We start from the raw sequence: 57671 nt of genomic DNA, 5'->3' as shown, positions 1-57671 counted from the left end.
TTTCTACCGTTTCAGACATGCGATAAAGCTCATACCATTCATGGTTTAGATTCCCTACGTAATCCTTCTTAAGTTCATTCAATTGTTTATTTAAAGCAAAAATATTCGCCGAAACAATAAGGAGAACAATAGCCATAGCGATGCATCCTATCATCCACTTTTTTTCTCTGAATCGATTCAAATCGTTTCCTCCCATTACGAAACTTTTCCTATTAGAGGTTACTACTGTTCGTTCACATAATAAATACGATTAATAAGGCCATCAGTACCGTACAACACAGCGAGTCCCGGTTCTGGATCAGGAAGATCATAACCAAGCTCAATAACAGGCAAACACCGTGCTTCCTCTTTTATCTTAATAATCATCTTCTCTTCTTGTAGCAGTAGCTCTTGTTGCTCTGTATCTGCTTTGTCTTGTGGTAACTGCTCATTTGGTTGCTGAGAAGGTAGCTTTGTAATCGTTGGTTCATTATTTTCACCGTAAATTAACAAGGTGGATGGCTCCATTTGAGTCGGAATATGATGCTTCATATATTCGTTAAAATCTTTGTATTCAGTTTCAATGCCAGCAGAGTGACGAGTCGCGTCATTCTTCTCAATTTCAGTGGGACAAGTAGCCTCGTTATTATCCTCAGTGGATATAGCGGTGTTATCATCAATCGAGGTTGATGAAGGCGTTATTGATGCGGAAGTATGTTTTACAACCTGTATATTATTCAAAAAACCATTCGATTGTATGAAGATCTCGCTGAATTCCTTGGACACTAATGAGTATTTATATAATCCACGCTTATTATTAATATCAGCAATGGAATAGATTAACGTACCATCAGAAGAGTAATTCGCGTCCCCTATTTGTAGTCGATAAGTATCCCAAGCTGTTTCAGTCACTGTATTGTCTGTTAAGCTGTATCTAATTAGCGTAGATGGAACATCAGCTTCATTATATTGTTTATCACTGAATGCAGCCACAACGTTATCTGTAGTCATTATTGTTCGAATCCATTCATTCTTGCTAAACAACACACGGTATTTTTCAAAAGAGTAATCAATTTCATATACTGAATGCAAGGGCATTTTGAAATTGTTCTTCCCAGCAGGTCCATCCTGATGAAGTACATTGTATCTTCTCTCGGCATCTGAATAAGCAGACACATAAATTTTTTTGTTTTTTTGATCCACCGAAATCGTTTCTATATTAGTATCATCAATTGTATCTTCGCTTCCCCAATAGGTAAGTTCTCCAGTATTTAAGTTAAGTGAACCCAGTTGTAGTACATTAGATTTTTGTGGACGCGCAACAAATAATAATTGATTCTCTACGGGAATAATATAATTGACTGCAAAAAGATCTTCTGTTAATTGTTTTTCTGTATTTGTATTTAAATCAGTTACGAATATTTGATCTCCAGACGTATCGGTTGATTGATCAAGTAAGACACTTTTCGTGTAATAAATAAGGTTATTGGCTTTATCGTAATATCCTAGTGGATACTGAGAGGTATACTCTATCTCAAATATTTTTTTCGCTAGCTGTTCTATGCTATCGTAGTACCAAAATTCATTAATTATAGAGCTATTAGGTTCGTCTGTTACATATCGAGAGTAAGTAAACGTAACATATTCCGACTCTATTTTAGAAACTTCCTGATTTGGGAAACAGCCAGAGGTTGAGAATAACAGTGCAAATGCAAGGGACAGGATACCTATTAGCTTTCCAAAAAACTTCATAGCAAATACTCCTTTTAATATTATTCTCCATGAATACAGAAGATGTTACACTGCATTGTAATAAATTACAAATTAATAAATATTTAGTGGAGATGATACCACGAAGCAGCTGTGCTTAAAAACTCACAACTTAAGAGGGAAAGACATATCTTGAAACGGCACATGTTAATATGGAATTTAAAGTAAGATTGAGTGTTATATTTTCTAGGAGTGATGAGGTTTGCGTTATTCTAAAAAGTTATTGCTCTGTATACTAGCATTTACTCTTACATTGCTAGTTGTCAGCGGATGTAATAGCTCAGGTGATGAGTCCAATAAGAAGGCTTCTACTTCACTTTATAAAGTCGTAAGGCCTCTATTAGAAACGGTGCATAAGGATAACACTTTTGTAATTGAAGAGATTCCGTGGCTAATATCTAAAGAAGGAGTGATTCAGCAAAAACAATTGACCGGCATTCAGATCGACGACATAGATCGATTGCTTGTTAAGGGCAAGCTGCCATTAGATGATTCAATTCAACAGCATATCATCTACAACTTTGAAGAGAATCAATTGGTATCTGGTGCGTACTTGTTTATTACGAGTGAAAAAGAGCTATTCGATGAGCTGGGCTTAGCGGTAAAGGATGTTATACAAGAATCCTTTCCAGAGCCTCGTTCTACTAATTTCAATACCTTGGACAGTGCTGCAGCATCAGCCGAAAAGAATGAAAGTATCATGTGGCAAGGCTCAGATAAAAGCTATATGTGGGTAAATATGCTTACCAATGAATCTTCCGAATTGATACTGCAAATCCAAATTGCTTCACCTATCGAACAAATTAGCCTGCAAAGGTAAACTTATATGAGAAGATATAAACCTGTTTATTTTTTAATTACTGTGCTGCTGTCATTAGCAATATTTTTTATGCTAGCTACTAACCTCGACAATAGCAACAATTCAGTACAAACTCATAGATTTGAAGGATCGGCAAAGACAACGTTTTTATCCTTCACCGTTTCTTATTCTATTGATGATGAACGAATGACAAAAAGCTACCGTATAGAGGATGACGGATTAATAAGTATCATAACTGAACCAGACCATCCGAAAAACGAACCTCTTTTACTAGCAAGCGATTTTATGAAGTTGTTTAAGCAAATGGATAAGAACGATATAGTTGAGTATGCAGGTTCAAAACATAGTATCGTTATTGCTGAATTCGAAAAGCTAGCTCGATTAGATCAAGCAGGAATTCCGGAAGATAGAATGGTCATATACAAAGATAGCTTGGTTCCTTTTGGTGAGATTCGATCAGATGGACAGCAGGCGATATGTTACACAACATTCCACGTTAATGGTAAAGGTGTACAGCTTCCAATAGTATTTCATTTAAATTAGTAAAGCCGGTATTGAGGATGTGATCCTTAATGCCGGCTTTTTGTGCGCTTGGCAGCGCAATCGACTAACGAGTGAAAGTCTCCAGCACACCGCAGGTGGCGGAAGTGCATAGCTGACGCATAGTGCGTAGTTCGCGAGAATGCGTGCGGAGGATGCGAAGGCAAAACCCGGAATAGGCGGTTTAACCATGTTGGCTGACGGAGTCGGATAACTCTGCAAAAGAAGAGGAAGTCCTGTACCACCATAGACTCCGTAAGTTAAGAGGACTGGATTCGGGGGAAAGTCGGTTGACGTGACCCAAGGAGATCTCATCATTTCCATATCAAGTGGTAACCATTGCTCGAGATCGTGAGGATCAAGACAATGTTAAGAGTGGTGAGAAGTCAGACGTAGGGATAGTAGTTACAAAGTTTGCCGGAAAGACCGCAAAGGCAAATGAATTGGCGCGATGTCGTCAATACAAGCTTCGACTCAAAAGGCGAAGACTTGTGTGAAGCCCGAAACCGTGGAAGAAGAGAGATGGAGAGAAGCCATGTGCCAGACAGAAGCCGGGGAGCTAGGATGTGCGAAGATCCGGGGAATGAACATAAGGAGAAGCCGTCTGGGGCGAGTACTATTTTGGAAATGAAGATTGCCGTAAGGCTACAAATCATGGAACGAAATCGGGAAGGAAAACGAACATGGAAGAACAAGGAACAACCAATCACTCTCGTGAAGGAGTAAATCAAAAGGAACGCAAATGGTACAGCCTCATCGACAAGATATGGGCGAAGCCAAACCTAGAGGAAGCCTTTAAAGAGGTCAAGCGAAACCGAGGTTCAGCAGGGATTGATCGAATGACCATCCAGGCATTCGAATCGCAGTTGGAACACCATCTAGAAGTGGTTCAGCAGACACTAAAGAACAAGACGTATCACCCAAAACCCGTACGTCGTGTCTACATCCCCAAAGCAGACGGAACGTCAAGGCCGCTGGGCATTCCTACCGTGGGAGACCGAGTGGTTCAAGCCGCAACGAGACGCATATTGGAACCGATTTATGAATCAAAGTTTATGGATTGTAGCTATGGGTTTCGACCGGGAAGAAGTGCACACATGGCATTGAAGAAGATCCGTCAAGATCTAAACGATGGATATCGATATGTGATTGATGCAGACTTGAAGTCTTATTTCGACACCATTCCGCATGAGAAGCTCATCCGCATGGTGAAAGAAACCGTAGTCGATGGAAGTGTGTTAACTTTGTTGGAGAAATTCCTGAAGGCAGGTATCCTAGACGGTGGAAGCTTTCACCTAAATGAGCAGGGCACACCACAAGGGGGAGTCATCAGCCCTCTGCTAGCCAATATCTATCTACATCCGTTAGATCTGGCGATGACGGAACGCGGGCATCGACTGACACGCTATGCAGATGACTTTGTGATTTGTTGTCGTACGCAAAAAGGAGCAGAGCGGATTCTAAAATCGGTAACGAAGCTGCTAGAGAGAGAAATGGGACTTATCATTCATCCAGAAAAGACGAAAATCGTCAATAGCAAGAGGGAATCTTTCGAGTTTCTTGGGCATGAATTCAAACCAGGGAAATGGATGGTACCGTCAGATAAAGCGATGACAAAATTCAAGAAACGTGTGAAGGAAATCACAAGACGAAACCAAACGGTGGATGTGCAGCAATTGGTGAAGAAAAAATTGAATCCCTATCTCCGTGGGTGGGGCAACTATTTCGGAATGGCAGATGTACAGATGAGATTTCGGGATCTGGACAAATGGATAAGAAGAAGGCTTCGTTCTGTCCAGTTGCGAAGCTGGAGAAAGGTGCGGAAACTTCACCGAGAGATGCGTAGAAGAGGATGGAAAAGCCGTGACCTACCTGGGCTACGTATGACAGCATGGCGCAGTTCTCATTCCACTTATGCTCAATATGCGATGCCAAATCAATGGTTTGAAGAAATCGGTCTTTGCAGTCTATCTATGATTTACAAAGAACTTCATCCCCAGAGGGGATAGTCACTGGAGGAGCCGGATGCGATGACCCGCATGTCCGGATCTGTGAGAGGCCTATGCGCATGCGCATAGGCCTACTCGATTCGTCACACTTACACGAAGCTAGCATTCCTCTCAATAAGCGCTAGTCTTTGCTGAACACAAGCGTAGGAGCGCATCCCGTCTGGGGGCGTATTGACTGCGTAATCAAGCAGCCGCTCAACCGAGGAAGTTGCAACATGGCAGCGCGTATCGGATGAGGCGTAGTAGATAAACACCTTACCATCCTCATTCACGACAGCACCATTACAGAAGATAACATTCGATACATCACCGACACGCTCTTCTCCTTGCGGTGCGATCAGATGCCCACCTGGCGCATAAATCACCTTAGAGGGATCCTCGAGACTCGTAACAAATAGATAGACAACATAACGCAAGCCGGCCGCAGTGTTGCGAACACCATGAGCGATATGAAGCCAGCCTTTATCTGTCTTAATCGGAGCAGGGCCTTGACCGTTCTTTACTTCTTTAATCGTATGATAATAGCGCTCATCAATAATAATTTCTTCATCGATCTTTGCTTGCTCGATGCTATCGGATAAGCCCCAGCCGATGCCTCCGCCTGAGCCTGTATCGATAAAGCCATCCTGTGGGCGAGTATAGAACGCGTACTTGCCGTCAACAAATTCTGGATGAAGCACGACATTACGCTGCTGATTGGAGCGTGTTTTTAGATCGGCAAGACGTTCCCACGACTTTAGATCCTTTGTACGAGCGATGCCGCATTGCGCAATAGCGCTTGATAGATCACCAGGAGCGGCATCAGGGTCCTTACGCTCTGTACAGAACAGACCATAGATCCAACCATCCTCATGCTGTACTAAGCGCATATCGTATACGTTGATGTCCGGCTCATCGGTTTCAGGCAAGTTGAGTGGAGCATCCCAAAACCGGAAATGGTCAACCCCATTGTCACTCTCAGCTATTGCGAAAAATGATTTTCGGTCATTGCCTTCTACGCGAGCGACGACGTAATATTTACTGTTAAGATAGATCGCGCCAGGATTGAATACACAATTGATTCCAAGCCGCTCCATAAAATATGGATTGGTTGACGGATTGTAATCGTATTGCCAATGCAGCGGGGCATGTGCCGCTGTTAGAATTGGATGCTGATAGCGTTCAAAAATTCCGTTGCCACCTTCAAGTGGAGCGTTAGGTCGAGAGATTAGCTCCTCGTATTGCTTTGTAAGATATGCCTTGCGTTGTTCAAAAACTGTCATGATAATCATCCCTTCATTTCAATTATGCTGTATTTCATCGTCCTATGCTTCATCGTCCGATGCTACATCATGTGCTGTGCTTAATCTTGCTGCACGTCTGCAAGCTGCAATCGCTCCAGCAGCTCGAAGCAGGCGCGACTGTTATGATAAGGGCATTTCCAAGCGCTAATCTTCTGCATATTGTCGCTTGGACTGCCATCTCTTTTCACACTCCAGTACCATTCTCCATATGTCTGATCAACGATCGCGTGCTGTATAAATCGCCATGAGCGAAGAGATGCTTCAAGATATGTCTCCTTACCTGTGAGCTGATAAGCGTTATAGAAGCCGACCACTGCTTCTGCTTGCGGCCACCAATCTTTATGATCATCGATGATGGTGTCTCCAAGTGCTTCATTAAACAAGCCGCCGTCTGTATCATAGCCTCGTGTAAGCACAGCATCAGCCATTTTAAGTGCAACTTTCTTTGTTTCCTCAAGCAATGCTGCATCACCGAGAACCTCTGCAGCTTCGACTAAAAGCCAGCTGCCTTCAATATCATGACCATAGGAAATATGCTGAGATTGTGATTGCCAAGCTTCATCGAAGAACAGCTTGAAATGTCCTGTGTGTTCATCGACGATATGCTTGATCGTAAGCCTAACAAGCGAGGTCAGCTGAGCTTGCAGCTCGACTGACTGCCATACGCGGTACAAATTCGTATAAGCCTCTAACACGTGAAGGTGTGTGTTCATCGATTTCTTCTCATTAAGATCCTTGTCACTTAGGCTGAGGTCATCAGTCTCCTCCCAAGCCTCGGATAATGCTTCAATATAGCCGCCATAGACCGGATCGTAACCGTACTGCTCAATAAGTCTGTAGGCTTGTATCGCATAATCGAGTGCCTGCAAGTTCTTCGTTGCACGGAAATATTCCGAATAAGCATAAACCGCAAAGGCTTGCCCATATATCTGTTTTTTTCCTTCAAGCGGTGAGCCGTCTGCATGGAGCATCCAATAATATCCGCCGTTAGCTCGATCAGCAAAATGCTTATTTAAATAATCGAAGGCGCGCTCAGCAGCAGAAAGGTAGCTAGCATCCCCATACATTCGATAAGCATAGGAAAAGGTCCATAGCAAGCGTGTATTCAGTACTAAGCTTTTAGGTGCATCTGCAACAATGGTTAAATCTCGGTTGACCTGTCCTAAAAAGCCACCACACTGCTCATCAAAACTATGCTTCAGCCAAAAGCCAAGAATGTTGTCTTTGAGCTCCAGTTCGAGCTCTCCAGCCCACTTCGTACGTATTTCGCTCTGTATTATGCTCGTCATACTTCGGCCTCCTCCATTGTCTTATGAGTATAGTAACTGCGAACCGTACCTTCAGCTGCCTTACCGAACATACAGTAGTCATCATTATCCTTAGCTTGGCTTTCTTCATACAAATGCGAAGGCCAATCCCATAGCAGAAAACCACGTACCCATGAACGCTGCTCACAGGCTGAAAACATCGCCTCGTAAAACTGCTGCTGGCTCTGCTCGCTTGGTGCGCCCTGCAGGCCCCAATCATTAGGCAGATAAGGAGAGCCTTCACGGCTAGGGCAACCAGCCTCCATAAAGAAGAACGGCTTATTATACTGACTAATGACTCCCTCCATTCGATCAAGCTGCTGCTCCCACTGATCAATCGGGTAGTAACCACTGGAGGATATAATGTCGACCGCATCCCACCATGTCACATTGCCTTCCTGGTATTTGTCGCAGTTATAAGTGATGAGTCCGCTGTAATGCTTTCTTACTTCCGTAATTAGTGCACGCCACTCGCTTGCTCTGCGATCAGTCTGCACCATTTCACAGCCTATACAGAGCATTTCTACGTTCATCTCTTGCGCGAGCTTCGCATAATGCACCATGAATTCCGTGTAGCTGGCGAACCAATCACTCCACTTCGGCTCACATGGTACATCCACATCAAAGAAATTAATATGTGCCCGCCACGTGCCGTCTGCACAATTGACGACAGGCTTTAGAATTACCTTAAGCCCAAGCTGCTGAGCTTGTATGATCGCATGCTTAATCTCACTATCTGTAACAGTTGGGGATTCCTGATAACGAATGACGGTAGCCTGCGGATGATCCTGAAGCGCAGCAAATGTAATTGCTGTCCAATTTACAGCGAGCCTATCCTTCATAAGCTGCATGGAACGATCTGCTTCAGCGTCATCCCAAGTTCCTCGAATTCCAGTCCATCCCCAAGTCATTCCGGCGATATAAGGTAATGAAAGCGCCATTGGTCAGCCTCCTTAATTTTGTTAGTTTTGTTATATAACTTTATGTGATTACTCTATAACAAGTAAACATGATACCTAATGTTTTAGCAAGAGTTTTTTTAGTTTTTATGCAATGTGTCTAGAAAAGGGGCGGAGAACTTGAAGGGGTAGGCGCAGGAACGTTAAAGGGTAATGTCACACTTCATTATAAGGAGATCTTTATATATAAAGGGATAACCGATTTTCTAAATGTCAATTCAAGACAATAAATCGCATTTCAAACCATTTTAAAGAGCTGAAAATTCCAGTAAGCTAATCATGACAGCGATTACAAAATAATAGGGGGAAAAGAGATGAAAAAGAGTTTAATGTTATTATTGTCTGTGATTGTTATGCTAACAATGTTATCTGCATGTAGTGGGAACACAAATGAAAAGAACGAACCTGCAGGAGATGATGGAGAGATCAAGGGGGATATTGTATTTCTTACGAACCGGACAGATATGATTGGCAATGTATACGATGAATACAAAAAAAGGTTTGAAGAAAAGTATCCAGGTGTCAACCTTGAATTTGAAGCGATATTGGATTATGACGCAACATTAAAGGTACGCATGAGCTCGGGAGATTTTCCGGATGTCGTATTTTTACCAACGCTGTCCAATGCAGAGTTTCCAGAATACTTCGCACCGCTTAACGATATTGAATTTTCCGGAGATATTTATTTTAAGGAGCTAAGAGCACATGAGGGGCAAATGTACGGGATCTCCTCTGGCGGTTCAACAGTAGGAATTGTATACAACAAGGAAGCATTTGCTAAAGCGGGAATTACAGACGTTCCCAAAACGTATGAAGAATTTCTAGCTGCCTGTGAGAAGCTGAAGCAAAGCGGCATCGTGCCGCTAGCATCCAACTTTAAGGATAAGTGGCCGTTAGATGTTTGGGTGCATGATATTCCATCGCTAATTGGTGAAGCGAGCGATCACCAGAACAAACGAGCAGACACGGACACCCCTTATACGATGGATAATGAATACGGTAAAACATGGAGCATCGTTCGTGAGCTTTATGAGAAGGGTTATCTAGAGCCGGATATCAACTCAACGAACTGGGAGCAATCGAAAAAGGATATTGCAACAGGCAAATTTGGAATGTATCTATTAGGCAACTGGGTCATTAATCAAGTGATTGAGAATGGTGCAGATCCAGATAATGTAGGCTTCTTCCCGTTCCCTGCTGATAATAGCGGTCAAGCGAAAGCACCGCTTAATCCTGACTTTTTCTATGCCGTCAACAAGAACGGTAATGTACCTGCAGCCAAAGCATTTATTCATTGGATGATTGAGGAATCTGGCTATGATGAATTCGCGGGCTTTATTCCTACACTTAAGGATAGAGAGCCGAAGCTTGCCCAGCTTGCTGAGTTTAATAGCTACGATGTGAAATACTTTGAGCCTGCTCAGCCATCTGATGTAGCGATAGATATTCAGAATGCAGCACAGCTCGATCAAGCAGCAACGGTACAGGAGTTTGTACTGTCCGATGATCCTGCTGCCGTTCTGGAAAAAGTAAATGGACGATGGGCGAAGGCAAGAAGTGATTTGGGCATAAAGGAATAACGCAATGAGGCTGGAGGATTGTCACTATGATAATCCTCCTCCCTTTTACATCTCTGAAGGAAAGGCAGTGATGACCGGTGCTCAGCAAACTATCGTTCCAAACGCAGAAAAAAGTAATCCTGATCTGTTTTATAACGATACCATTGCTGCTTCTGTTTACATTTGCTTATTATCCAGCGCTTGAGCTGCTTAGATTGAGCTTTATGAAGTGGAATGGCGTAAGTGCGAATAAGGAATGGATTGGCTTTGCCAACTATGTTGAAGTGTTTTCGAATCCAGATATTTTTGGCGTTTTTAAGCATAACTTTGCTTACTTCGTTGTTGGTATTATTCAAAACATGCTTGCGCTGTTTTTTGCAGTGATCCTGAATACGAAGCTAAGAGGTAGAAACGGCTTCCGTTTACTATTGTTTTTACCTTACATTCTCAATGGCGTAGCCGTTGCTTACTTGTTCGGATATGTATATGACACAACAAATGGTTCGTTAAATGCGCTGCTAGGCTCGCTTGGGTTCGAGCAGCTGTCACAGACGAGCTGGCTGGGCAATAAGGACTTCGTTAACTATACGCTCGCATCCGTAGGGCTTTGGCGATTTATGGGCTTTAATATGGTTATTTACTTAGGGGCGCTGCAATCCATTCCTAGTGATTTATACGAAGCGGCCTCTATTGACGGTGCCAATGCATGGCAGAAGTTTTCGAAAATTACTTTGCCAAATATATATAAAATTATCGAGCTCAATTTATTCCTTACGGTAACGGGGGCGTTAGAGGTTTTCGATTTGCCGTTCGTATTGACGAAGGGTGGACCTGCAGGGGCTAGTGAGACATTCGTTATGAAAATCATTGAGACAGCTTTCCAGTTTAATAATTACGGTCTTGCTTCTGCAATGAGTGTTGTACTGCTGTTGTTCGTCGTTATTGTATTATCGATTCAGCGCTATCTACTATCAAGAGGAGATGATTAGTATGGGAGTAATAGGAAAGCTCCAGCAAGGACTAAAATATATCATTCTATGTCTAGCAGCACTAGTCATCCTATTCCCGCCGTATATTATAGTTGTAAATGCGTTTAAGACGAAGGAGAAGTTCTTTGAAGCGTCAACGATGTCTTTGCCAGATTCCTTCTTTTATTTTGATAACTTCGTTCAAGCCTTCAAGCAGGCAAGTATCCCGCTAGCATTTGGAAATACGGCAACAATTATTATCGTCACTTTGTTTTTCAATATCCTGCTAGGCTCGGCGTTTTGCTATGCAATTTCTCGCTTTCAGTTCCGTTTGCAGGGCATATTAGTCGGTTTATTTATGTTTGCTACGATTATTCCGCAGATTACAACGCAGGTGGTCAATTATAAAACGATTGCTTCACTTGGGCTGACGAATAATTTAATGGGACCGGTGCTGCTTTATATCGGAGCTGACATTATACAGATCTATATTTACCTGCAATTTATTAAAAATATCCCGTACGAGCTTGATGAGAGTGCGATGATAGAGGGAGCTTCACTGGTTCGAATTTTCCGTTCAATAATTTTCCCATTGCTTGCACCTGCAACTTATACGATTATTATTCTTAAGACGATTTCGATCTACAACGACTTTTTTGTACCGTATCTGTATCTACCAAGAGCTCAGCATGTCGTAGTCTCAACATCGCTCATGCGCTTTTTTGGCAATAACAGCGGAGACTGGCAATTGATATCGGCTGCGATACTGATTATTATGATTCCTACAGCAGTTATGTATTTGTTTTTACAGCGATATATCTTCTCAGGGGTAACAAGTGGGGCTGTTAAATAAAGAAGGAGCTGAAAAGTATGAAGGTCATTGTTGCTGATGATGAGCCTATGATTAGGGCAGGATTAGAGAAAATATTAAGCAAGATGGACAGCAATATTGTTGTTATCGGATCCTATAGCAATGGCTTTGATGCGCTCACTCATATTAATAGACTGGAGGATCATGAGCTTGATGTGTTAATTACTGATATTAAAATGCCGAAGATGGACGGGTTAAAGCTGATCGAAGCAGTAAATGATCGCTCATTTGCAAAATTGATCTTTAGTGGCTTTAGCGAGTTTGAATATGCTCGAAAAGCGATACGTTGCGGTGTGTGCGATTACCTGCTAAAGCCGATTGATAAGCAGCAGCTTGCGGAGGTGCTTCAGCGCATAAAGGGAGCAGTACGTAGATTAGAGCCGGAAGTGCTGGAGGAAAAGGAAGTACAGGAGATGCAAGGACACCATGCCATTCATTCCATCAAATCGCTACTGCTCGAGCAATATGATCGTAACCTTGAGTTAGAGTACATCGCAGAACAGGTCGGGATGAGTGCACATTATGTTAGCCGATTATTTAAGCAAATGACCGGCAGCACGATTACAGATCATCTCATCGTCATTCGTATTGAGAAAGCAAAGCAGTTTCTAACCGATCATCCACATATGAAAAATTACGAAATAGCACAATCGGTTGGCTACAGTGATCCCGTTTATTTCCAAAAGCTATTCAAAAAAATAACAGGCTGTACACCGAAAGATTATAAAAAGCTGCATCGTTAATGGTGCAGCTATTTTTGTGCATTCCCAAAACTGTGACTTTAGTTTATAATTAACTTTTTGAAGAGAATGAAAGTAAGTTCATCCATTATTTATACAAAAATTCCACAAAATGAAATCAAAAGCGTTTTGTGATAAAGATACATACATATTAAGACATATAGGAGAGGAAGTTAGGCATCGTGTTAAAGCTTAAAGAGATCAGAAAAAAAATATTGGATGTGGATGTTTCTGTAAAGCTTGTCATTTTGATTGTATCCTTACTTTGCTTCAGTGTAGTGATTGGTATTGTTGGATCTAGCTCCCTAGATAAAGTAAACCGGAATGCTAAAAAAATGTATCAAGAGAATATGATGTCAAATGAGTACATAAGTGAGCTAGTAACCGCGAACGTACAGGTTGAGAATGCTCAAGTGGAGATGATTCTAGGAGGTACGTTGGTCAAGGCTGATGAAGTTAAAAAAAATCTTGAACAGTATACGAATACTATTCACGAGCTAGAAGAAAAAATATCAAGTCTGTCGCTAAGTGAAGAAAGCAAGGGGCTTTTTGAGCAATATACGGCGTTATCAAAAAATATAGAAATCGAGTATAACAGTGTCGTTGAACGTTTGGAAGAAGGTAAGACACTTGAGGCGTTTGCGTTTTATAACAATAGATTAACGAAGCAGCGCGTAGAGATGATTAATACATTACGTGAGCTAAAGCAGGTCCATCTTGATGAAGCTGCAGAACTGAATAAAAACAATATCGATGATGCAAACAGTAGAAAATTCGGTGTGATCGTTACATTAATTACGCTCGTTCTGCTTGGCGGTGCATTTGGTTATTATATCTTTGCTACAATACGTACTCCAATCCAGAAACTAATTACTGATATGAAGCGCGTCGAGGATGGAGATCTGACTGTGCGCAATCAGTATGAATGGGACAATGAATTCGGTAAATTATCGGACAGCTTCAATAACATGGTTGAATCCTTAAATGTTATCGTTACGAAGATGTCTACTCATTCCCATACCGTTGCAGCAAGCACAGAGGAGCTGTTAGCTTCTACTGAGCAGACGAAGGAGCATGCAGCCCAGATCGCTGAGGATGTAAGAAACATTGCAGAGCAGGCTTCGACTCAGCTTATTCACTCTCAGGAGTCTACTCGTTCTATGGAAGAAGTCGCAGCAGGAATTAATAGAATATCAGAGTCGGCATCTCAGGTTGCGGAGCTAACTGTCTCGGCGACAGAGCAGGCTCATCATGGACAAGCGCGGATGAATGCGATAACGAATCAAATGAACTCGATTCATCAAGGCGTAGAGCAAACAAGTGAAGTAATTCAAGCCTTCGCGGAGCAATCCGATGCGATTAGTAAATCTATCAGCTTTATTCAAGAAATATCGGAGCAAGTAAATTTGCTAGCACTAAATGCATCCATTGAAGCAGCACGTGCTGGAGAGCATGGTAAAGGCTTTGCTGTTGTAGCTAATGAGGTACGCAGCTTAGCGGATCATACGAAGCAGTCAGCTATGAGTATTACAAAGCTAGTAAAAGAGATTCAGAATAAATCAGCATCCGCCGTTGAAGTTGTTGGACGTTCACAAGAGGATATTCATCTCGGTATGAATGAGGTTAAGCAAACGCAGCAATTGTTTGAGCAAATTGTTGAGTCCATTACGGTTATTAATGCACAGCTGCAGGAGGTATCCGCAGCATCTGAGGAAATGTCTGCAAGCTCTGAGCAGGTAACGGCATCATTGATGGAGATGACACAATTATCCGATGCGAACGCACAGCGAGCAAAGCAAGTCGCATCAACGACTGATGATCAGCAGCAGATCATGAATGAGGTTAAATCGAATGTTGATGGTCTGGCAGATATTGCGACGGAGCTTCAGAAGGAATCGCAACGATTTACAACGCTAAAATAACAACATGAATCGCAAACATTGAAATTAGTTTATAAAAGCCGAGCACTACATCATATATGGAAGGTACATTCTCTCTAGCAATGCTAGCTGTGTGTACTTTCTACGATGTGCTGCTCGGCTTATTTTAATGATATTAAGCTTTGATAATATACAGACGGCTCGTTTCTTCCCAGATCTGACCTGGCTCAAGTGTTACTAGGCCGATCTCTTCAGCTGGTAATGTGCTATTAGGCGCATTAACGAGGTTAAGCTGCGGCTCTGGGCAGAAAAACTCACCTGATGCGCCGTTGTTCCAGATCATCCACTGCTTATAAGCGGTTCCAACATCATAGATCAGCTTTAAGCCAAGTCGGCGATCGGTAAGCTCCATCATATTGCGGCCATTTTTCGTGCTGCTTGTATAATGGTTGTCCATCTCGCTCCAGAAAGGATTAAGTCCTGTTGTGCTCATCTTAGCTTCCTCATCCGTTAATGGCTGGTATTTGCCGGTAGGCAGCATGCGCTCATTAAGCTCCCAGCGATCTTTAATGGTGAGTGTATAAGTGTAGTCATCTGCCGTGCTTCCTTCTGCAAATGGTGCGTTGATTGCTGTATGGAAGGCAATCATGCAAGGCATCGCAGTTTCACCATGATTATGTACAGTAACTTGTTGTGCTAATCCTAGCTCACTTAAGGAATAGCGAAGCTTGATCGTGAATTCGTGAGGAAGATACTGATAGATTTCGTGTCCGTTATTAATCGTAATGCTAAGTACTACATAGCTTTCAGCTGCAGTGACATTGAATTCATCTACATTCCAGCGTGCTGTATGGAAAAATCCGTGCAAATGATTGCCTGTAGCTTCTTCATTGACAGGAAATTGGTAATTTACACCGTTGAATGTAAATTTACCATCCTCGTAACGGTTCGGCGGAAACAGAACAGGGATACCGTGAATGCCTGGATTTGCACGGAAGCTGTCCATATCAGCAGCAGTTGGTTCTCTTAAAATCGTTAAATGACGTTCATGATCACGAAAAGCGATTAGATTGGCACCTACGTTAGGAAGGACTGCCGCCTCATATTGACCCCATTGCAGCCAAACTGCAGACTCATCATGAAACGTTCCCTCAAAGGCTTTTCCTATTGTTGCCATGCTATTCCTCCTTAACAGATGTAGCGTTTGAATTTATTCGGATGCGATAACTCGCACATTCTTTAGCATATCAGCATTAAAGCAAACAAACAACCGCTAATCCTAAGCAAGCCTAGAACTAGCGGCATATGTGATCGTTAATCGTTATACAGCAAGCAGTTGTTTGATTTTTTGCTCTGTACGCTTGCTTACAGATAGCATTTTCGTGCTGTTTTGCTCGTTACCAAAATAGACGATGCCAGATATAATGGAGCGAATACGAGAAAGATTAATATAGCAGTTTGAGCTAATTGCATAGTAGCCTTTGCTTTTCGTTAAACGCTTCAGATCTGATGGTGACAGTTGAACTCTTCTGCTGTAATTGTGTGCATGTAGACTGACAAGCCCTTCAGAACCAATCTTGAAATAAATGATTTCTTTCTCGAGATCGAAATCACCAAACATTGTTCGTTCATTCAGTGCAACACTCAACATTCGAATACCCCCTTAGATATATGAACAACTGAAATGTTAGCGTTTACATTATAACACAGTAATGTACTTTTTGGAAAGAGTCTAATAAAAAAACTCGTTGTGGATGAATGTAGCTTGTGATATGATCATTTGGTAATAATTACTTTAGTACTAAAATTTTAACACGGAGAGAGAACTATGAATTCTAGAGCCAGTCAACCATCATCGGCCAAGGCGACGATGAAAAGCTTAACGGTTTACTCCATTTTATTTGCAGTAAGTGCAGTACATATGTTGAATGATTCGATGCAGGTTGTTGTCTCTGCCTTGTTTCCAATCTTTCAAACCTCATTGAATTTAAGCTATGCTCAAATCGGATGGATAGCTTTTACGTTAAATATGACTTCATCCGTTATGCAGCCTGTTGTAGGGCTATGGTCAGACCGCAAGCCAATGCCATGGCTGCTCATTATCGGGATGCTTAGTAGTATGGCGGGCATAGCAGGCTTAGCCTTTGCACCTAACTTCTGGATCGTCCTATGCTGTGTTGTCGGAATTGGTCTTGGATCTGCTGTATTCCATCCAGAGGGCTCACGCGTTGTATATCTGGCAGCCGGCAATAAGCGAGGTCTAGCACAGTCTATCTATCAGGTTGGCGGTAACTTTGGTTCATCGCTAGCCCCACTGATGACGATTTTCATCTTTGTTCCATTAGGTCAGCGAGGGGCCATTTGGGGAACGCTGCTGGCCGCTACGGCAATAGGTATTCTGCTATACGTTGTGCCATGGTATTCTAGACAGCTAGCCCAGCATGGAACGATTCCAGTGAAGAAGAAGCAAGCTTCTGCATCCATTGAAGCCCCGTCTATTCCAAGCAAGGTTGTCTATATCGGAATCGGAATATTATTAATTATCGTATTCGCACGCTCTTGGTATAGTGCAGCGATTGGAAACTACTATCAATTTTTTGCTAGAGAGGCGTACGGTTTAACGATTCAGCAAGCGCAAATTCCACTGTATCTATTTATGGTATTCGGCGTAGTCGGTACATTTTTTGGCGGGATGCTCGCGGATCGAATCGGAAGAAGAACGATGATGATTGCTTCGCTAGTTGGGTCCATTCCTTTAGCGCTGCTGCTGCCACATGTATCACTTTTTTGGATATACCCTGTCATCTCGTTACTAGGCTTAATATTGCAATCTGGATTTTCTGTAAGTGTTGTTTATGCTCAGGAGATTATGCCAGGTAAAGTCGGAACGGCGTCAGGACTTGTTACTGGCTTCGCTTTCGGTATGGGAGCAGTCGGCTCGGTCGTATTAGGCAGCGTGGCCGATCTAAAATCTATGGAATTTGTTATGGTTGCTGCGAGCTTGCTTCCATTGATAGGCTTATTATCCTTCGTGCTTCCTAAGGATAGAGCGCGCTAATCGTGCTCTTAGAGCGGCTATTACTTGTTGTAGAACTTATATTATTTATTCTATATTGTTCTAAATTGAGGACGTTCATTGGTCGCTGACTGCGATTAATGAACGTCCTTTTTTAATTGAGAGCTGTTTGTATGTAATTGTCAAAGAACTTACACAACTTCATCTCAAATATAGCTCGATATAGTCATGTAGCTAATGATCAATAGGGCTATACTAATGAATAATTTGAAGAAAGTGGTGAGGACGTGTTTAGAAGGGCAAGGAATGTAGGATCGTCCTGCTTGCTTTTGATGCTTGTGATTGTGCTTTTAACTGGCTGTGGCAGTAGTGAATCAATGTCTAATGGACCTCCTGAGCTTATTGTGCCACAGGAGGTTGATACAGAGATCATTACAAATCCTCAGGAGCCCCAGTCGGGGGAGCTTACCCTTATTAGAGTAAGACTGATAGATGAGCAGAAGCCGAGAGATGGCATGCGCATTGAGCTAAGGGACAATGCAAGAGAAACGAGATTATATGATGCAGCAGAGATCGAGCAGGATGGTCAGCTCTATTATGAGATCGAGGCAATTTTTGAGAACAGTGGTGAAAATTTAATTACCCTTCACTTTAATTTGGGTAGCGTACACATCATGACTAGCCATACGGTTGAGGTGAAGTGATCATGAGAAAATTAGTGCTGGCATTAGGCTCAGTATTAAGCCTGCTATGCCTGTTCTCTATTCAGCTTGACTCGGCAGCTGTAGCAAAGGCTAGTGAGTCGGGCTCAAGTGGGTACCGCGAGCTGCCTCAATCAAACTTATACAAGAAGTCACCGAGCTACATAAGCCTACAGGAGCTCGTGGATGATACTCCCGCTTATGGACAATTAACACTTGAAGCTGGAGATTATTCTGGGCCTGTAACGATTACTAAGCCGATGGAAATCATCGGTCAAGGTGCTGCTACAACGGTTCATATTGAAGCTGAGTCAGCAACGATAATACTAGCGAGTGATCAGATTACGCTAAAGGATCTAGTGATTGATGATAAGCGGGAGAACCCTGATGAGCCAGTCATCGTCGTCAAGCAGCAGCGAGACATTACGTTAGAGGGCTTGCAGCTGAAATCAATGGCAACCGCGATTAAAGGGACTGAGCTTCAGCATAGTACGCTGACCGATAATACGATTGAATGGAAGGGGAAATCATCTGCCAAGCTAAGCAGCAGAGGCAATGGGATCTATCTATTCAACAGCAGCGATATTGCTGTGCTCGGCAATACTGTAAGTGGCATGTACGATGGCATTTATACAGAAGGCAGCCAACGGTTGTTAATCCAACATAACGAGGTAAGGGATTCGCGGTACGCCTATCATATGATGTATGCCGAGCAGGTGGAGCTGCTGGACAATACGAGTGAGGGAAATATTATCGGTCTGATGATTATGACGTCTGATCATATTACGCTGCAAGGCAACAAGCTGCTAAAGCAGCAGGACAATGCCAATGCGGGGGGCATTCTAATCTATGACGTAGTGGATGCGACGGTGTTTAACAATGAGGTTATCGAGAATCGCATTGGTATAAATATTGAGCGCAGCGAAGCTATACAAGTGCAGCATAATCGGTTGCTGCACAATTTCGTCGCACTTCAGCTGCAAAAGGGCGAGCAAATAAAGCTGGAGAACAATGATTTTATCGGTAACGTAACAAATATATGGGATGACGGAAGCAGCAAGCCTATAATCCAGCACAATTATTGGGACACACATCAAGGCTTAGATAGCAATGGTGATGGCTATAGTGACTTAACCTATGCCAGCTCACCGTTCTTTTTATCGCTTATTGAACGTAGACCAAGCTTTCAGCTGCTGTTCGGCACACCGGGCATCTCATTTATTGAGCAGCTCTATGCGGCACAGCGTGACCAGTGGATTGCTGACCAATCACCTAGTATGTCGGTTCATGTGCTAGAACGTGCTGGGGAGAAGCGGATTCAATGGGGAATGCTTCTCGTGTGGACGCTGCTCGGTGCAGCTAGCACCTATATGATGTTAAAGCTAAGGAGAAGAGAACAATGAAGAAAATATTAAGCGTTGTACTGTTAACATTTATGCTGTTTACTGCGGCATGTGGAAAGGATGACTATCCTCCGGTAGCAATCAATGAAGAAATTGATCGTTGTGAAGTATGCAATATGGCAATTAAGGATGATGCATATGCAACGCAAATTATTACGAAGGAAGGTCGCTCTCTTAAATTCGATGATCTTGGCTGCTTAGTGGAATGGCGTAATGAGCATAGTGCAGACAGCATTGCAGCAACGTATGTACGCGATCATAACAGCTTGGAATGGATTAAATACGATAAAGCCTACTATGTGTACGATGCATCGATCCAAACACCTATGGCTTACGGTGTCATTTCATTCGAGACAGAAGCAGCTGCTAATAGCTATATGAACGAGCATGGGGTTGGAATGTTAATGGATGCAGAAGCTTTAGCTGCTCATTCATGGGAAGTGAATAAAGAGATGATGGGTTCTCACGATCACGGCCATAGTCACGGGCATGATCATTCAGATGCGCATGATGATGCAGAAGCACATGATGATGCAGATGCGCATGATGAAGAAGAGGCACATGGTGAAGCGGATGCTCATAACGAAGCAGCAGTGCATGATGATGCCGCATAGTGAGGTTGTCACACTTGGTAAAGCAGACGACCATAACAGAGCTCATGCTGGCTTATATTAGGCAGCTAAAAGCTCCTCCCTCATCATCACGGTTTGCTTAGAAGGAGATTATTATGAATCACTTTACAACGATTATGAAGCGGGAGCTGAGGATAGGCTTCCGCAATCCGTGGGCATATTCCTTTCTCGCATTATTTGTTATCTTTATGCTGAGCATGCTCCTTATCCATCAGCAGGGCTACAGCTCTGGCTACTCTGGTGTTACAGGAATGCTTATGAATTTAACGTTATATTTGCTACCGCTTATTACTCTAATGCTAGGAGCATTCTCCATAACTGGTGAGAAAGAGGATGGCAGCGCTGCATTGCTATATACGTATCGATTAAGCATGACGAGCTGGTTAGGTGGTAAATATATCGGGCTGCTGCTTGTCCTGATCTCGATTGTAACAATTGGCTACAGCGTAACAGGTATCATTAGCAGCTTTACAGCGAGCGGTTTTACCGCATCTGTGTACGCTTTGCTCTTTATATTCGCGGTGCTGCTGATTGCTGCGTTTCTAGCGATTGCTATGGTTATTGGTGCTATCGCCTCAACGCGCTGGCAGGCGTTAACCTATGTAATCGGAATATGGTTCTTCTTTATTATTGGCTGGTCACCGATTATGATTGCCTTGCTCGGACAGCTGCCATATTTGTGGATAAAGCCGCTTCTTACGATTATGACCTTCTTCAACCCGGCAGAATGGATTAGAGTTTATATCATTGCTGCATTAGGTGGTGGCATGATCGTTGGACCTGAGTATTACCAATGGATTACTTGGGTTACGCATCCTTCTGGTCATATAGCGTTTACTTTACTGACGATTGGTTATGTGCTTGGAAGCTTAGCGTTAGCAGGCTGGCTATGGAAAAGGGGGCGATATCGTGGATAACGTTCTGCAGCTAACTGATGTGTCAAAAGTCATTGCTCAGAAGCAGCTCGTGGCGCCATTCTCGCTTTCTTTTACTGCTGGTCAAATTGTCGCCCTCTGTGGTGGGAATGGCGCAGGAAAAAGCAGTATTATTCGGATGATTGCTGGCTTAAGCAAACCATCAACCGGCTCTATAACGCTGAACGAGCTGACGATAGAAGCACAGCCGGAGCAGTATTTATCAGCTATAGGCTACATGCCTGATGATTATCAGTTCACCGGCAGCTTTACAGCTTACGAATCATTGAAATTCTGGGGAGAGCTTAAGCAACAGTCAACAGAACGAGTTCGAGAGCTGCTAGCGCTCGTTGGCTTACAGGATACAGGGAAGAAGAAGGTGCATCAGTTTTCGAAAGGGATGAGGCAGCGGCTGCTGCTAGCGCAGGCATTGCTTAGCAAGCCAGCACTGCTGCTGCTAGATGAGCCTACGAATGGCTTAGATCCATACTGGATGAAGCAGTTTGTTTCGATTATTGATGAGACAGCAAGGCAAGGCACGCTTGTGTTGTTCTCCACGCATCAGCTGCAGGTAGCTGAAGCAGCAGCTGATCATATTGTTCTCCTTGATCAAGGGCAGATAAAGCTGTCGTCCAGCTACAGTGACATAAAGCAGCAATATGGGGAAGAAGGAATACAGAAAGCCTACGAGCAGTTATTTTGGGGCGAGGAAGGGCCGATGAAACGTGTACGAAGCTAAACAGCAATCAAAGCTGCGTAAGCGAGTGCAGCTTGCTATTCTCATGGTGGCAGCGATGAGTATCCTTGCGGTCATCTTGTATATGACGCTGCAGCCCAAAGGAAGCAAGATCGTTACCGTTGGTGATTCACTTCCACAGATTGAGCTGCTTAGCTTAGAGGGCGAGAAGAGAACGCTAAAAGCAGCACAGGATGGACCGATGCTTATAAATTTGTGGGCAAGCTGGTGCAAGCCTTGCATCAATGAGCTTCCATTGCTGAATGAAGCACAAGCATTTGCTCCGGAGGTTGCTTTTGTAGCGATCAACATGAAGGAAGGTCTTGATAAGATCAAGCCGATGATCGAGCGCTACGACTTAACGATGGAGGTGCTTCGAGATGAAGAGCTCGCCTGGAAGAGAGCGCTTGGTGTTCAGGGATATCCGGTAAGCGTGCTTATTGATGCAGAGGGGACCATTCAACGAATTCACCATGGAGCTTATACAGAAATAGACGAGATATTGGAGCAGATCGCGGAGATCTCATCTTAGATAAGCTAGCGTGAATCAGGCGCTAATATAAGCAGCCCGCTAGGGTTAGGACGTTCCTAACCCTAGCGGGCTGTGCTATCTACTGTCTATTGTATGTTAAGCATTGCTTTGTATTTGGAAGCGAGTATGATCCTGCTGACGCTCGATCGTAAAGCTCCAGCTCCACGTTTCAGCTCGTTCCTGAACCATCGATAGGCCGAACTGCTCGCTGCGAGATAATAACTGCTCAGTTATGCCCACTCCATCATCTTTAACACAGCAGTACCAACCACCTTCCGTAGGGAATGCGTCGATCCAGATGTTATTTGCCTTCGCATGCTTTCTAATGTTGTGCAGCGCTTCTCGAATGGACAGCAGCAGATCAATTCGTTCCTTCAGCGAGAGCAGCTCATCCTCCAGCCTCCAGTTCACGTGAATGCTGACATCCATGAGCATCTCCAGCTCACTTAGAAATTGCTTCAGCTGCTCTTGCATGCGCAAGCCCTGTACTTTTATTGGCGAGCGCAGGCTGGCGATTGCTTCGCGAACATACGCATTCGTATGATGAATTTGTGCTTTCAGCTTCCGATAATGCTCCTCCGATTGCTCGCCGTGCGCTTGCTCTAGCTGGACATTCAGCAGAAACAGTGATTGAGCGATCCCGTCATGCAGCTCGGCAGCAATATGCTCTCGTTCAAGCAATACCTCCTGCATCGCCTTCGCTTCAGCTAGCTCCTGCTGGCTTCGCTCCATTATAGTAAACAGTCTCGTTAAAAATACGATGGTAACAATAAATACGATGACAGGGGATAGTAAATTCCCAAGATCCATCGATATATAGGACAGCAAAAACTCGTGTCGGATGTACTCCCATAAACCAATGGTTAGTGTCGGGATTATTAGAATTAGCCATTTATTCAATTTGTAGTTCATGGTTCGCTCCTATTCGCAACTTATTGATCCTGTACCCAGCCCTTTTCATATGCATAGCGAGTAAGCTGTACACGATTGCTCAGATGCAGCTTCTGCAATATATTCTTCAAATGATTTTTAACCGTGTGCTCAGAGATTTCGAGCTGGACAGCGATCTCGCGATTAACAAATCCTTTGGCAACTAATCTTAAAATCTCCTGCTCTCTAGCCGTTAACGGGTGACTCTCTGAATCAGAGCTTGGCTTAGCCGTAAATTCCTTTAGCATGCGAAACGCGAGCTCCTTCGTTACAGGCGCTTCATCTAAGGCGACAGCATGCAAATAATCTAGCCAAGTGCTAGGCTGCAGGTTCTTTAATAGATAGCCTTGGGCTCCGTATTTTATCGCTTCAAATAGATGGGTGATATCATCTGAGACGGTAACGATAATAATTTTTATATAGGGAAAGTTGTTTTTTAACTGCTTAGTAGCCTCTAGACCACCGATTCCCGGCATCTGAATGTCCATCAGAATCAGGTCAGGCATATATTGCTCCGTTAAGGTAATCGCTTCTTCTCCAGACGCACCTTCTGCAACGATAATAAAATGTGGGTCCTGTCCAATAATCGTTCGGATGCCTTCACGAGCATATTCATGATCGTCAATAATTAATATTCGACAGCTAGACATGGAATTCTCCTTTCCGAACTTGCATCATATTAGACTTCATTATAGCACGCGTTCACATTAGTAGAATGACTCCAAGGAGCTATATGTAGGATCAGGCGTTGGGTATCGCTCATGATTATGCTAAAATATAGGTCAAGACTTTAAGCTAATCCTTCTTTATCAACGACATTGTTCAATTGGAACATGTGCCAAAGGAGATAGGGGACGGATTATGACAGTTTAGGAGGGGCATATGGAGAATGTAGTAAATACTCAACAGGATTGGCTGCAGACCTGGCTTGTCGATGTAGGTGTGGGTGAGAATTCGGCCGAGGGATTAAGCACAATTATATTAATGATTGGCATCGCCTTGTTAAGTGTTATAGCAAATTATATTACGAAGAAGGTCGTACTTAAGTTCATTACTTTCTATATCAACAACAATAAAATAAAGTGGGATAACTATATGCTGGAGCGAAAGGTGTTTCATAGACTGTCTCACATCGTTCCCGCAATTATTATATATTTGTCGACCTACTTGTTTACAGAATACGCGAGTTTAATCGAAAAAGGCGTTACGATATACTTGATCGTCGTGATTTTACTCGTTATTAACTCGTTTCTTAATGCCATTCATGATTACTATATTACACTTGAAATATCAAAAACACGTCCAATACGAGGCTACATTCAAGTCGCTAAAATTATTCTCTTCATTATGGGGGGAATCTTGCTTCTATCCAGCTTGTTCGGAGTAAGTCCACTTATTCTGCTCAGCGGGCTAGGTGCGTTATCCGCTGTGACGATGCTTGTATTCAAAGATTCGATCCTTGGATTAACAGCAGGAGTACAGCTTACGACGAACGATATGGTCCGTGTAGGCGATTGGATTGAAATGACCAAGTATGGAGCAGACGGAGATGTTATCGATATATCACTAAATACCGTAAAGGTGCAAAATTGGGATAAGACGATTACGTCGATACCGACCTACGCACTAATCTCAGATTCATTCAAGAACTGGAGAGGGATGCAAACATCCGGTGGTCGACGCATTAAGCGCTCGATTAATATTGATACAAGCAGTATTACGTTCTGCACGCCTGAAATGCTTGAGCGCTTCAAAAAAATTCATTATTTGCGAGAGTACATTGAGACCAAGGAGCAGGAGATCGAAGCATATAATACAGAGCATAATGTAGATCGCTCCGTAAAAGTAAACGGCAGAGGGCTTACCAATATCGGTATATTTAGAGTGTATATTCAGCAATATATCGAAAAGCATCCTAAAATTCATAAAGAGATGACCTGCATGGTTAGACAGCTGCAGCCGGAGGAATCTGGACTTCCACTGGAGATTTACGCATTTGCTAATAGTACGGCTTGGGCGATTTATGAGGGAATACAGTCGGATATATTTGACCATATCTTCGCCGTGGCGCCGGAGTTTGGCCTAAGAATCTTCCAAAAGCCAACTGGTTATGACCTGAAAAGCGGCCTACAGCAGGAGGACGCGGAGAAAGAGTTCGGTTAATAGATTTTTGATATAGAAATATTTGGATGAATATGCTATATTATTTTTAGCGAAGAAGCACTTCCATAAGAGGGAGTGCTTTTTTTGTTATCAAAATTATATGGAGAGTGAGCACCGAAATGGAAAAGAGTATATCGATTCTAGCAGTAGTAGTAATGTTGATGACTTTCGTAAGCGCTGTCTCTGCAGCGCCAGCAAACAACAACGTCCCTACATTCAAGGTGGATGGCAAGCTGTTCGTCACTCCAGCTGGCGAGCCACAGCCATATATTATCAAGGATAACCGCACAATGGGATCTCTACGCTTAATCGCTACAGCGCTTGGAGTAGAAAGTAAAAATATTAAGTGGGATAATGCGAAGCAAACGGCAACGTTGACTAGAGGGGATAATACGGTATTGGTTACAGTAGGCAAGAAGGTTATTGCGGTTAATGGTAAGAACGTAACAATGGATACCGTGGCTGAGATGAAGCAGGGGCGTGTGTTTATTCCGGCTCGGTATATTGGCGAAGGGTTAGGCGTAACAGTGAAGTTTGAAAGTGTAACGAATAGTGTTCTGTTCATTACGAAAAAAGATAGTGAGATCTCTTATGATAACTTTACGGATATGGGTTTTAATCGCTTGATTAAACTACCGTTCACACAAGAAACAAGTGACGGATTAAAGTTAACGGTGCATAGTGCGTATTTGTATAAGACTTCATCTGCAGAAGCAAAGGCATTGCAAGAGAAGTATGAATTTACTAAGTTCGATCAAGCGAAGGACATTCTAATCATGAACTTTACCCTTGAAAATAATACGGGTAGAGTGGTGCAAGAGAATTATCGTGATATGAATCCTAAATTTTATGTGACAATGAAGTTCGGAGAGACAATGAATCCGGCAGTTTCTATGATCCATAGTGATTATGAAAATGACACAACATATATTAGAGACTATAGATTAGAAAATGGAGAAAAAATCACAAGTAATATAGCGTTCCTCAATGTTACTGATAAAGATATTGATTTTATTGGAATCGGTACAAACTATAAAGCTGAAAGTCAGTATCAAAGAATTGCAGAGAAGGTGGATTAAATGAAACGATTATATCTATCTTTACTGATCCTAGGTTTGCTGATTGGGTTAATACCTAATCAGCAAGCTCAAGCAAAAGTAAATATAGAAGTCGAGGAATATTATAATGTTGAACCAGAAGAAGGACTAAGCGAATCAAGAAAAAATTATGAAATTCCATACCCTAAAGACGCTGCTTCGGTGTTATATCAATCTGACACGTATTCCTACGATAAAGGTACCAATAGAATAATAAAATTTTCACCGAACCGTGAAAAAGAAATTATTGAAGTAACAATTTTAGGTGAGAAGGTAACTGGAACAATAGATGTTAAAGGTTATAAAAATAGTGATGGCACCAAATTATCATCTAACCCAGGTAATGTATTTTGTCGATATAGTGATGGCTATGATTGGCAAGCAAACACCTATAACCTCACCGATGGAAGGGAATATTATAAACGTTATACAAGTAATGAACCTGTACCACCTTCTAAAACTACACCACCGACAGACATTCCATACGGAAAAGTACATGATATTACGACCTTTGTAGATCCCTCGTTTAATATTGCTGGCACAACTTGGTTAAATGTAGAAACTGTTATTCCAAGTAATAAAGTCATACATAACACTGTACATCTACCTAAAGATAACGATCATATTAAACCTACATTAGGTAATCCTGCATTTGTTGCAAATCAAAAGTATGATCCATACAAACCAACTATCGGTACACAATATTCTCCTACTCGATTGGTACTAAAAGAACTTAGAGATATTTATTCTAATAATCCAGCATTCTTAACAGGACATGCGGCTTGCAAAATGTACCCTGTAACCATTGAGTACATACTTGTAGCAAAAGCAGAAGTAGAGACTTATAAGTATGACGGAACAATAACGTTTAAGTACATTAAATCAGAAGATCCAATGTTGGTTGGTGAGCTTATTGCAGATCCAAACAGCATTAAGTTTGCTGATAAAGACATTAAAGTAAATGTTACACTGAACGCAGAAGTAATTAATATGAAGGATCCTGGTGCATTACGGGACTACAGAATCTATCTGAGGACAGAAGATAACAGTCAAAGTGCACCGTTAATCAAGATAACTGCAAATGGAAAGACAAAGGTTACAGGAACCTATGAATTTACGATACCAAAGACAGCATTGGCTGGGAAAGAAGATTTAACACAAATATTTAATGGACGGGCAAAGGTAGATTTTAAGTCAGGCATGTACAAGGGAGAACTAGATACGGGCTTATTAACCGCTAACACCTATGTCTATAAGAAAGCTGATCCACCACCACCCGTTATAAAACCCGAGCTTAAAAGTCCAGTAGCAATCATCAACGGCGATCAAGAGGTCAAAAAAGGCGATTATGCTGTGTTTCATGGTTTAGAGTCGTATGATCCCGATGGCTATATTGTGGAGTATCGCTGGACAATGCCAAATGCGAAAGATGCACCACCTAGTGAGTGGAATCCAGCAGGAGAAACCGCTACAGCTTGGTATGATCAACTCGGTCCACAAAGATTACAGCTACATGTTAAGGATAATGACGACTTGCAGCATAGTACGATTCATTCTCTCGTTGTTATAGAACCTACAGTAGAAGCAGCAATTACGCAAACAGGAACACTTAAAGAAAATAGAAAAGTAACCTTCACTGAATCCTCTAATACCCCCCTAAAATATCCAACCATCGATACTAAAACCACATGGAAAATCGAATCTTTAAACGAAAATCTTAATAATCAAATTAAATACGAAGGTGCATTAAAGGGAAAAAAATCAATTGATGTACTATTCAAAAAAGCAGGAGATTATCGAGTAACTGTTTCCGTTGAAAATACCGCTGGCTATACGAGTACAGCAACGCAGGTCTACACGATTAAGCTTGATGAAGAGCCATATGCAAATTTTGAATTTCAGAAGAAAATTTATCGTGATCCTGAAAGAGGTAACATTGCAACCTTTACGCTTAAAGATCGGTCCTATTCGTTTGACGGTGACACGATAGCCAAACGAAATTGGTATGTAGTCTTTGATGCGAATGATGATGGTGTGTTTAATGAAACCAGAAAACTGTTCGCTACAGGCAATGAAACTGAAGTGAGCTATGAAACAAGACATGTCGGAGAATATCGCTTCATGCTTGAAGTTCAAGAGGAATTTGGTCAACCGACCATTGAAGCCTTTGTAACGGCAAGTGACAGAAAGAAATCTAATACGTGGCAATAGGGGAGAAGTAATGATGAAAAGAATTAGTTTATTCATTCTTACATTACTGCTCTTGCTTACTTCAATACCTACTGGCTATGCCATACAAAAGGGAGATGATGTGGGGCAGGTTCTAAACTTGCCTCCATTTGTTGATTTTGAAGTAAAAGAGAAGCGTAAAGTAGACGTGATTATCGATGTTGGCAATACGAGTAAAACGTTGGATGAAGTGAATAGCTTTATTAATTTACAGCTAAGACCAAAATTACAGGCTGACGGATTAGATTATAAGATCCATGTAGAGAAGTCTAATGAAGGGAAGACCCGTCAATATTTTGCAGCAACCCCCTTCATAGACAATAGTGACTTAGGGCATATGAGTTTTGATTACTGGGGGCCTTTATATTATTATGACACATTGACAAATGAAGTCGTAAAAGTATCTGATACTGCTATAGATTCAGCTACAGGCGCTATTAATATAGCCTACATGTTAGAAGATGAGAAAACAATTTTCTATTACGGTCCTGGTGTAAGACTCACACAGTTTGGAGATCCAACAAACGATGGATTAGTAAGATCAGGCCAACCAATGTTTTATCCCTACGGCCCTGCCTGTATTGCAGAAGGGGTAGAATCAGATAATGTGGCATCTCCATATGATCAATTTATTGGTCATGTGACACTAACGCAGGACGGTAGAATTATAGGTATGACCAGAGGGCCAGCAAACTCTGGCAATTGGAATAATTGTAGAATGCCAGCATACCAAGTTGTTTATTATGATTATGAAGATGCTAAGAGATCTGTAGAAAGTTTACCTTGGAGTAGTGGTATTTCAGGTTTCTTTGGGAGTCCTTGGGGACATAGCACTACAAGACTTGATGCATTAAATCATTTTATGTATATGTACCAATCAACATCTAGTCCATGGACTGATTCTGATTCTATAGCAAAAAATACCCGCTTTCTTGTGACAAGTGATGGAGCTTTATATGATACAAATCATATTGGTTTCAAGTATTATTCCAGCCTAGATAGATATTTAGCGAGTAAGGGGACAATTGCACCAAATTATGTATCACAAGGGATATATCAAAATCAGAGTAATTATCAAACCACAGCTGATAAAGGGGATTATGGAACACTAAAACAACCTTATAAACTAGATCCAGCAACAGGAGATTTAATTTTTAGTGACCCTATATTTTCGGAATGGGAAGCTGGATACGGAAGTACGTATTATTATACTGTATCAAGGTTTGATAGAAGTGAGAATAGCGTTATAAAAGGAAAAATTAATGAAGGATCAACAGAATATTATGACAATAAGTTTGAATCTCATTTGCATTGGTGGGCAATTACAGATGATGGAAGAATAGTTACAATAGATAGAAATATATTCAAACTGATCATCATGGACGACGTAGATGGAGAAAAACACTATATTGATATGACAGGCTTTGATCGAACAGGTCTCGGATATATACAACCATCAGGATTGTTAGGTAGTGATTTGTTTTTTACTTCAACTACTAAAGATGGAACAACACCTTTATTATATAAATTGAATCTTGATACTGAAGAATGGAGTGCGGTATTAGATAAAACATTTATAGCTGAAGATTGGGCTCTAGGGGGGAGGAATAAAGTAGATATCAGATTAATTCCATACCTAGAGCATGTAATTGGAGACAAAAGGTACATGATAGACGTTCTTAATGAAGTAACTTATAGATCTGACGCAGAGAAGTACTATGTAAGGATAGATGATAGCTCACTAATGCAGCTTAATAATAGTCGTAATCTAGCAGACTTAGCTGCTGAAATGACTAAACAACAAGTCACCTATCTTGCGCTTGGTACTGGTAAGAACGAGGAATTACATAGAAAACTTCTAACCACAATAGATAATAGAGGTAGGTTTATAACCAATACAGATATGAACGTAGCACTTCAAGAAGTGGCCGGCATGATTACAAACAGGAAAGAAGCAGATCTTCATGTGCTGATCGCTAATGAAACGATATCGCTTACTACGATTAAAGATGGATTAAAGCAGCTGCAAACCGAATTGCAAGCGGAAAATATTATTTCATCGATCCATTATATACAAGGTACTTCTACGTCAAAGGTATTTGATCTAGTAAGTAGAATTAACTGGCGTGACGATCGTAATAATTATGTCATTATGTTTAATCGTGGAAGCCTATCTGAGCTAAGTAGCACAGAGTATGAGGTAGATCTTGCTACGGAGTTAGGTGGTCAATATGCCAGTTATATTGCGATTGGTACAGCTGCCAATAAATTACGTAATGAAAGCTTAATTGCTACTAATAAAAGTGGTGGTGTATTTACGAGCAGCACATCTATGAGTGCAATTAAAACCGTCATCGCAAAGCATATCAAGGACACCGCTGTTAAGAATCCTAAACGAGTGACAGATACCTTAGTGCTCAACTACGATCAGGAGACAGGCTCCTATAGCTCTGATCTGCTACTTAATACGTTCTATGAAGATGCTGAAAATGATCCGAAATTTAACGAACGCTTCAAAACAACACATGACCCTACAGTTTATGAAAATCACACCGGTGTCATGGCAGGAACAGGACAATATCAGCCTACACCAACTACGAAATTCACAAAAGTAGGTAAGTATGAATTGGTTGTCCAGGTTCAGGATAATCCAAGCACGAATGCAGCGTTTGCTAACTATCGAGAGTGGAGCTTAGATTCACTGTCGAGGCTAGTACTGTTTGTTCATAGAGCGCCCGTAGCGGATTTTACAGCTACGGTGAATACAAGTAGAAAGTTAACGATTGTTGATCTATCTTACGATTTAGATCGTTATTCTGAGCGCAATAAAGGAATTGTAACGGCAGTCTGGAAGTGGAAAAAGGCTGATGATATAGATTGGACGATGGGATCGCCACCAACGACACTGGCAGCCAATACGGACTATCTAGTGTCGCTTAAGGTTAAGGATAGAGACGGTGCCTGGTCCAATGAGGTCATCAAATTTGTGACAACGAAGGATAGCAACCAACCGCCGGTGGCACGCTTTATCGTAAATCCCAAATCGGTTTCATGGAGCAAAAACTTTACGCTCACTGACCAATCCTATGATCCCGACGGTGATCCTATTATTACAAGAGAGTGGATTGTTTCAAAAGAGGGAAAACAGCTGCTTACAAAAGGCAGCACACCAACAGGTAATGAGATTAAAAACGCAGCTATTAATGCAGGACTAAATCAGCTAGGCACGTATCAGATTCGATTGCGAGTACAAGATAGTGAAGGTTTATGGTCGTCTTGGTATCAGGATTATGCTGATGTTGTGAACCATGCACCGATTGCTCAATTTGAGCCATTAACGACTACGTATCGAGATACAATGAATACAGTCTTGAATATAACGGAAAATCCCGATCTTGATGGTGATGCCGTCACCTACAGGTGGAGATTAATGAAAGGAGATAAAACGTATAGTCTTGGAACAACAAAGGATGTTTCATTTCGCATACGTGATCGTGGTCTAGGTAAAGATGCTGTTGGTACATGGTCCTTGGAGCTACGAGCTACAGATCCGCTAGGGGCTGAAAGTTATATGACGCATAGCTTCCAGGTACTCAATCAAATTCCAACAGCTGAAATTATAAGCTATCCTGTCTATGGTTATGTTGACGAACCGTATAATTTTACAGCAAATAGTGATGATCCTGATAGCGAGGATCGAAGCAGTTTGAAATATTTTTGGAAGCTGACTACACCTAGTGGCAAAGTAATTTCTTACTATGATAAGAATCTATCCAATATCAAGCTTGACGAAAAAGGCACTCATACGATGGAACATTGGGTACAAGATCAGTTAGGCGCTGAGAGCGAAGTAGATAAAATTAAATTTTCAATACTCAACAAGCGACCAGTCGCTGATTTTACACGAACTCCAATTACGGCCTATCGTAACGTTAACATTGACTTTAAGAGTCTAGGAACAGATTATGATGGCTGGATCGAAGCTTATCGTTATGAGCTGCTTAGAGACGGATTATCACCATTAACACTAAGTACGGATGCAGACTTTATTCGTTCATTCAGCTCCATTGGCACATTCGATATTCGTCATACAGTGACGGACAATGACGGTGCTTCAGATTCCATCGTGAAGAAGATTTACATTGTCAACCGCGCGCCGAAAGCAGAAGTGACGCAGCCAAGCGGTACAAGCACAGCAACGGCAACAGAATTTAATACGCTAAATCCTACCATTCGCTGGACGATGACGGACGCAGACAACGATCCGCAGGTACAATACCAGCTGCAGCTGAAAAACCAAGCGGGAACGGTGCTGCGCACAACAGCAGCCACAACAACTGTTAATAAATACTTTACGATTCCTAATGGTTGGCTATCAGAAGGGCCGATATATCGCGTAGCAGTACGTGTTTACGATGGCTATGAGTGGAGCGACTATTCAGTGGACAAGTACTTTTATTTACAGCTTAATCGCCCACCAACTGCAGGCTTTACGCATTCACCAGTCGTCATTTATGAAGGAGATCAACTAAAAATCAGGCATGCGGTTGACGATCTGGACCTTGATACACTGTCCATTCGGTATACGGTTACTGCACCCGATGGTCAGAAAAGCTATTATCCCAACGCATCCAGTTATTATATCGTCCCTTGCAGCAAATATAATAGTGATGCGTTCACGCTATCGCAGCTTTTGCCGGGGAGCTATCATATTGAACAGGTGGTTACGGATTCAAAGTCTGAGCCTGTTAAGCTAACACGAACGATTCAGGTTGGACAGCTTAGCATTGTCGGACAGGTCGCTCATACTGAAACATGGGAAAGCCATAGAAATAAGTATAATGAATCTTTACCAGCAGATAGCTCTAAGCAATGGCTGCCACTGCAGTTTTACAGCGGAGAACGCTTCATGCTTTCTGCCGATACAACATTAGCCGATCACGCTGAAGCGGGCAGTACAACCTATGCAGTGAATGTGTCCGTACTACTTCAAACAACAGGAACCTCAGTAGAGCTCTCCTATGAGAAGGATTTACGATGGACTGGCAGCATGTGGGAGGAAGCCTTTAGCAACCTGGCTCGTGGCAAGCATACGTTTACGTTTAATGTGCACTATTCGAATGGTGTTATCAAGCAGCACGATGTCGACATCGAAATTATCGGTAAAGCGAGTGAGCTAGCCGGAGTGCATCGCTGGAAATGAGGAAATAAGACAGTAAATAAGACAGTAAATAAGCCAACAAGACAAGAAGGAAAATAAAACGACTAACTCTGAGTATTCGAACAGAACAACAAAAAATCCCGAGAGAAGCTATGTGCTTAGCATCTCTCGGGATTTTTTTGCGCTCGTATCGATGAAAACCTACTTGAATAATTTAACTATACGCTTGGTAATCGCAATGACATCATACGTTATACAGCTGACTATATCGCTTTGAACTGCTCATAAAAACGATCGATAGCATAATATGCCGCCCCGCGCACAGCGGAATGTTCTTTCAGCTCGGCAAACAGAATTTTGAGCGCTTCGCTATGAAAGGAAAGGGCACGCTGCTGTACCGTTTGTTGTATAGCAGGCATGATCCACTGCTCCGCACTGCTCATGCGATTACCGATCATTACGCAATCTGGATTAAGGGTATTAATAATGTTGGCTATGCCGATGCCAAGAAAACGGCCGATATGATCGAAAAGCTTCAGCACATCTTCATTACCTAGCTGTGCTGCGGCAATAAGCTCATCCAAGCCTTCGTAGCCTAGATGAGAAGCTTCTTCAAGCAAAGCCTTCTCCGAAGCATAAAGCTCCCAGCAGCCTAAGTTTCCACAGCTGCATTCCTTGCCATCAAATGATATCGAAAGATGACCCAATTCACCTGAAAAGCCGGATGTACCTTTATACAGCTCCTTATCAAGGATCATGCCTGAACCAATACCATAGCCGACACTGAGATAAACTAGATTGCGAATGCCTTGACCAGCACCATACTTTTGCTCACCCTGTGCGCCCGCATTTGCTTCATTATCAATGATGACAGGCAGCTGATACCGTTCTGATAGCATGCTTTGCAGCGGAACCTCGCGCCATTTCATATTTGGAGCAAATAATATATTGCCATCCTGATCAACAATGCCGGGTGCTCCAACTCCTATGCCGACAACGCCGTAAGTGCTATCTGGTACTTGTTTGATCAATGCATCAATATTAGCAGTCAATGTATCGAAAGCGAGCTCACGCTGCTTTTGCTTAAGCTTCTCATAGCGTTCTTCAATAATGTTTCCGTTCAGATCGACAAGGACACTACGTATATAGTTAACTCCCAAATCAACACCAATGGCATAACCGGCCCGTTCATTAAACAGTAAGAGCACGGGCTTGCGTCCTCCGCTGGATTCACCAGGACCGATCTCTATCACTAGATTGTTCTCAAGAAGCTCATTAACGAGACTTGATACGGTCGCTTTGTTCAAGCCTGTAAGCTCGGAAATTTGTGCCCTAGAAACAGGTGAATGCTTGCGAATACAGTGGAATACAATATAGGAATTCATTTTCTTTACTAATGCAAGATCTCCTGTTGCTTTCGACTTCAACGAACTTCCCCCGTCCTAAACTTAATGTAAAAACAGTATAGCATATAAATAACTTAGTTTAACAGATAAATTAAGTTTAGGACATAATAGGCTATTCATCAAGCAGTTGGATAACTTTATCCATAAACTGCTGTTCAGTAAATACCATAATCGGTTCATCATAGTTAGCTTGCAGCTCGGATGTGAGGGTAGTATCGATAATATCAGATAGATAACTGTCCCTATGGGCGAGTTTTACGATATAGCCATCCTCTAGCACTTTATACATACCTGTTTCTTCACCTTGAATATAAAATCTTTCTACTGGATTGTTCCCCGAAGCTTTATTGAGAATGAGATAGTACTGCTCACCAGGCATAAATAATGGGTTGTCATTAAATGAGCATTTACTGTTTCCTGCTTGTAACACATGGATCGTTGTAAGCTCCTTGTCACCCTTCACTACATTCAGCACACTAGCCTCATAAAGCGTTTTATGGGTTGGCGAGTCGAACTCTTCAAGGGCTTGCTCAATACTTAGCTTTACGACAAGATCTGCTTCCTGGATCGCCTCCTCGAAAGGTAAAACCATCATATCAGCATAGATAGCACATTTCGTTTCTCCCAGAGTTTGACTAAAGTTGGGATGACTCCCTGGAGGGCTGCCTATAGAAGTGACTGTAGATGGTGGGGGTGAAGTTTGACAGGCTGCTACGACACTTAACGTAGTTATGAACAAGAGGACAAGTATAGACTGAACCCGTTTATTCCTCATAGCGATAGCCTCCAATGTCATTTTGTAATCTATACGCATTCATTAGATGTAAAGGATTTGTAATTTATTTACATAAACATTAGACGGCAATGAGATAAGTAAAGTTTTAAAGCCTTGCTATAGAGGGAAATCTATCAACCAAAATTAGGCTAAAAAAAATTTTAATAAATCTTACTTTGTTTAATAGACAAACTAAGTGTAGTTGTGTTATTCTTAGTCCAAGGTTAATTACTCAATTTAAGGAGGAGTTACTTCCATGACTTATTTCACTGATCTTAATAAAGTTCAATTTGAAGGTAAAACATCTAAAAACCCATTTGCATTCAAACATTACAATCCATCTGAGGTTGTATTCGGTAAAACAATGGAAGAGCATCTTCGTTTTGCAGTAGCATACTGGCATACTTTTAATGCTAACGGTACAGATCCGTTCGGTGCTGGCACAATGGTTCGTACTTGGGATAAATTCGACGGTCTTGATCGTTCAAAAGCTCGCGTAGAAGCAAACTTTGAATTTATGGAAAAGCTAAACATTCCATTCTACTGCTTCCATGATGTAGATATCGCTCCAGAAGGCGCAACACTTCAAGAGTCTTTCAAGAACCTTGATGTAATCGTTGCCATGCTGAAGGACTACCAAAAATCTACTGGCAAAAAGCTTCTATGGAACACAGCTAACAACTTTACAAACCCGCGTTATGTACACGGTGCAGCTACTGCAGCTAACATCGATTCTTACGCTTATGCAGCAGCTCAAGTTAAAAAAGGTCTTGAGATCGGTAAAGAGCTTGGCGCTGAAAACTATGTATTCTGGGGCGGTCGTGAAGGTTACGAGTCTCTACTAAACACAGACATGAAGCTAGAGCTTGATAACTTGGCACGCTTCTACCATATGGCAGTTGATTATGCACAAGAAATTGGCTTTGATGCACAATTCCTAATCGAGCCTAAACCAAAAGAGCCAACTAGCCATCAATATGACTTTGATGCTGCAACAACAATTTCATTCCTTAAAACTTACGGCCTAGAAGATAAATTCAAGCTAAACCTTGAAGCTAACCATGCAACGCTTGCTGGCCATACATTTGAGCATGAAATCCGTGTAGCTGCTATTAACGGCATGCTTGGTTCTCTAGATGCTAACCAAGGTAATATGCTACTTGGCTGGGATACAGATGAGTTCCCAACAGATCTATACTCTACTACTCTAACAATGTACGAAGTACTAAAAGCTGGCGGTCTTGGCCGCGGTGGCGTTAACTTTGACGCTAAAGTTCGTCGTTCTTCCTTCCAAATGGACGATCTAGCACTAGCTCATATCGCTGGTATGGATAGCTTTGCATGGGGCTTGAAAGCTGCTGCAAAACTTATCGACGAAAAAGTACTTGATAGCGTGATCGAAGATAAATATGCAACGTTCAAAGAAGGTCTTGGTGCTGATGTTGTTGCAGGTAAAACAACGCTTAAAGATCTTGAAGCATATGCTTTAACTAACCCTGTACCTCGCAACAAATCTGGACGTATCGAAAACCTACGTCTACGTCTAAGCGAAGTTATCTTCAGCGTTTAATACGCATAACGATTAAAACATTCATAGGTTATACCAATACAGCTCGTCCTTGTGACGAGCTGTATTTGAACTCACGCAGCGTTTTGCTGCTAGGAAGCTTATTCAAAGATAGAGCGAAACGCAAAGTAAATGCTTTCGAAGCGGCGTTTCGCTGCAAGGAAGCATATTCATAGAAGAAGCGAAACGCTTTAGGAGGGTTTTTAATGAGCTATGTTATCGGTGTCGATCTTGGGACAAGTGCGGTTAAGACGCTTCTTATGGATCGCAATGGGAAAATTGCTGCTGAAGCTACGCGCAGCTATCCTTTATTTCATGACCGTCCAAGCTGGAGTGAGCAAAAGCCAGAGGATTGGGTGACTGCTACGATTGAAGCAATGAAGGAAGTAGCTTCTGCTGCAGGAATCGATGCTTCTTCGATTGAAGGCATTAGCTTCTCTGGTCAAATGCACGGTCTTGTTCTATTAAACGCTAACGGCGAGGTTGTTCGTCCTGCAATTCTATGGAATGACACGCGCACGACTGAGCAATGCCGCGAAATCGAGCAGGTGCTTGGTGATACGCTATTAAGCGTGACACGTAACCCGGCGCTTGAAGGCTTTACGCTGCCGAAGATTTTATGGGTGCGTCAGCACGAGAAGGATTTGTTCGATCAAGCAACAATCTTTGTGCTTCCGAAGGATTATGTACGTTATCGCTTAACTGGCGAGCTTCATATGGATTATTCCGATGCAGCAGGTACATTAATGCTTGATGTTGCTAATAAAAAATGGAGCAAGGAAGTATTAAGCGCATTCAACTTGCCTGAAAGCTTCTGCCCAGCGCTTGTTGAATCTCATGGCTTGGTTGGCACATTGCTGCCAGAGGTTGCTTCTCAAACAGGACTATCTGCAGAGACGAAAGTATTTGCAGGTGGTGCAGATAACGCATGCGGAGCGATTGGAGCAGGCATTCTGTCAGAAGGCTTAACGCTAAGCAGTATCGGTACGTCAGGTGTTATTCTTTCCTATGAAAATGATAAAACGAAGGATTTTGGTGGCAAGGTTCATTTCTTCAACCATGGTAAAGAAGATTCCTTCTACGCGATGGGGGTAACGCTTGCAGCTGGTTACTCGCTAAGCTGGTTCAAGAAAACATTTGCTCCTAACGAATCATTCGATGAAATGCTAGCTGGAATTGAAAATGTGAAGCCTGGTTCTAACGGCTTGCTGTTCACGCCTTACCTTGTTGGTGAGCGTACGCCACATGCTGATCCAAATATTCGTGCTAGCTTTATCGGTGTTGACGGTACACATGAGCGCATTCATTTTGCTCGTGCAGTAATGGAGGGCATCACATTCAGCTTGAACGAGTCGGTTGATATGTTCCGCCAAGCTGGTAAAACGGTTGATAAAGTTGTGTCCATCGGTGGTGGTGCACAGAACCCAACATGGCTGCAAATGCAGGCTGATATTTTCAATGCGACGGTTGTTTCGCTTGAAAATGAGCAAGGTCCTGGCCTTGGTGCCGCTATGCTTGCTGCATATGGCTGCGGTTGGTTTGAAAGCTTAGAGGCATGTGCTGATCAATTCGTGAAGCATGCAGATAGCTACGAGCCTAACCCAGAAGCTGTTGCAACATATGAATCGCTATTCCGCGTATATCAGCAAGTTTACGCTCAAACGAAAGAGATGAACGATCAACTGGTTGCTTTCCGCGGCTAATATGTATATAAAGCTCCTTTATGTTCACATACTAAGTGGGTATGAACTTGATTAGTTAACCCACTATGGAACATGAAGGAGCTGTTTTTATGAATATGCCTATGGCGATCTTATTCGATTTTGTTGATTCGGATAAAGCAGATCAGGCATTTTCCTTGCTGCAGGAGCTAGGCTATGACCCAGCGATGCATAACCCAACACGTTTACATATTCACGTTATTGGCGAGGATCTTACGTCTGCCTTGGAAATCTGTCAAGCACACGGCGGTACTTTAGTCGAACAGTCTACTATTCAAGAGGAGCTTATCGCGTCTACTGCTTATGGACTAGATGCGATCACGATACCTGCTCATCTCGTCAATGAGGATTTGGTAGATGATGAAGAACTACTGCTAGACATCGGCGATATGTCTTCTTTTTCAGGCGGTCGTGAGTAAGATTAGCATTGGGCATGCAGGTACAACAAAGGACCTCCGTAGATGGTGTACGGAGGTCCTGTTCATTTTAAATGCTCACCTGAAGATGAGATTAGTCGTCATATGCAAGGCTTTCCGCCGCATCTCGGCCAGCATTATAGCCTGTGGAAAAAGCGGCTGTAATGTTATATCCACCAGTGTATCCGTGTATATCTAATACTTCTCCACAAAAATATAGTCCGCTCATTAGCTTAGATTCCAGTGTACTCGGGTTAATCTCTTTAAGGTTAACGCCTCCACCTGTAACAAAAGCCTCCTCGATGCTTTGAGAGCCATGAATTCGAATAGGAAATGCTTTTATTAAGCGAGCAAGCTCCTGCCACTTATCCTTCGGAATATGATCGAACGTTAAATCCTCGCTCAGCTCAGCTTTTCTCATCAATATAGGTAGAATTCGCTCTGGTACATAGCTTTTCAACACGTTCCGGATTAGCTTTTTAGGCTCTTGCTGGCATAATAAGTAGGTCTCATCATATACGTTTTGCTGCGATATATCAGGCTTAAGATCTGCCGTGAGCATAATCGGTGTGCCAGTGCTTTTCTTTAGCTCTTTTACAACAAACTGGCTGCAGCGCAGCACGATTGGTCCTGATATCCCGAAGTGTGTAAAGAGCATGTCCCCGCGATGGGTAATGAGTTTTTTGTTCTTCAAGCTCCATACTGTCAGCTCAACATCACGCAGAGATAGTCCTTGGAGCTCCTTATCTTTTATAAAATGCTCTCTTGAAGTTAATGGAACCTCAGTAGGGAATAGTTCAACAATCGTATGTCCTGCCTCTTCCGCCCAAGGGTAGCCATCACCTGTAGAGCCTGTATGTGGGACAGATTTACCACCTACGGCTACGATTACCTTCTTACAGTAATAGATGTCACCGCTTTTCAGCTTAACGCCCTTTACTTTACCATTCTCGTAGAGTACCTTAGCAACAGGACTGTTTACTTTAATGTGGACGCCTTGTGCTCTCACCTTTCCGACGAGGGCATCGACAACAGACTTCGCCTTGTTAGACACAGGGAACATTCTACCGTTGTCTTCCTCCTTTAAAGCAATGCCGAGCGATTCGAAAAATTGCATGATGTCGTAATTACTGAAAGTAGCTAGTGAGCTGTACAGAAATCTGCCGTTGCCCGGTATATTTTTAATGAGCTCGTCCAGCTCTTTTGCATTGGTTACGTTACAACGACCTCCGCCTGAAATGCCTAGCTTTCTTCCTAGCTTGTCACCTTTATCAATTAGTAGTACACTAGCACTAGATTGACTAGCAGCAACAGCGGCCATTAGACCTGCTGAGCCTGCTCCAATAATGATAATGTCGTATGTCATTTTGCCCCTCTTTTACTTCTATGTTAGATTTTTATTAATTATAGCAATAATTTATACCGTTAAGAATGTTACCGAAGTAACTTGTATTTGTGTATACTAGATATTAGCATAAACATTAGTGAAATACATAACAAGCATGTATTTTGTAAGTGAATAGACGAAGCAGCCAGAATAGAGTTCTTTAATCGTTGATTAGATGCAGCATCACTGAACTATTAATGCAAATTACTTTGCTAAGGAGGCTTTTTGTGTATTACAAATTCGTGCTAATGATTCTTCTGGCTGTCATACCAGGAGTTTATTTATATTATTTTCCAGTTTATTGTGGTAGACAAAAGGTGCGTACCTTTATACTGGGATCGTTATCGCTAATAAGCATATTTGTACTAACACAAATCATAACATATAAATATAATATTCATTATATGGTTGCGGTCATTACCTTTTCATATGCCATATATTATGCGGGAAAAGGATGGGGCCTCTTCATTGCTGCAGTATTGATCTTATATGATTACCTGCAGTTTTCTTCTCCGCAACAATTTTTGCAATACGTTACATACATAACGATCATTACGTTTGTGTTTATTCTTAGTCACACACGATTTCATATGCTTGATGGCACGCGAAAAATACTCTTCATGCTTTCCAACCTCTGCACTTCTAGCGTACTACTTATACTTTTTTCATTACATATATCTGAAGAACCGTTCATATTTTTAAGGTCAGGTAACGAAGCATTTGAGACATTAGTGAAATGTTTTGTTTTTATTGTGATCGTTTTTCTATCATACAGTGGAATACTTAAACAAGAGCAAGCACAGCATTATAGAAAGAAATATGAAACAATAAAGGAGTCACATGATGAACTGAAAACCTGGGTACAGGTCATTCAATATGCACCATTCGCAGTTCTCAACATCAATCGAGATGAGCAAATTATATACGCTAACCAGCAAGCCTATCAGAATTATGACAGACTATCTGAAATTGATGTGCAAAGCACGCGCAGGCAACAGCTCAGTCATGTATTATCGGATGCGAGTTATCCAGTTGTGTCAAGGCTGATTCAGCAGGTGTTTGAAACGAGTATCCCTATACATACTACTGTGCAGAACGAAGAGCAAGAATTGATGTATTCTGCCATACCGATCTATTCCATCGACAAGGACGGTTTGCATGCAGTCGGATTATTCGTGCAAGATGTTACCGAGCTACAGGCACTACGTAGAGAGCTAGATCGAATGGATCGTTTAAGCCTCGTTGGTGAGATGGCAGCAAGCATAACACACGAAATTCGCAATCCCATGGCTGTAGTACGAGGCTATGTCCAGCTACTACAGGAACGCTCTCATGTAGCACAACGAGAATATTTCTCAATTATAATAGAAGAGCTAGATCGAACGAATCAAATCATTAGTGACTTCCTAACGTTAGCACAAAACAAGCGGGAACAAAAGTTTTCTAACAGCTTAAATGATGTCATTAATGAGCTTGTCCCTTTACTTCAGGCCGATGCTAACCTGCGAGGACAGATGCTAGTTGTAGAGCTCAGCGATCAATTGCCACCATATCAGATCAATGAATCGGAAATTAAACAGCTACTGCTTAATATTTCGCGCAACGGAATGGAGGCGATGCAGCAGGACGGGGTACTAACCATTAAGACGATGTTCGTTAATCGTCAAATCATCCTATCAATTGCAGATACAGGACTTGGTATTCCCGATGAGCTAAAGCAAAAAATATTTGAACCCTTCTATTCCTCTAAGCGTATGGGTACAGGCCTAGGATTACCTTTATGTGCAAATATCGTGCATCGACATAACGGCAAAATTAGTGTTTTGAATAATTCTCAGCAGGGAACGATATTTCAGATTCACTTTCCTCTAGAGGAACAACTGTTAAGCTCGTAGGATTGTGTTGCACTGCCTTCTTACGTGAAGGTATAATGGAGAAGATAAACAACAAGGGAGTGTTATGAATGTCAATGTCATTTGAGAGATATATGTTGGATATGATTCAACCTATGCGTGACGAGCTAACAAGCATCGGAATTAAAGAGCTTCGCACGCCTGAGGAAGTTGAAGCTAATTTGCCAGATGCTAAAGGTACGGCACTAGTTGTCATCAACTCGGTGTGTGGATGTGCTGCTGGTCAATGCCGTCCTGGCGTAGCGCACGCATTGCAGCATGATGTAGTACCTGATCAATTGTTTACGGTATTTGCGGGTCAAGATAAAGAAGCAACAGCAAAAGCTCGTGAGTACTTTGCACCATATCCGCCATCTTCCCCTTCTATTGCACTAATGAAGGACGGAGAGCTCGTTTACTTTATCGAGCGTCATAGCATCGAAAATCGCTCTGCATCTGAAATTTCAGCAGATTTGATTAGTGCATTCGATAAATTCTGTCGCTAATATAAGTCTTTAGCTACAGAAGAAACAATTAAACATAGCACTGTTCCTATCAAGGAACGTAAGGGTAAGAAACCTGCCGTACTTTCAGTTACGACAGGTTTCTTCTATTTTACGACATAAAGCTGCACAATTTAATAAGAGCGCTTACAATAATAAGCGTAATTTGATATTCTGTGTATATATATTGTATGTTATAATTTTTTCTAATAAGAATGTTGTGAGGGAAAGAGGAGGAACTTGTATGCAGCGACAACAGACTATAGGCGTCTTAACTCCTTTTCTAGGCGGAAATTACTATTCTGAAATCATTCAAAATATTCATAAAATAGCTAATCAGCTGAATGTTAACCTCATTATTGTTCGTACAGGTGGAAAATACTACAATGTACCTATTGCTATGAATCGTGTTGATGGCTGGATCGTTATAAATGTTGCCGTCGAGGATCATTTCCTAAAACAGATGGAAGAACGATACCAAAAACCAATTATTGCGATTGCTAAAGATATTCGAAAGCTCAAAATGAGCAGTGGAATGGTTTGTGCGGATAATAAACGTGCAGCTTACGAGGCCGTTAAACATCTTTACCAGCATGGTCACCGGAATATCGGTTATATCGGCAGCAGCGACTACATGGATGATATGCACTATCGATATCTTGGCTATCTAGAAGCGATGAAGGACCTGGGCTTAGAGGTAAAGCCATCCTACTTATACGACGTCGGGGACATGACTGTGTTTGGCGGAAAGAAAACTGCGGAGCTTATCATTGCTGATGGATTTCCAATAACGGCGGCAGTTGTATGCACAGATATGTGCGGCTTCGGCATCGTCGAGAAGCTAATGGAGAAGGGATACCGTGTACCCGAGCATTTTGCGTTGATCGGATTTGATAATTCTAGTACGGCGCGGCACTCCATCGTACCAATCTCGAGCATTGAGCAAAATTTAGAAGCCATTGTCCAGCGCGCGATGGAAAAGCTATTATTGCGTATTGAGGATTCTGGGCAAGGCTTTGAGATGGATGTATTGCCTTTCCGAATGTTCATGAGACAATCATGTGGTTGCTCTAACAACGAACAAGAGAAGCTACAGGAGCAATCAGATGTAAGCGAGTACGCTAACCATATTAACGCTCTGCGTACTGAAAATAATGTTAATTATGAGTTTAATCGATACATATTAGGTTACCAGTTCAAAAAAATTCAGGATTTATCATTGCTGCTTGAAAATTATTTTAATTGGGGTGCTATCATGCGGCAGCATGGTTATACTACCAATAAGGAGCCAAAGCTTACCATACATGACTTCTACCATTTTGAGAAGGGGAGTAGCGAGTTCCATGATATGTACGAGCTGCGATATGAGACGCTGCACAATAATCCACCTGCCTTTGAAGTCGAGGGTTCTAGTGACGACAATGAGGTAGTGTACATCCTTCCATATCGTTTAACGCAAAATAATTGGAGTCTGCTTTCATTCGGAACATCATCAGAAAAAACATTAACACGTTCTACGGATTATTTGAGAATCGTGCATTTGTTCGATATTATCTCCAATACGTTTGATCGTATCGCCTTATTGGACGAGTCTGCTAGTCTGAACCAGCAGCACCAAGCGCTTAAGGAGCGCAATGAGGTTTATAACAGATTAACGGATGATATATTGTTTGAAATTGATTTTTCACAAAAGAAGGTATGGCTTAATCGAAAGCTAAAGTTTCAAATCAGGGATACACCATTACTTGGTTTAGAGGTATTTGTGCATCCCAATGATATTCCAATGGTGCGCAAGCATTTTTATGACCACTTCCGAGACAACAAGCCATTTTATGTGGAGCTCCGCATAAAGGATGCGAGAGGTCATTTCTACTTGGCAAATGTAAGCGCTGAAAGCACTCGAGATCGCATGGGCAATATTCAAAAGCTGATTGGAGCCATTCGAGACATATCGAAGAAGCGGGTTGAAGAAGAGGAGACAAGCACGGTTCAAGGCTTTTATAATCGAAGACGCTTCTATGAAGCGATCAAGGTTATGATAAATGAGGAAACACAAAAGTTTGCGCTGTGCGTGCTCGATATTGATAACTTCAAGCTAATTAACGATCTTTATGGCCATCATATTGGTGATGATATTATTGATCAAATTTCAGAGGTGCTCATTCGCAGTGTTAAACAAGGTGACTATGTGTCCCGATTTGGTGGGGATGAATTTGTTATTCTGTTTCAATACGACCATGTTGAAGAGGTTGATCGATTCGCTTTAGAGCTATCAGAGCAAATTTCTCAGCGTATGAATTTCATAAACCGTGATATTAATCTATCAGTAAGCATCGGCTGCAGCTTATATCCGAGCGATGGACAAGATTATGAAGAGCTGCTAAGAAAAGCGGATATCGCGTTGTTCCAGGTGAAGCATAACGGAAAGAACAATTATATAAAGTTTAACTCTCAGATGGTTAATTATCAGCAGGATAAGCGTAAAATGGAGAAAATGCTGAGAGATGCCCTTGCTAAGGAACAGTTTTTACTCTTATTCCAGCCGCAGGTATATGCACGCAACAAACGCTTTTATGGTTTAGAAGTGCTGCTGCGAATGCGTACAGAGAGTGGAGATATCCTTACGCCAGACAAATTTATACCCGTTGCAGAATCAGTAGGCCTCATTGTACCGATTGGTGCTTGGGTTATACGTGCAGCCTGTGAGCAAGGGATGGAATGGATTAAGCAGGGCTACGATCCCATCAAGATCTCTATTAATATTTCAGGCTTACAGCTCAAATCAATACAATTTTTGTCTACCGTAAAAGAGATCATAGAGGAAACAGGCATGAATCCTGCCAATCTCACGTTTGAGATTACGGAATCGACGATTATTGATCAATCCTATGCTGCCCTTCACGTCATTGAGGAAATTCGCAAGCTTGGTATTTCCGTAGCCATTGATGATTTTGGGATTAGTTATTCATCCCTATCAGTACTTAAAAACTTTCCAATCGAAATATTGAAGATAGATAAAAGCTTCATTCGAGAGATGGTTACAGATGAAAAGGGATACAAGATTGTCAATGCAATCATTAATATCGCAAAAAGCTTAGATATGAAGATCGTAGCCGAAGGGGTTGAGGACAGCACCCAGCTAGAGCTTCTGGATGAATTAGGGTGTCAGTTCATTCAAGGCTTTTATATTAGCAGGCCAGTTAATGAGAATGAGATCGAAAAGTTTCTCGTCCATCGAAAGGGTGATCGGCGCCGGCACCGACATATTATCGAATAACATAGACCAAAGGATGGTAACTATTAAATGATTATAGGCATCGGTCATGATCTTGCCGCAATTGCCCGCTTTACAACGATATTGGAAGGTAAGGCGGGTAACCGTTTTTTACAGCGTATTTTTGCTGAAAGCGAGCGTCACGACATCGAGCAGTTTGAAAGTACATCGCGTATGGCTGAGTTTGTTGCGGGAAGATTTGCAGCAAAGGAAGCGATAAGTAAAGCACTGGGCTGCGGCATTGGTAGTGTACTTGGCTTTCACGACATGATCATAACGAGGCAGGAATCAGGCAAGCCCCTATGTACATTAAGTGAGGGTGCAAAGCTTCGGCTGAATTTGGCGCATAAAACGATTGCGATCCATTTGTCCATTACACATGAGCGTGAGCTCGCATCGGCTTTCGCGGTGATAGAGGAGCTATAATGCGCTCCGTAATGATGAGGCTTCAATTGCTGTTGTTCCCAGATTTCAGCGCTCCGTAATGATGAGGCTCCAATTGCTGTTGTTCCCAGATTTCTTGAAGTATTTTAATGGTCGAAATCTGGGAACAAAGGCAACCGCTTCGCTTTTACGCTCTCATCATTACTCCGCTGGGGTGTCTCGTGTGTGTGCCTTCGATGTACACTCATCATTACTCCGCTGGGGTATCTCGTGTGTGTGCCTTCGATGTACACTCACCATTACTCCGCTGGGGTATCTCGTGTGTGTGCCTTCGATGTACACAACATCATTACTCCGCTGGGGTGTCTCGTGTGTGTGCCTTCGATGTACACTCATCATTACTCCGCTGGGGCGTCTCGTGGGCGTACCTTTGATGTATACTTTCACCATTACTCCGTCTGGGGTAGTGGTGTTTTTATTTCTGTTGTAGATACTGTGATACTTGATGTATACGCATTAATGATTGTACTGTAGTTTATAACCGGTTACGTTACATAGCTGCAAGAAATAAGAGAATATCGCTTCGAATAAGATAATTGCGTTGTTCAAATTATGCCTGCTTACTGTGTCGAAATGTAAACAAAACTTAGGATTTCTGCTAGTCTTATTAAGCGAACAAGCAGGAAAGTTAGAGAGGTGTACCATGATATATTTAGAAACGTCGAGATTGCAACTGCGTGACTGGGAAGCAGAGGACTTAGAGCCATTCAGTCAATTAAATGCGGATGAACAGGTCATGAGGTATTTCCCTAAAACCTTAACGAGCGAAGAAACCAATGCTTTTTATCAAAGGATTTTAGTGGAATTTAAGGAGTATGGCTTTGGGTTGTATGCTGTGGAGGTAAAGGAAACTAAAGAATTTATAGGATTTATTGGCTTTCACAGGGCAACCTTCGAGGCTGATTTCACACCTTGCATCGAAATAGGCTGGCGGCTAAAAAAAGAGGCTTGGGGAAAAGGGTATGCAACTGAGGGAGCTTCAGCCTGCTTGCAGTATGGATTCGACAAGCTGGGGTTTAATGACGTTTATAGCTTTACTGCTGATGTGAATAACCCATCCAAAAATGTAATGAAAAAAATCGGGATGGAAAGGATAAAGATGTTCCGTCATCCTAAGGTAGAGAAAGATAGTCCTTTAAGCGAACATGTTCTATTTCATATAAACGAACAACGTTTCGCTAATGATTTTACGATTGAATAAGTAGTAGCTTATTTAATATAAAGCATCGGCATGATCACACTCGTTGACCGTGCCGATGTTTGCTTTTATTCTACTTGCTGCTGCTTCGAAAGCCACGCTGCTAGCCCGTTAATTTCTTCTTCTGTCAGGCTGTCCTTAAACGATGGCATTGTATCTCCACCTTGCATAATTGCCTCTATGATCTCCTCGTAGCTCAAGCGTTCGAAGACTAGCTGTATATCCGTTTTGTCTCCAATTTTCCCAGATAGATCTGTTGCATGACAGCCAATACAGGAAGATTTATAGATTGAAGCTACCTCGTCAGGGGCTTGTTTAAGTGTTACTTTGCCGCTATCGTTGTCGGACTGGCCGCATGCCGTCAGAAGCATGGCCGCTATTCCGATTAGGATCACTAGTTTCATAGATTTCACAGTTAGACCTCCCAGAGATAAGTGATATAATAAACGAGATCATTCATTACCATTATAGTGATCTACACTGTAATTTCAAATATAAAGGCGGTTTATTACGATGACACATAACAGCTTGGAGCAAAAAAAGGTGAAATACGGGAAGGATTTGCTGGAATGGTATTTTCATATTCAGCGCGATTTGCCTTGGAGACAGAACCAAGATCCTTATCGTATTTGGGTTTCTGAGATCATGCTTCAGCAAACAAGAGTAGATACGGTCATTCCATATTTCAATTCATTTATTAATAAATTCCCTACCATTAAAGCTCTTGCAGAGGCTCCTGAGGATGAGGTTTTAAAGAGCTGGGAAGGCTTAGGCTATTATTCGAGAGCGCGTAATTTACAGGCTGGTGCGAGGATGGTCATGGAGCAGCATAATGGGATCATGCCTACAACGAAGGAAGAGGTAGCTGCCTTAAAGGGTGTAGGACCTTATACGTGCGGAGCGATCATGAGCATTGCCTACAATGAGCCAATTCCCGCTGTGGATGGCAATGTGATGCGGGTCATCTCTCGATTTTTTGCATTAGAGGATGATATCGCTAAAGCGTCAACAAGAGTGAAGCTAGAAAAGCTTGTTGCAACGATGATTCCAGAGGGACAGGCACGATATTTTAACCAAGCGCTCATGGAGCTTGGTGCATTAATGTGCACGCCCAAAAATCCCAATTGTCTTATATGCCCAGTGATGGACAACTGTGAGGCTAGGCTGCAAGGAAGAGAGCTGGAGCTGCCTATTAAGACTAAAGCGAAAAAGGCGAGAGTAGAATATAGAGCTGCTGTCATCGTTGAAGGTCAGGGTGAGCATGCAGGCAAAGTGCTTGTGCGTCAGCGACCAACTGAAGGACTGCTTGCCGGCATGTGGGAGCTGCCTCATGTACTTATTGAGGGGGATCAAGCTGCGCTGTATGAAGAAGAGCAGAAGGAGCAGCCACTGCTCGGCCAAGCGATCTCTGAGGAGCTATACGTCAATCATGGCATGCTTATTAGACCGAAAGCATGGCTATGCGATCAGGAGCATATATTCAGTCATATTCACTGGAAGATGAGATTCTTTGTGGCGGATAGCGCGGAGGAAGTACAGCAGGAAATTGCTGCAGCCCACGATAGAGATATTATGGCAGCCGACGAAGAGCAGGGGCTCATTGATGAACGATTAAGCAATTTGAAGGTCGCGGAGTCAGCGACAGATTACGAGCAGACGCAAAGTATTGCTCACGAGCAGGAGCAGTCAACGGAGCTGGAGCAATCATCGGAGCAGAAGCAGCATAATCAGTCTGAGCTTAAACAAGAGGCTCAGCTGCGTTATATATCGAAGGACGATATGAACAGCTTGCCATTTCCTAATTTATTCTTAAAAATATTGCGAAACTATTGGAAGTCGAAGGGAGTATAGTGTGATGACAATGCTGAACGAACTGATTGATAGTAAAATTATTGCGATATTACGTGGTGTAGAGCCTCATTATTCATTACAAACGGGTCAAGCGATTATACGCGGCGGTGTAAGATTTATGGAGATTACGATGAATACAGCAGGAGCAGAATCGATGATTACCGAGTGGAGAAAGGAGTTTTCTAAGCAGGCCTATGTTGGCGCGGGAACCGTTATCGATCTGGAGCATGCGAAGCGTGCAGTTGCAGCGGGGGCGCAGTTTCTCATCTCTCCGAATTTGGATGTAGAGGTTATTGACTATGCGAAGCAGCAGCACATACCGATCTGGCCTGGTGTGATGACGCCAACAGAAATACTAGCTGCAAAAAAGGCAGGCGTTGATGCGATTAAACTGTTCCCGATGGGAACGTTAGGAATAAACTATATACGTGAAATTAGAGGACCGATTGCAGACCTTCCGATTATTGCTACAGGCGGTGTAAGGCTCGACAATATTACGGAATACTTTGCAGCAGGTGCACAGGCGGTTGGGATGGGCACTAAGCTAGTTGATCTTGAGCATGCGAAGGCTGGGCGCTTTGAGGAGATTACTGCCACAGTTAGGCGCTACACAGAGATCGTTGCAGAGCTGTAGCAGCATCTATTCTAACGCACTGTTTTGCGCTTTAGCTGCAATACAATAGGTATATTCTATGAAACTTTAGTAGAAAATAGAATAATGAAGAGTTTATCAATAAGCCGAAAAGGAGGCTGTTATGAGGAAACTACTAGGTATTCTGTTCGTCATTGCGGCGTTGTACCTATCCTATTATTTGCTAAAAGAGATCACGTGGGAGTCTAAGCCAGCTATTATAGAAACGTTCCAGGATACGATGCAGCAAACCGCACAGAAGGCGGGTACGAAGCTTAAGGAAGAGCTTGATAAGGTAGAGCAATCGCTGTCGCTTCAAAAGAACCTGTCTATGGAAAATACGTCAGCAACGGCAGCAGTATCGAATACAGAGCTCTCCACAAGCGATGTCGATGGCATTGTACAGTTTCTAGCAGCGCAGCTAGACGAGAGGAGTCCGAGCGTTACCTTCCGAATCGAAGGCTCCTATGACAAAGTTTCTAGTGAGCTTAGTAACTGGCTAGATCAAGCGCTCGTCATGAATGAATACTCTCGGTATGCGATGTCCTCCTACAGCTACACCATTAGTAACAAACTGCTATATACAGAGGTTGAGCTAAAAACAGACTTCCGTGAAAGCAAGGAAATGACCGAGCAAGTGCAACAGTATGTGAAGGAGCTTATCGCCTCGATGAATCTATCACAATACACGAAGGAAGAACAGATTAAGCTACTGCATGACTGGGTCGTTACACATGTCCAATACGATGAGGGATTGACACGTTATACGGCCTATGAGGCATTGACGGAAGGGCTTGCTGTTTGCCAAGGCTATGCAATGCTTGGTTATATGCTTTACAGTGAAGCGGGCTTCGATGTTCGGATCGTAGAGGGGACAGCAAAGGGTCAGGAGCATGCCTGGAATATGATTAAGCTAGATGATCGTTGGTATCAGCTGGACCTTACTTGGGATGATCCAGTCGGTCAAGCGCCAGATGATGTGAGCTATCGTTACTACCTCGTTAGTGATGAGGAGCTAAGCAAGGATCATATCTGGGAAGGGGATTATCCTGTCGCAACGGTTAGCTATAAAACGACGCTGAAGGAAAAAGCTGCTGTACTCGATGCTCAGTCAGAAGCATACAAGGAGCTGCAGGCATTGCGAGAGGAGCTTGGCTTCCATTGGCATGATGATGAGTTTACCGTTTCAGCCTACGATGAGCTGCGCGAGCTCCTGAAGCTAGCTGTGGAGCAGAAGCAAACGGAGCTTGAGTTTCGTTATGTGGAAGGCCAGCAAGTCGAGAAGGATGTAGAGAAGGCACTGCGTTCACTAAACAAAAGACTATCCTATCAAATGAGCTACTATGAGCTTAGCGAGCAAGGAGATACAGCTGTACAGCTTACCTTCGCGTATTCCTAGCACATGGATTAAGGAGGAGTGGTGGATCCTGCCTGCTTGACAACACTCCAGAATTAGTCGAATATTTATAATAATAAATGAAGATATGTGCATATAAAGGTGGAATAATGATGGAGGCTAAGGACCATGCGTTTTTAAGCTCGGAGACGATTGATCACATCTCACAAATGTTTAAGGCATTGTCTGACCCGACGCGAATAAAAATATTGTATCTGCTATCGCAGGAGGAATGCTCGGTGGGGCATTTGACTGAGGTGCTAGAGATGTCGCAGTCAGCAGTATCGCATCAGCTAAGCTTTCTGCGGATGATGAAGCTCGTTAAAAATCGCCGGGAAGGAACGACGATGATATACTCCTGTGACGACAGTCATGTCATTTCACTGTTGAAGCAAGCGATAGACCATGCGGAGCATTAATTCGTGAAGAAGCGTAAAAGCAGTGAGAGCGTAGAAGCAGTAAGAGTGTAAATGCAGTAAGAGCAAAAATGAATGTACATGTAAAAAGCAGTAGCTGTGCAAGCCCGTGGACCGCACTTCTACTGCTTTTCTCAATCTATAGTCGGGTATTGAGCTCGTTACAGCATTAGGTTCAGCATAGACTTATTGCTGCTTTTGCCGAGCAGCAGTCATTTGCTGCCATACGGAACCAGCCGCTTCTTCTCCTCGTTCAATACGTTCAATCGCAATTTTTGCTTGCAGCTGAATTTCAAACTCAGGATCATTCGCTGCAATCTTCAGTGCAGGCAATGCGCGTTCATCTCCAACCTCATACATGAAGCGTGCTGCTCTCCAGCGAACGAGCTTGTTCTTGTCACTTAGTGCGGTAATCATCGGTTCGATGGCACCCGCATCACCAAGATCAGAAAGCGTATCGCCAGCTGTACGACGTACAGAGGCAGAGGAATCAGCTAATGCTTGATAGAGCAGCGGCATCGCCTCAGGCGTGCGAAGATCACCAAGGAAAACGACAGCCAGTCTACGGATGGATGCATTGCTATCCTTTAGTGCTAGCTGCAGCACCTGTGGCGCTTGCTCATCCAGTGCATAACGATCAAGCGCAGCATAACGTGCTTGCCAGTCTTCATGCTCAAATTCACGAAGCACGTGATGTCCATCCAATGGTGCCGGACGAACAATCTCCTGCTGCGGTGTGCTGTCACCAGCATTGCCTATAGCAAGTGATGCATGAATGAGCTCTTCCAGACGATCGGCAGTGTAGCTTGCTTCAAGCTCCTGTACGATCTCACTTGCGATGTCCTCAGGTGCTCCGTAACGAACACCGAACTCCTCGAGCTTCCGCTCACGAATCATCGTTGAGCCAGCGGCTTTGGAAACGGCATCAATGAATTTTTGTGGAAGTGCAGCTCTAGTTTCACCGTCAACGGTGCGAACACGAACCTGGATTGGAATACCGCGGAACATCTGCACAAGCACCTGAGCTTCCCCATAGCTCGTGCTAGATTGGCCGACTCCAGTAGCCAGCTCCTGATCAGCCTGTAGAATGGTGCGTGCTTCAGCTAGAATTGCAGCCCAGTCTGCACCCGGCTTACGGTCTAGTGCAATAAAATCTGTTGTATGGAATAAGCTTCTTACACCTTGAATAGAAAGCAGGCTGCGATAAGGCTCCGGCGTCTGCTCTAGCTCCTTGACGGTGTACGTAAGACGACGGCCACGCGGTAATGTCTCGTCTAAATTAAGCTTCATAGAGTTCGGACTAGGTGTTGGTTCAATCGATAGCAGCTTCATATATAGATCCTCCCCGGATTTAATAAAATTTTGGTATAGATTTAGCTTAACAGTTATTTATAAAATATCAAAATTTCAAGCAGATTTTAAGTGGTGAGCTCCAATTATGAACAATGATTTCGAAAATTTAGCGTTAAACGAGAGTTTTATAAGAGAGACTATGCTATAATAGTCCGAGGTAGTAAGTATGAAGAGAAGGACGGGATTTACTCATGATTAGTACAAATGGCATCACGCTTCGATTTGGCAAGCGTGCGCTTTTTGAAGATGTAAATATTAAGTTTACTCCTGGTAACTGTTATGGCCTAATCGGTGCGAACGGTGCTGGGAAGTCTACTTTCCTTAAAATATTATCTGGTGAAATCGAGCCTTCCCAAGGTGAAGTGCATATTACACCAGGTGAGCGTCTAGCAGTATTGAAGCAGAACCATTATGAGTATGATGAGTTTCAAGTGCTTGAAACGGTCATTATGGGTCATAAAAAACTGTATGATGTAATGAAGGAAAAGGATGCGCTCTACGCTAAAGCAGACTTTACCGATGAGGATGGTATGCGTGCGGGTGAGCTTGAAGCAGAATTTGCAGAGATGAACGGCTGGGAAGCTGAGTCTGAGGCAGCAGAAATGCTTAACGGTCTTGGCATCGGACCAGATCTTCATTACAAGCAAATGGCTGAGCTTGACGGCAATGAGAAGGTACGCGTGCTCCTAGCACAAGCATTGTTCGGTTCGCCACAAATTCTATTACTCGATGAGCCTACGAACCATTTGGACATTGAATCGATTCGTTGGTTGGAAAACTTCCTTGCAGATTACGAAGGTACTGTTATCGTAGTCAGCCATGATCGTCATTTCTTGAACACGGTATGTACGCATATCGCTGATATCGACTTCGGTAAAATTCAGATGTATGTTGGTAACTACGACTTCTGGTACGAGTCCAGTCAGCTGGCACTACAGCTTATGCGTGCTGAGAACAAGAAGAAGGAAGATAAGATTAAAGAGCTTCAAGCGTTTGTTCAACGCTTTAGCGCGAATAAATCAAAATCCAAGCAAGCAACTTCTCGTAAAAAGCTTCTTGATAAAATTACACTTGATGACATTCGCCCTTCGAATCGTAAATATCCGTTTATCCAATTTAAAGGAGAGCGCGAAGCTGGTAAGCAGCTGCTGCTTACAGAAGGCTTAACGATTTCTGTTGAAGGCGAAGTGCTGATCAATAATTTAACACTTACCATTAATAAAGGTGATAAAATAGCCTTTGTTGGTCCGAACGGCCTTCCCAAAACAGCGTTCTTCGAAACAATTGCTGGTGAGCGTGAGCCGGATGCAGGAACATATTCTTGGGGAGTTACAACGACACGTTCTTATTTCCCGAAAGACAACTCAAAGTATTTTGACGGTGTTGATATGAACCTCGTGGAATGGCTGCGTCAATATTCTAAAGATCCAGACGAAACATTCCTTCGCGGATTTTTAGGCCGTATGCTATTCTCTGGTGATGAAGCGCTGAAGAAAGCGAATGTGCTTTCAGGGGGAGAAAAGGTTCGTTGTATGTTGTCTAAGATGATGCTGGAAGGCGCAAACGTATTTATTATGGATGAGCCTACGAACCACTTGGATCTAGAATCCATTACAGCATTGAACAACGGTATGATGGAAACAGATTGTACTGTATTGTTTACATCTCATGACCATCAATTCGTTCAAACGGTAGCGAACCGTATTATTGAGTTTACGCCAAACGGTGTCATTGACCGCTTAATGACGTATGATGAATATCTTGAGAGCAGTGAGATCAAAGCTCTACGTGAAAAAATGTATGACGGAGAACTAAAGCTATAAGATGAAAGTCTTGCTAGGCCACTGGTATTGCCAGATGAGCCTAGCGAGGCTTTTTTTGTTTTAGGTGCATTCCTTTTCATAAACTGGTCGACACTGTATGTAAAAACAATACATACGTTAGTAGCATCTGTATTAATTTGCACTGATGAAACTTTGTTAGAGAGGGTCGTCATTGTTGGAGTCGTACACAAGTTGCGACTTAGGTAAAAACTGTTTCTGTAGACTCACACGATAGTTATCATGTATGATACGGAAAGTGAATTTAAGGTGCTTGCAGTAGTTGGGGAGGTTTTCAAGCTGACACAGTATGAAGAAATTAAGCAGGGGGAAAAAGGTGCATGGCTAAGTATAGGTGCGTACCTTGTTCTATCCTCAATCAAGCTCTGGATAGGGTATAGCTTTTTATCTGGAGCGCTCGTAGCGGACGGATATAACAATTTAACGGATATTATAGCATCAATCGCCGTATTGATAGGCTTGAAAATATCACAAAAGCCGCCAGACGTGGATCACCCTTATGGACATTTTCGTGCAGAAACGATCGCCGCACTAGTTGCATCATTTATTATGGCGACTGTAGGCCTACAGGTCATTGTAGAGGCTGGTAGATCCTTATTTGAAGGTGATATTAAGACACCGAGTCTCGTTACAGCATGGGTCGCTTTAGCTTCAGCAGCTGCGATGCTGCTTGTCTATACGTATAACAATCGGCTTTCCAAAAAAATTAACAATGCTGCTCTTCAAGCAGCGGCAAAGGATAATTTATCGGATGCACTCGTTAGTATTGGAGCAGCAGTAGGGATATTCGGGGCTCAGCTAAATATGCCTTGGCTAGATCCTATTGCCGCAACCGTGGTCGGTATCATTATCTGTAAGACAGCATGGGATATTTTTGTTAGCTCAACCCATGCACTAACGGATGGTATTGATGAGAAAGTGCTAAAAAAGCTTCATACGACCGTTGCACACACGAAGGGTGTACGTGAAATATCTGATTTGAAGGCAAGGGTGCATGGTAACAACGTGCTTGTTGAGGTTATCGTGTTGGTTGACCCTAAATTAACGTTAATTGAAGGCCATACGATCTGTGATGAGATTGAAAGAAGGCTTTATAAAAAGCATAAAATATTGAATGTGAACGTCCATGTCGAGCCTTACGAAGCGAGATAAAGCGATAAGAAACGGACATATATGACTAGAAAATGATAAAAACCGGGATGATGGGACGACTCATGATAGGCAGTAAATACTGGTAAATCCCGATAGGTCCTATGAAAATGAATAAAAAGTCCTATATATGCTTAGTAGTGTTCTTCGTTCTAAGATGAGAGTGTTTTCATATTTCTCATCTCCAGAAACAAGATATTATTGGTTCAATTATTAAAATAAAGGATGTCTCTCATAATAGAGGCATCCTTT

General features: G+C 42.5%; 47 protein-coding genes (1 of these 47 only partly in view). 33 read left to right on the top strand and 14 right to left on the bottom strand.

Annotation, left to right across the window (positions count from 1 at the left end):
* Both M3180_RS17945 and M3180_RS17940 read right to left on the bottom strand, forming a co-directional pair.
* On the bottom strand, nucleotides 1-181 hold the 5' end (the start) of the coding sequence (locus M3180_RS17945; protein WP_251670029.1) for a hypothetical protein. Its footprint begins 374 nt before the window's first position; the window shows 181 of its 555 coding nt (coding positions 1-181); the start codon lies at nucleotides 179-181; its stop codon lies beyond the left edge, outside the window.
* 41 nt (nucleotides 182-222) lie between these two features.
* The gene (locus M3180_RS17940) at nucleotides 223-1731 is read right to left on the bottom strand and encodes a hypothetical protein (protein WP_251670027.1); all 1509 of its coding nucleotides are present in this window, start codon (nucleotides 1729-1731) and stop codon (nucleotides 223-225) included.
* A 220-nt stretch (nucleotides 1732-1951) separates the two neighbouring features.
* On the opposite strand from M3180_RS17940, the gene M3180_RS17935 reads away from it, so the two are divergent.
* From M3180_RS17935 to ltrA, 3 genes are all read left to right on the top strand, one after another.
* A complete protein-coding gene (locus tag M3180_RS17935) occupies nucleotides 1952-2569 on the top strand; it encodes a hypothetical protein (protein ID WP_251670025.1) in 618 nt (205 codons plus the stop codon).
* A 6-nt stretch (nucleotides 2570-2575) separates the two neighbouring features.
* Nucleotides 2576-3112 carry a hypothetical protein gene (locus tag M3180_RS17930; RefSeq protein ID WP_251670023.1) on the top strand — a complete coding sequence of 179 codons (537 nt, stop codon included), beginning with the start codon at nucleotides 2576-2578 and terminating at the stop codon, nucleotides 3110-3112.
* Nucleotides 3113-3792: 680 nt separating this feature from the next.
* Nucleotides 3793-5118, top strand: coding sequence for a group II intron reverse transcriptase/maturase (gene ltrA / locus M3180_RS17925; protein ID WP_251670020.1), 1326 nt, complete (start codon nucleotides 3793-3795; stop codon nucleotides 5116-5118).
* A gap of 89 nt (nucleotides 5119-5207) precedes the next feature.
* Here the strand turns inward: ltrA and M3180_RS17920 are convergent, their stop codons facing one another.
* The 3 genes from M3180_RS17920 to M3180_RS17910 form a co-directional block, all read right to left on the bottom strand.
* Entirely contained in the window at nucleotides 5208-6380 is a 1173-nt protein-coding gene (locus M3180_RS17920; protein WP_251670018.1) for a glycoside hydrolase family 130 protein, read from the bottom strand.
* 80 nt (nucleotides 6381-6460) lie between these two features.
* Entirely contained in the window at nucleotides 6461-7690 is a 1230-nt protein-coding gene (locus M3180_RS17915) for an AGE family epimerase/isomerase (RefSeq protein WP_251670017.1), read from the bottom strand.
* A complete protein-coding gene (locus tag M3180_RS17910; RefSeq protein ID WP_251670014.1) occupies nucleotides 7687-8649 on the bottom strand; it encodes a glycoside hydrolase family 113 in 963 nt (320 codons plus the stop codon). The genes M3180_RS17915 and M3180_RS17910 overlap by 4 nt, the downstream gene beginning before the upstream one ends.
* A gap of 332 nt (nucleotides 8650-8981) precedes the next feature.
* Here M3180_RS17910 and M3180_RS17905 point away from each other — a divergent pair, with 332 nt between their 5' ends.
* From M3180_RS17905 to M3180_RS17885, 5 genes are all read left to right on the top strand, one after another.
* Nucleotides 8982-10247: an ABC transporter substrate-binding protein gene (locus M3180_RS17905; RefSeq protein WP_251670012.1), complete on the top strand. Its 1266-nt coding sequence runs from the start codon at nucleotides 8982-8984 to the stop codon at nucleotides 10245-10247.
* A 77-nt stretch (nucleotides 10248-10324) separates the two neighbouring features.
* A complete protein-coding gene (locus M3180_RS17900) occupies nucleotides 10325-11215 on the top strand; it encodes a carbohydrate ABC transporter permease (protein ID WP_251670011.1) in 891 nt (296 codons plus the stop codon).
* A gap of 1 nt (nucleotide 11216) precedes the next feature.
* Nucleotides 11217-12047, top strand: coding sequence for a carbohydrate ABC transporter permease (locus M3180_RS17895; RefSeq protein WP_251670009.1), 831 nt, complete (start codon nucleotides 11217-11219; stop codon nucleotides 12045-12047).
* A 17-nt stretch (nucleotides 12048-12064) separates the two neighbouring features.
* Nucleotides 12065-12808 (top strand): response regulator transcription factor, encoded by a 744-nt coding sequence (locus M3180_RS17890; RefSeq protein ID WP_251670006.1) that lies wholly within the window; start codon nucleotides 12065-12067, stop codon nucleotides 12806-12808.
* A gap of 179 nt (nucleotides 12809-12987) precedes the next feature.
* A complete protein-coding gene (locus M3180_RS17885; RefSeq protein ID WP_251670004.1) occupies nucleotides 12988-14727 on the top strand; it encodes a methyl-accepting chemotaxis protein in 1740 nt (579 codons plus the stop codon).
* A gap of 133 nt (nucleotides 14728-14860) precedes the next feature.
* Here the strand turns inward: M3180_RS17885 and M3180_RS17880 are convergent, their stop codons facing one another.
* Nucleotides 14861-15862 (bottom strand): aldose 1-epimerase, encoded by a 1002-nt coding sequence (locus tag M3180_RS17880; RefSeq protein WP_251670002.1) that lies wholly within the window; start codon nucleotides 15860-15862, stop codon nucleotides 14861-14863.
* Nucleotides 15863-16006: 144 nt separating this feature from the next.
* Complete coding sequence (locus M3180_RS17875) at nucleotides 16007-16336, bottom strand: LytTR family transcriptional regulator DNA-binding domain-containing protein (RefSeq protein ID WP_251670000.1); 330 nt, start codon at nucleotides 16334-16336, stop codon at nucleotides 16007-16009.
* A gap of 177 nt (nucleotides 16337-16513) precedes the next feature.
* On the opposite strand from M3180_RS17875, the gene M3180_RS17870 reads away from it, so the two are divergent.
* The 7 genes from M3180_RS17870 to M3180_RS17840 all read left to right on the top strand — a co-directional run bounded on the left by M3180_RS17870 (nucleotide 16514) and on the right by M3180_RS17840 (nucleotide 22619).
* The gene (locus M3180_RS17870) at nucleotides 16514-17743 is read left to right on the top strand and encodes an MFS transporter (RefSeq protein WP_251669998.1); all 1230 of its coding nucleotides are present in this window, start codon (nucleotides 16514-16516) and stop codon (nucleotides 17741-17743) included.
* Between the two features lie 281 nt (nucleotides 17744-18024).
* Nucleotides 18025-18405, top strand: coding sequence for a hypothetical protein (locus tag M3180_RS17865; protein ID WP_251669996.1), 381 nt, complete (start codon nucleotides 18025-18027; stop codon nucleotides 18403-18405).
* 2 nt (nucleotides 18406-18407) lie between these two features.
* Complete coding sequence (locus M3180_RS17860) at nucleotides 18408-19805, top strand: right-handed parallel beta-helix repeat-containing protein (protein WP_251669994.1); 1398 nt, start codon at nucleotides 18408-18410, stop codon at nucleotides 19803-19805.
* Entirely contained in the window at nucleotides 19802-20419 is a 618-nt protein-coding gene (locus M3180_RS17855; protein ID WP_251669992.1) for a nitrous oxide reductase accessory protein NosL, read from the top strand. Before M3180_RS17860 ends, M3180_RS17855 begins: the two co-directional genes overlap by 4 nt.
* Before the next feature lie 113 nt (nucleotides 20420-20532).
* Entirely contained in the window at nucleotides 20533-21354 is an 822-nt protein-coding gene (locus tag M3180_RS17850; RefSeq protein WP_251669990.1) for an ABC transporter permease, read from the top strand.
* Nucleotides 21347-22090 carry an ABC transporter ATP-binding protein gene (locus M3180_RS17845; protein ID WP_251669988.1) on the top strand — a complete coding sequence of 248 codons (744 nt, stop codon included), beginning with the start codon at nucleotides 21347-21349 and terminating at the stop codon, nucleotides 22088-22090. Before M3180_RS17850 ends, M3180_RS17845 begins: the two co-directional genes overlap by 8 nt.
* Complete coding sequence (locus M3180_RS17840) at nucleotides 22077-22619, top strand: TlpA family protein disulfide reductase (protein ID WP_251669986.1); 543 nt, start codon at nucleotides 22077-22079, stop codon at nucleotides 22617-22619. Before M3180_RS17845 ends, M3180_RS17840 begins: the two co-directional genes overlap by 14 nt.
* A gap of 96 nt (nucleotides 22620-22715) precedes the next feature.
* Here the strand turns inward: M3180_RS17840 and M3180_RS17835 are convergent, their stop codons facing one another.
* Both M3180_RS17835 and M3180_RS17830 read right to left on the bottom strand, forming a co-directional pair.
* Nucleotides 22716-23531, bottom strand: coding sequence for a sensor histidine kinase (locus M3180_RS17835; RefSeq protein ID WP_251669984.1), 816 nt, complete (start codon nucleotides 23529-23531; stop codon nucleotides 22716-22718).
* A 20-nt stretch (nucleotides 23532-23551) separates the two neighbouring features.
* Nucleotides 23552-24199 carry a response regulator gene (locus tag M3180_RS17830; protein ID WP_251669982.1) on the bottom strand — a complete coding sequence of 216 codons (648 nt, stop codon included), beginning with the start codon at nucleotides 24197-24199 and terminating at the stop codon, nucleotides 23552-23554.
* A 232-nt stretch (nucleotides 24200-24431) separates the two neighbouring features.
* On the opposite strand from M3180_RS17830, the gene M3180_RS17825 reads away from it, so the two are divergent.
* The 4 genes from M3180_RS17825 to M3180_RS17810 all read left to right on the top strand — a co-directional run bounded on the left by M3180_RS17825 (nucleotide 24432) and on the right by M3180_RS17810 (nucleotide 34241).
* Complete coding sequence (locus M3180_RS17825; RefSeq protein WP_251669980.1) at nucleotides 24432-25712, top strand: mechanosensitive ion channel family protein; 1281 nt, start codon at nucleotides 24432-24434, stop codon at nucleotides 25710-25712.
* 119 nt (nucleotides 25713-25831) lie between these two features.
* Nucleotides 25832-26791 (top strand): copper amine oxidase N-terminal domain-containing protein, encoded by a 960-nt coding sequence (locus M3180_RS17820; RefSeq protein WP_251669978.1) that lies wholly within the window; start codon nucleotides 25832-25834, stop codon nucleotides 26789-26791.
* A complete protein-coding gene (locus M3180_RS17815) occupies nucleotides 26792-29020 on the top strand; it encodes a PKD domain-containing protein (RefSeq protein WP_251669977.1) in 2229 nt (742 codons plus the stop codon).
* Between the two features lie 10 nt (nucleotides 29021-29030).
* Nucleotides 29031-34241, top strand: a complete 5211-nt coding sequence (locus M3180_RS17810) for a hypothetical protein (protein WP_251669975.1) — start codon at nucleotides 29031-29033, stop codon at nucleotides 34239-34241.
* A 221-nt stretch (nucleotides 34242-34462) separates the two neighbouring features.
* On the opposite strand, the gene M3180_RS17805 is transcribed toward M3180_RS17810, so the two are convergent.
* Together M3180_RS17805 and M3180_RS17800 are read right to left on the bottom strand one after the other, a co-directional pair.
* Nucleotides 34463-35626, bottom strand: a complete 1164-nt coding sequence (locus tag M3180_RS17805; RefSeq protein WP_251669973.1) for an ROK family transcriptional regulator — start codon at nucleotides 35624-35626, stop codon at nucleotides 34463-34465.
* 91 nt (nucleotides 35627-35717) lie between these two features.
* Entirely contained in the window at nucleotides 35718-36380 is a 663-nt protein-coding gene (locus tag M3180_RS17800) for a hypothetical protein (RefSeq protein WP_251669971.1), read from the bottom strand.
* A 256-nt stretch (nucleotides 36381-36636) separates the two neighbouring features.
* On the opposite strand from M3180_RS17800, the gene xylA reads away from it, so the two are divergent.
* From xylA to M3180_RS17785, 3 genes are all read left to right on the top strand, one after another.
* On the top strand, nucleotides 36637-37950 hold the full coding sequence (gene xylA / locus M3180_RS17795) for a xylose isomerase (protein ID WP_251669970.1): 1314 nt from the start codon (nucleotides 36637-36639) through the stop codon (nucleotides 37948-37950).
* Nucleotides 37951-38153: 203 nt separating this feature from the next.
* A complete protein-coding gene (gene xylB / locus M3180_RS17790) occupies nucleotides 38154-39650 on the top strand; it encodes a xylulokinase (RefSeq protein ID WP_251669968.1) in 1497 nt (498 codons plus the stop codon).
* 89 nt (nucleotides 39651-39739) lie between these two features.
* On the top strand, nucleotides 39740-40087 hold the full coding sequence (locus tag M3180_RS17785) for a hypothetical protein (protein WP_251669966.1): 348 nt from the start codon (nucleotides 39740-39742) through the stop codon (nucleotides 40085-40087).
* Nucleotides 40088-40178: 91 nt separating this feature from the next.
* On the opposite strand, the gene M3180_RS17780 is transcribed toward M3180_RS17785, so the two are convergent.
* The gene (locus tag M3180_RS17780) at nucleotides 40179-41450 is read right to left on the bottom strand and encodes a BaiN/RdsA family NAD(P)/FAD-dependent oxidoreductase (protein ID WP_251669963.1); all 1272 of its coding nucleotides are present in this window, start codon (nucleotides 41448-41450) and stop codon (nucleotides 40179-40181) included.
* 248 nt (nucleotides 41451-41698) lie between these two features.
* Here M3180_RS17780 and M3180_RS22955 point away from each other — a divergent pair, with 248 nt between their 5' ends.
* The 5 genes from M3180_RS22955 to M3180_RS17755 all read left to right on the top strand — a co-directional run bounded on the left by M3180_RS22955 (nucleotide 41699) and on the right by M3180_RS17755 (nucleotide 48785).
* Nucleotides 41699-43366, top strand: a complete 1668-nt coding sequence (locus M3180_RS22955; protein WP_251669961.1) for a two-component system sensor histidine kinase NtrB — start codon at nucleotides 41699-41701, stop codon at nucleotides 43364-43366.
* A gap of 68 nt (nucleotides 43367-43434) precedes the next feature.
* A complete protein-coding gene (locus M3180_RS17770; protein WP_251669959.1) occupies nucleotides 43435-43869 on the top strand; it encodes a BrxA/BrxB family bacilliredoxin in 435 nt (144 codons plus the stop codon).
* Between the two features lie 241 nt (nucleotides 43870-44110).
* Nucleotides 44111-47143 (top strand): EAL domain-containing protein, encoded by a 3033-nt coding sequence (locus tag M3180_RS17765; protein WP_251669956.1) that lies wholly within the window; start codon nucleotides 44111-44113, stop codon nucleotides 47141-47143.
* Nucleotides 47144-47170: 27 nt separating this feature from the next.
* Complete coding sequence (gene acpS, locus M3180_RS17760) at nucleotides 47171-47566, top strand: holo-ACP synthase (protein WP_251669954.1); 396 nt, start codon at nucleotides 47171-47173, stop codon at nucleotides 47564-47566.
* 661 nt (nucleotides 47567-48227) lie between these two features.
* Nucleotides 48228-48785, top strand: coding sequence for a GNAT family N-acetyltransferase (locus M3180_RS17755; RefSeq protein ID WP_251669952.1), 558 nt, complete (start codon nucleotides 48228-48230; stop codon nucleotides 48783-48785).
* 65 nt (nucleotides 48786-48850) lie between these two features.
* Here the strand turns inward: M3180_RS17755 and M3180_RS17750 are convergent, their stop codons facing one another.
* Nucleotides 48851-49186, bottom strand: a complete 336-nt coding sequence (locus tag M3180_RS17750; protein WP_251670036.1) for a c-type cytochrome — start codon at nucleotides 49184-49186, stop codon at nucleotides 48851-48853.
* Between the two features lie 109 nt (nucleotides 49187-49295).
* Between M3180_RS17750 and mutY the strand changes: the two genes are divergently transcribed.
* The 4 genes from mutY to M3180_RS17730 all read left to right on the top strand — a co-directional run bounded on the left by mutY (nucleotide 49296) and on the right by M3180_RS17730 (nucleotide 53079).
* On the top strand, nucleotides 49296-50633 hold the full coding sequence (gene mutY, locus M3180_RS17745) for an A/G-specific adenine glycosylase (RefSeq protein WP_251669949.1): 1338 nt from the start codon (nucleotides 49296-49298) through the stop codon (nucleotides 50631-50633).
* 4 nt (nucleotides 50634-50637) lie between these two features.
* Nucleotides 50638-51267 (top strand): bifunctional 4-hydroxy-2-oxoglutarate aldolase/2-dehydro-3-deoxy-phosphogluconate aldolase, encoded by a 630-nt coding sequence (locus M3180_RS17740; RefSeq protein WP_251669947.1) that lies wholly within the window; start codon nucleotides 50638-50640, stop codon nucleotides 51265-51267.
* A 121-nt stretch (nucleotides 51268-51388) separates the two neighbouring features.
* On the top strand, nucleotides 51389-52663 hold the full coding sequence (locus M3180_RS17735) for a transglutaminase domain-containing protein (RefSeq protein ID WP_251669945.1): 1275 nt from the start codon (nucleotides 51389-51391) through the stop codon (nucleotides 52661-52663).
* A gap of 110 nt (nucleotides 52664-52773) precedes the next feature.
* Nucleotides 52774-53079 carry an ArsR/SmtB family transcription factor gene (locus M3180_RS17730; protein ID WP_251670034.1) on the top strand — a complete coding sequence of 102 codons (306 nt, stop codon included), beginning with the start codon at nucleotides 52774-52776 and terminating at the stop codon, nucleotides 53077-53079.
* A gap of 183 nt (nucleotides 53080-53262) precedes the next feature.
* Here the strand turns inward: M3180_RS17730 and M3180_RS17725 are convergent, their stop codons facing one another.
* A complete protein-coding gene (locus M3180_RS17725; RefSeq protein ID WP_251669942.1) occupies nucleotides 53263-54408 on the bottom strand; it encodes a conserved virulence factor C family protein in 1146 nt (381 codons plus the stop codon).
* A gap of 212 nt (nucleotides 54409-54620) precedes the next feature.
* Here M3180_RS17725 and M3180_RS17720 point away from each other — a divergent pair, with 212 nt between their 5' ends.
* Nucleotides 54621-56252: an ABC-F family ATP-binding cassette domain-containing protein gene (locus M3180_RS17720; RefSeq protein ID WP_251669939.1), complete on the top strand. Its 1632-nt coding sequence runs from the start codon at nucleotides 54621-54623 to the stop codon at nucleotides 56250-56252.
* Nucleotides 56253-56492: 240 nt separating this feature from the next.
* Nucleotides 56493-57422 (top strand): cation diffusion facilitator family transporter, encoded by a 930-nt coding sequence (locus M3180_RS17715; RefSeq protein WP_285855779.1) that lies wholly within the window; start codon nucleotides 56493-56495, stop codon nucleotides 57420-57422.
* Nucleotides 57423-57671: the final 249 nt, after the last annotated feature.

Source organism: Paenibacillus camelliae, from assembly GCF_023715345.1.
In the GTDB taxonomy this organism is placed as follows: Bacteria; Bacillota; Bacilli; order Paenibacillales; family Paenibacillaceae; genus Pristimantibacillus; species Pristimantibacillus camelliae.
The sequence above is the reverse complement of the archived record's forward strand: the minus strand, read 5'-3'. Positions and strand labels throughout refer to the sequence as shown.

Bases quoted from the DNA above. Each gene is read 5' to 3' on its own strand.
- mutY (WP_251669949.1), top strand. From the start codon at position 49,296: ATGACACATAACAGCTTGGAGCAAAAAAAGGTGAAATACGGGAAGGAT.
- M3180_RS17765 (WP_251669956.1), top strand. From the start codon at position 44,111: ATGCAGCGACAACAGACTATAGGCGTCTTAACTCCTTTTCTAGGCGGA.
- M3180_RS17800 (WP_251669971.1), bottom strand. From the start codon at position 36,380: ATGAGGAATAAACGGGTTCAGTCTATACTTGTCCTCTTGTTCATAACT.
- M3180_RS17920 (WP_251670018.1), bottom strand. From the start codon at position 6,380: ATGACAGTTTTTGAACAACGCAAGGCATATCTTACAAAGCAATACGAG.
- M3180_RS17870 (WP_251669998.1), top strand. From the start codon at position 16,514: ATGAATTCTAGAGCCAGTCAACCATCATCGGCCAAGGCGACGATGAAA.
- M3180_RS17750 (WP_251670036.1), bottom strand. From the start codon at position 49,186: ATGAAACTAGTGATCCTAATCGGAATAGCGGCCATGCTTCTGACGGCA.
- M3180_RS17780 (WP_251669963.1), bottom strand. From the start codon at position 41,450: ATGACATACGACATTATCATTATTGGAGCAGGCTCAGCAGGTCTAATG.
- M3180_RS17835 (WP_251669984.1), bottom strand. From the start codon at position 23,531: ATGAACTACAAATTGAATAAATGGCTAATTCTAATAATCCCGACACTA.
- M3180_RS17930 (WP_251670023.1), top strand. From the start codon at position 2,576: ATGAGAAGATATAAACCTGTTTATTTTTTAATTACTGTGCTGCTGTCA.
- M3180_RS17720 (WP_251669939.1), top strand. From the start codon at position 54,621: ATGATTAGTACAAATGGCATCACGCTTCGATTTGGCAAGCGTGCGCTT.
- M3180_RS17810 (WP_251669975.1), top strand. From the start codon at position 29,031: ATGATGAAAAGAATTAGTTTATTCATTCTTACATTACTGCTCTTGCTT.
- M3180_RS17830 (WP_251669982.1), bottom strand. From the start codon at position 24,199: ATGTCTAGCTGTCGAATATTAATTATTGACGATCATGAATATGCTCGT.
- M3180_RS17825 (WP_251669980.1), top strand. From the start codon at position 24,432: ATGGAGAATGTAGTAAATACTCAACAGGATTGGCTGCAGACCTGGCTT.
- M3180_RS17915 (WP_251670017.1), bottom strand. From the start codon at position 7,690: ATGACGAGCATAATACAGAGCGAAATACGTACGAAGTGGGCTGGAGAG.
- M3180_RS17940 (WP_251670027.1), bottom strand. From the start codon at position 1,731: ATGAAGTTTTTTGGAAAGCTAATAGGTATCCTGTCCCTTGCATTTGCA.
- M3180_RS17850 (WP_251669990.1), top strand. From the start codon at position 20,533: ATGAATCACTTTACAACGATTATGAAGCGGGAGCTGAGGATAGGCTTC.
- xylA (WP_251669970.1), top strand. From the start codon at position 36,637: ATGACTTATTTCACTGATCTTAATAAAGTTCAATTTGAAGGTAAAACA.
- M3180_RS17890 (WP_251670006.1), top strand. From the start codon at position 12,065: ATGAAGGTCATTGTTGCTGATGATGAGCCTATGATTAGGGCAGGATTA.
- M3180_RS17715 (WP_285855779.1), top strand. From the start codon at position 56,493: ATGTATGATACGGAAAGTGAATTTAAGGTGCTTGCAGTAGTTGGGGAG.
- M3180_RS17880 (WP_251670002.1), bottom strand. From the start codon at position 15,862: ATGGCAACAATAGGAAAAGCCTTTGAGGGAACGTTTCATGATGAGTCT.
- M3180_RS17725 (WP_251669942.1), bottom strand. From the start codon at position 54,408: ATGAAGCTGCTATCGATTGAACCAACACCTAGTCCGAACTCTATGAAG.
- M3180_RS17860 (WP_251669994.1), top strand. From the start codon at position 18,408: ATGAGAAAATTAGTGCTGGCATTAGGCTCAGTATTAAGCCTGCTATGC.
- M3180_RS17755 (WP_251669952.1), top strand. From the start codon at position 48,228: ATGATATATTTAGAAACGTCGAGATTGCAACTGCGTGACTGGGAAGCA.
- M3180_RS17815 (WP_251669977.1), top strand. From the start codon at position 26,792: ATGAAACGATTATATCTATCTTTACTGATCCTAGGTTTGCTGATTGGG.
- xylB (WP_251669968.1), top strand. From the start codon at position 38,154: ATGAGCTATGTTATCGGTGTCGATCTTGGGACAAGTGCGGTTAAGACG.
- ltrA (WP_251670020.1), top strand. From the start codon at position 3,793: ATGGAAGAACAAGGAACAACCAATCACTCTCGTGAAGGAGTAAATCAA.
- M3180_RS17770 (WP_251669959.1), top strand. From the start codon at position 43,435: ATGTCAATGTCATTTGAGAGATATATGTTGGATATGATTCAACCTATG.
- M3180_RS17740 (WP_251669947.1), top strand. From the start codon at position 50,638: ATGACAATGCTGAACGAACTGATTGATAGTAAAATTATTGCGATATTA.
- M3180_RS17785 (WP_251669966.1), top strand. From the start codon at position 39,740: ATGAATATGCCTATGGCGATCTTATTCGATTTTGTTGATTCGGATAAA.
- M3180_RS17735 (WP_251669945.1), top strand. From the start codon at position 51,389: ATGAGGAAACTACTAGGTATTCTGTTCGTCATTGCGGCGTTGTACCTA.
- acpS (WP_251669954.1), top strand. From the start codon at position 47,171: ATGATTATAGGCATCGGTCATGATCTTGCCGCAATTGCCCGCTTTACA.
- M3180_RS17875 (WP_251670000.1), bottom strand. From the start codon at position 16,336: ATGTTGAGTGTTGCACTGAATGAACGAACAATGTTTGGTGATTTCGAT.
- M3180_RS17910 (WP_251670014.1), bottom strand. From the start codon at position 8,649: ATGGCGCTTTCATTACCTTATATCGCCGGAATGACTTGGGGATGGACT.
- M3180_RS17905 (WP_251670012.1), top strand. From the start codon at position 8,982: ATGAAAAAGAGTTTAATGTTATTATTGTCTGTGATTGTTATGCTAACA.
- M3180_RS17730 (WP_251670034.1), top strand. From the start codon at position 52,774: ATGGAGGCTAAGGACCATGCGTTTTTAAGCTCGGAGACGATTGATCAC.
- M3180_RS17855 (WP_251669992.1), top strand. From the start codon at position 19,802: ATGAAGAAAATATTAAGCGTTGTACTGTTAACATTTATGCTGTTTACT.
- M3180_RS17820 (WP_251669978.1), top strand. From the start codon at position 25,832: ATGGAAAAGAGTATATCGATTCTAGCAGTAGTAGTAATGTTGATGACT.
- M3180_RS17895 (WP_251670009.1), top strand. From the start codon at position 11,217: ATGGGAGTAATAGGAAAGCTCCAGCAAGGACTAAAATATATCATTCTA.